We start from the raw sequence: 57,671 nt of genomic DNA, 5'->3' as shown, positions 1-57,671 counted from the left end.
AACAATTACTGCTTATAAAGATGGAACTTTATATATTCAATAATTAATAAACTCAAAAAAGAGAACTATGACCCAGGAAATGATGATCATGGCTGCCATACTTGTGGCGGTAATCTTAATTACATTTATCGGTATTCTTTCACGCTACCGCAAATGTAAAAGTGACGAAGTATTAGTAGTATATGGTAAGACAGGTGGAGATAAGAAATCGGCAAAGTTATATCATGGTGGTGCCGCCTTTGTATGGCCTATTGTACAAGGATATGAATTCTTGTCAATGAAACCCATGCAGATAGACTGCAAGCTGACAGGAGCACTTTCGGCTCAAAACATCCGTGTAGATGTACCCACTACTATCACAGTAGCTATCAGCACAGATCCCGAAGTAATGCAAAATGCGGCTGAGCGTATGTTGGGATTGACCATGGACGATAAACAAAACCTGATTACAGATGTGGTTTACGGACAGATGCGTCTGGTTATTGCCGACATGACAATTGAAGAGTTGAACTCCGACCGTGATAAATTTCTTTCCAAAGTGAAAGACAACATCGATACAGAACTCCGCAAATTCGGTTTATACCTGATGAATATCAACATCAGCGATATTCGTGATGCTGCCAACTATATTGTCAACTTAGGAAAAGAGGCCGAAAGTAAAGCGCAGAACGAAGCTCAGGCCAATATTGAAGAACAGGAAAAACTGGGTGCTATCAAGATTGCCAACCAGATAAAAGAACGCGAAACCAAAGTGGCCGAAACCCGTAAAGACCAAGACATTGCCATTGCGGAAACCAAGAAGTTGCAAGAAATCTCTGTAGCCAACGCTGATAAAGACCGTATCTCTCAGGTTGCTATTGCCAATGCGGAGAAGGAATCACAGGTAGCCAAAGCGGAAGCTGAAAAAAACATCCGGATAGAACAGGCCAATACCGAAAAAGAAAGCCGCATTGCGGAACTGAATTCCGACATGGAAATCAAACAGGCAGAAGCACAAAAGAAAGCTGCCATCGGACGAAACGAAGCACAAAAAGAGATTGCGTTGTCTAACTCCGAACTAGCTGTAACCCAAGCTAATGCCGATAAACAAGCCGGTGAGGCATCCGCTAAATCGGAAGCTGCCGTGCAAACCGCTAAGGAAATAGCACAAAAAGAAGTGGAAGAGGCGAAAGCACGTAAAGTGGAATCATCTCTGAAAGCAGAAAAGATAGTTCCGGCAGAGGTTGCCCGCCAAGAGGCCATCTTACAGGCAGAAGCCGTAGCTGAGAAAATCACTCGCGAAGCGGAAGCACGTGCCAAAGCGACACTGGCACAAGCTGAAGCAGAAGCAAAAGCCATTCAATTAAAACTTGAAGCGGAGGCTGAAGGTAAGAAACGTTCATTGCTGGCCGAGGCAGAAGGTTTTGAAGCCATGGTTAAAGCAGCCGAATCGAATCCGGCGATTGCTATCCAATACAAGATGGTAGATCAGTGGAAAGAAATAGCAGGCGAACAGGTAAAAGCCTTCGAACATATAAACTTAGGCAATATCACTGTCTTCGACGGAGGAAATGGGGGCACGAGCAACTTCCTGAACACATTGGTGAAAACTGTTGCGCCGAGTTTGGGCGTGTTAGACAAATTACCTATCGGAGAAACAGTGAAAAATATGATTCATCCGGAAGAAAAGAAAGAAGAAACAGAGAAAAAATGAACCATAAATAAGTAGTAAACGATGAATAGGCTGAGCGCAGCCCGTTCATCGTTGATTCGTTCATCGTTCACCGTTTCTCACACTTAGCGTGTTGTTATGTGAAAACATCCCTGTTTCAATTCGTACTTTACATAACATTTATCCGCCTTACGAACATCCCGCAAGACTTCGGCCAATACCAGCTTTAAAGTATCAGCACTCACATCCTGAAGAGGACGTCCATCCTCATCTTCCACTTTCTTAAACCGTTTCCAACTCACATCGAATGTAGTTCCGTAAAAATGGCAAGAATTCTTCGATGCATTCCCATTTCGACGACGCAAGCGTTTTACATCATTCTCCGTCCGAAGTACGGAAGTTACAATAATTTTATTCGGATTGAGCCCCTTAGCAGTCAATGAATCCAAGAAATTTGCCCCTATCGTATCGAGTAACGCACTGGCGCGCGGCACTAAATAAGGAATAGAATGAGTGAGTGAATCTACCACATAAAAGTCATTATCGACAATATGAACCAACTTTCCATCCATCTCTTCCGCTTCTTCGCGCGAAGCCAATGGTGCAATGCCCCACGCATGTGCTGCTTTTAACTGTACATCATTCAGATCTCCAAACGAACGTTTATAGCTCACCACTCCTTTAATATTGCGCGGTTCGTTAAGCTTAAGAGACATGTCTTTCTTTTTGCAACCCGCCAGACAAGGCAATATAAAGCATAAAAAGATAGAAATTACAAAGTGGCTCCTGCACTTAGATTGATTCATAATTAGTCTTTTTTATAAGTTCCCAGAGTGCAAATATACTGGAATTGTCTTTTTCAGGAAAGAGCATCGCAAATTAATTCGGCAAGAATCTGCAAAGTATGAGAACGATTCATTAAATTTGCAGTCCATTTCACAGCATATGCGTGAACCTTTAAATTGATTCAATGATAGAAAAACTGATAGTTCTTGAGGATATTGATCCGGTCATCTTTTACGGCGTAAACAACGCCAACATACAATTAATAAAAGCTTTGTATCCAAAGCTACGCATTGTTGCCCGAGGCAATGTCATCAAAGTGCTGGGCGATGAGGAAGAAATGTGCGCTTTTGAGGAAAATATCACCAAGCTTGAAAAATATTGTGCCGAATACAATTCGCTGAAAGAAGAAGTCATTATCGACATCATTAAAGGTAATGCACCACAAGCTGAAAAAGCGGGAAATGTTATTGTATTCAGCGTCACAGGGAAACCCATCATTCCACGTAGCGAAAACCAACTGAAATTAGTGGAGGGGTTTGCCAAAAACGACATGGTATTTGCTATCGGACCGGCCGGTTCGGGCAAGACTTATACAGCGATCGCTCTGGCCGTTCGTGCACTGAAGAACAAAGAAATCAAGAAAATAATTCTCAGTCGCCCCGCGGTAGAAGCCGGTGAAAAGTTAGGCTTTCTTCCCGGAGATATGAAAGATAAAATCGATCCGTATCTACAACCACTCTATGATGCTTTACAAGACATGATTCCGGCAGCCAAGCTGAAGGAATATATGGAACTGAACATCATTCAGATCGCTCCGCTCGCTTTTATGCGCGGACGTACACTCAATGACGCAGTAGTCATCCTGGACGAAGCCCAAAATACCACTACCCAACAAATTAAAATGTTCCTCACCCGTATGGGAATGAATACCAAGATGATCATTACCGGTGACATGACCCAGATCGATCTTCCGGCCTCACAAACATCGGGATTGGTACAGGCATTGCGTATTCTAAAAGGAGTGAAAGGAATCAGCTTTGTCGAACTGAATAAAAAAGACATTGTGCGACACAAGCTTGTAGAACGTATCGTGGACGCTTACGAAAAGTTCGATAAGGAAAAGAAAGCCGAACGGGAAAAATTAAACGGTGAACGGCTTACAATAAGTAAAGAACGGCAAAACGTTGGTAATTTGTAATTCATAATTATATAAAAGTATGAAAGCATTAACAAAAACAGATTTCAACTTTCCGGGACAAAAAAGTGTGTACCACGGAAAAGTGCGTGATGTGTACAACATCAATGGCGAACAACTCGTAATGGTAGCTACCGACCGTATTTCGGCCTTTGATGTAGTGTTGCCCGAAGGTATCCCTTATAAAGGACAAATGCTGAATCAGATTGCAGCAAAATTCTTGGATGCAACCACAGACATCTGTCCGAACTGGAAACTCGCCACTCCCGACCCAATGGTTACAGTGGGAGTACTCTGCGAAGGTTTCCCGGTAGAAATGATCGTACGTGGCTATCTTTGCGGAAGCGCATGGCGTGCTTACAAAAACGGCGTACGCGAAATCTGTGGCGTAAAACTTCCTGAAGGTATGAAAGAGAACCAAAAGTTCCCTGAACCGATCGTCACTCCGACTACAAAAGCAGAAATGGGATTGCACGATGAAGATATCTCCAAAGAAGAAATCCTGGCTCAGGGACTGGCTACTCCGGAAGAATATGCCATCCTCGAAAAATATACATTAGCTTTGTTCAAACGTGGTACCGAAATAGCAGCGGAACGCGGTTTAATCTTGGTAGACACCAAATATGAATTTGGAAAGCACAACGGTACCATCTATCTGATGGACGAAATCCATACTCCGGACTCAAGCCGTTATTTCTACGCCGAAGGTTATCAGGAACGTTTTGAAAAAGGCGAAGCACAGAAACAACTTTCCAAAGAATTTGTACGTGAATGGTTGATGGAAAACGGTTTCCAAGGCAAAGAAGGACAGAAAGTTCCTGAAATGACTCCTGCTATTGTGGAAAGCATCAGCGAGCGTTATATCGAGCTGTTTGAAAACATCACCGGCGAAAAATTCGTGAAAGAGGATACCAGCAACATTGCTGAACGTATCGAAAAGAACGTAATGGCATTCCTTGCAAAATAGGAAACCTGAATCAGAAACGAATTAAGATTCACTACAGAGTATACGGAGTGTGCGGAACGTGCAGACTGTTACGATCCATAAAACTCTGTAAACTCCGTAGTGAATAAAATCGAATAAAAGAATGAACTACCCACAAGAAAAGATCAAACCTTATAGCAACGATGGGAAAAAGAGCGAACAGGTAGAACAAATGTTCGACAACATTGCCCCTGCATACGACCAGTTGAATCATACTCTATCGTTAGGGATCGACCGGAGCTGGCGGCGAAAGGCAATCAATTGGCTCAAACCTTTCCGTCCGCAACAAATAATGGATGTAGCAACCGGCACCGGTGATTTTGCTATCTTGGCATGCCATGAATTGCAACCCGAACAACTGATCGGAACAGACATTTCTGAAGGAATGATGAATGTGGGACGTGAAAAGGTAAAAAAGGAAGGTCTTTCCGAAAAAATATCTTTTGCAAGGGAAGACTGTACCTCTCTCTCGTTTGCCGACAACCGTTTCGACGCTATCACCGTCGCTTTTGGTATCCGTAATTTTGAAGATTTGGATAAAGGACTTTCTGAAATGTACCGTGTCCTCAAAACAGGCGGACATTTAGTCATTCTCGAACTGACAACTCCGGATCGTTTTCCGATGAAGCAAATGTTTACCATTTATTCTAAGATAGTTATCCCGACTCTCGGCAAATTATTATCAAAAGACAACAGTGCTTACAGCTATCTACCCCAAACGATCAAAGCTTTTCCCCAAGGAGAAGTTATGAAAAATGTTATTTCACGGGTGGGTTTCAGCCAAGTTCAGTTCAGGCGGCTGACATTTGGTATCTGTACACTTTATACGGCTACGAAATAAATATTAATTTAACATCTTCCCCCTTTATGCAAAAGTACGGTTTAATTGGCTATCCACTGAAACATTCGTTTTCCATCGGCTTTTTCAATGAAAAATTCAAATCTGAAGGCATAGATGCCGAATATGTAAACTTCGAAATTCCTGAAATCAATGATTTTATGGAGGTGATCGAAGAGAACCCCAATCTGTGCGGACTAAATGTGACAATCCCTTATAAAGAGCAGGTAATCCCCTTCCTTGATGAATTGGATAAAGACACTGCAAAAATCGGTGCGGTCAATGTTATTAAAATAATTCGTACCCCTAAAAGAAAAATAAAGCTGGTGGGATATAATTCTGATATTATAGGATTCAGCCAGTCCATTCAGCCCTTGTTGCAACCTTATCATAAAAAAGCCTTAATCCTGGGTACCGGCGGTTCGTCAAAAGCGATTTATCATGGCCTGAAGAATCTGGGTATCGACAGTGTTTTCGTATCACGCACCAAGAAAGAAGGTATGCTGACTTACGAAGAATTGACACCGGAAGTTATGGCAGAGCATACGGTGATTGTAAACTGTACCCCGGTAGGTATGTATCCGAAAGTAGACTTCTGTCCTGCCATACCTTATGAGTTGCTAACCCCAAACCATTTACTCTACGATTTGTTATATAATCCTAACATCACTCTTTTCATGAAGAAAGGAGAAGAGCATGGGGCAGTAACCAAAAATGGGCTTGAAATGCTACTATTACAAGCGTTTGCCGCATGGGAAATATGGAATAAGTAAATGAAAAAGGGAATTAAGATAGGCGTCATAACATTATTATTGCTGCTTACCGGATGTACGATAGGCGGAAGTTTTTTCATGCTCAATTATTCGCTTCGTCCGGAAGCGAAGATACGTGCCAAAAATGCTGACTCCTATCCTTTCATGTACAAGAATTATCCTTTTCTGCGTCCCTGGGTGGATAGTCTCAATCAGGCTCATGCACTTCGGGACACTTTTGTTTTAAATCCGGAAGGTATCCGGCTACATGCTTATTACATTGCGGCTCCGCAACCAACCAAAAAGACGGCAGTCATTGTACATGGTTATACAGACAATGCCATTCGCATGTTTATGATAGGTTACCTGTATAACCATGATTTGCAATACAATGTACTATTGCCCGACCTCCAACATCAGGGGGAGAGTGGTGGTCCCGCCATCCAGATGGGCTGGAAAGACCGCCTGGACGTAATGCAATGGATGCACATCGCCAACCAGATTTACGGGGACAGTACCCAAATGGTAGTACACGGTATTTCAATGGGAGGAGCTACCACCATGATGGTTTCGGGAGAGGCACAACCTTATTTCGTAAAATGTTTCGTTGAGGACTGTGGTTACACCAGTGTATGGGATGAATTTTCACATGAACTGAAATCGAGTTTTCACCTCCCGTCATTCCCACTGATGAATACAACCAGCTGGCTATGCCAGAAAAAATACGGATGGAATTTTGAAGAAGCCTCCTCTTTGAATCAAGTAAAAAAAAGTCATCTACCGATGTTTTTCATTCACGGTGACAAAGACACATACGTGCCTACATGGATGGTCTATCCTCTTTATGAAGCCAAATCGGCTCCAAAGCAACTCTGGATTGTACCGGGAGCTGCACATGCCGTATCTTATAAAGAGAACAAGGAAGAATACACCCGGAAAGTCAAAGAATTTACAGACCGCTACATTCACTGATATGAAACAGATACTCACATACCTGCTCTTTATATGGATACTCCTCCCATTAAAAGCAGAAGAAAAAATATATACCGTAGACAACATCCCTAAAGTGCACTTGCAGAACAAGATGCAGTATGTTTGTAATCCTGCCGGCATCTTGTCACAGCAAGCTTGTGACGAAATAGATGCAATGCTATATGCACTGGAACAGCAGACGGGGATTGAAACAGTTGTTGCCATAGTGCCATCGGTCGGAGATAAAGATTGCTTTGAATTCTCCCATCAGCTACTCAATCAATGGGGAGTAGGCAAAAAAGGTAAAGATAACGGACTGGTTATCTTATTGGTTACCGATCAGCGCTGTATCCAGTTTTATACCGGATACGGACTGGAAGGCATTCTGCCTGATGCCATATGCAAACGTATACAAATGCAAGAGATGATCCCCTATCTCAAGAAAGGAGAGTGGAACCAAGGAATGCTGGCAGGAGTAAAAGCTGTATGCCAGCGCTTGGACGGCTCGATGGTAAACGATGATGAAGGTCGTGGAGAAGAAGGGATATCTGTCTCCATGCTTCTCGTTGTCATCTTAGGTTTTATTACGATAGCGGGAGTGGTCGGCATACTGGCAGTACGTGCAAGTACCCGTTGCCCTAAATGTGGGAAACATCAACTCCAGCGCAGTAGCACGAAATTGATATCGAACCGTAATGGAGTAAAGACCGAGGACATTATATATACCTGCCGCAATTGCGGACATACTGTAGTCCGACGCCAACAATCGTATGACGACAATTACCGGGGACGCGGAGGAGGAGGTCCTTTCATCGGAGGATTCGGAGGAGGAAGTTTTGGATCCGGCGGTGGAGGCGGTTTCAGCGGTGGAAGCTTCGGAGGCGGTTCCGGTGGCGGTGGAGGTGCCGGCTCACGTTTCTAAAAAATCAATCCATAAAATATGCGAATCCGGAATTAAAGTTTTTGCTCCCTCTGATTTGCATGAGTCATTAATCAGTAATACAAAAAGAAACAATATGAAAAAGTCAGTTATTATCCTTATTGCCGTAGTGGCAGTTATCATTATCTGGGCTATCAGTGCCTATAACGGACTGGTATCCATGGACGAGAATGTAAGTAGCCAGTGGGCTAACGTAGAGACACAATATCAGCGCCGTGCAGATCTGATCCCCAATCTGGTCAACACGGTTAAAGGATATGCTTCGCACGAAAAAGAGACTCTCGAAGGAGTTGTAGAGGCTCGTAGTAAAGCTACCCAGATCAAAGTAGATGCCAACGATCTCACTCCGGAGAAGTTAGCCGAATATCAGAAAGCACAGGGAGCCGTCACATCCGCATTGGGCAAGCTGCTTGCCATTACCGAAAATTATCCGGACCTGAAAGCTAATCAAAATTTCCTTGAGTTACAAGCACAACTGGAAGGTACAGAAAACCGGATCAACGTTGCCCGCAAAAACTTTAACGATGCTGCACAAGCATACAATACATCTATCCGCCGTTTCCCCAAAAGCATCTTTGCTTCTGTATTCGGCTTCGAGAAACGTACCTATTTCGAAGCCGCCGAAGGAACGGAAAAAGCACCGGAAGTAAAATTCTGATCGGTCACACACATTTTTTCTCACCGGCAATGATTGTTAATGCACGATCTTACCCCAAAAAGGAGATTGTCTTCAAATAGAAAAACGAGACAGCATTACTTATTATTTGCAAGTTCCGATATAAAAATCCCCCTGCTTTGGCCTTAGTCGATCACGATACAAGGCAAGAGTCAGGGGATTTTTACATTCCCACATTCTTCATATTTCTCTTAAAACCCATTTCAGGCCCAGTCATTTTCGTGACATACAATTTTGATAGAAAAGTGGCATCCACTCAGGATATTAATTACAAAACAAAATATTTTTTTGTCTATATTCCTAAAGCAGCGGTAGAAAATCTATTTCAGGCGGCAACTAAAGTCCATCTTTAACCGTCAAAACAAAGAATCGTCGAAAGAGCTTCCTTTCCCCACAAACAATTCAGAAACGGTACACAAAATTCTTTTAAACTTTTCATTTCAAACTTCAAATTAAAGAATGAACCCTCTCCCCCATCATATTACCGGATCGTTATATCCTCCAATTTGTTGGCTATAAGGAAAAAAAGCTGTACTTTTGCCGTTGTATACAAAATCCAAATAACTCATGAGTAATCAACGATACATGATGCGAGGCGTCAGCGCATCAAAAGAAGATGTGCACAATGCCATCAAGAACATCGACAAAGGAATTTTTCCACAAGCATTCTGTAAAATAATCCCTGATATTTTGGGTGGGGACCCTGAATATTGTAATATCATGCATGCTGATGGTGCAGGAACCAAATCGAGCCTGGCCTATATGTATTGGAAAGAAACGGGAGATCTCTCCGTTTGGAAGGGTATTGCACAAGATGCACTGATCATGAACATAGACGACCTGCTTTGTGTGGGTGCCGTTGACAATATTCTTGTATCCTCTACTATCGGACGTAACAAGTTGCTTATCCCCGGAGAAGTAATTTCTGCCATCATTAACGGAACAGACGAATTGCTGGCCGAACTTCGTGAAATGGGAGTAGGCGTATATGCCACCGGAGGTGAAACAGCCGATGTAGGTGATCTCGTCCGCACTATTATCGTAGACAGTACAGTGACATGCCGCATGAAACGTGCAGATATTATCAACAATGCCAATATCCGTCCGGGAGATGTCATTGTGGGACTTGCCTCTCATGGACAGGCCACTTATGAAAAAGAATATAATGGCGGTATGGGCAGCAATGGACTGACTTCCGCCCGTCATGATGTATTCGCCAAGTATCTGGCTGAGAAATATCCCGAAAGCTATGACGCCGCAGTACCTGAGGAACTGGTTTATTCGGGCGGACTAAAACTGACAGATACAGTAGAAGGATCTCCGATCGATGCCGGAAAACTCGTACTCTCTCCTACCCGCACCTACGCACCGGTAGTGAAAAAATTGCTTGATGCACTGCGTCCCGAGATTCACGGAATGGTGCACTGTTCAGGTGGGGCACAAACGAAAGTATTGCACTTTGTAGGCGACGTACGTGTAGTCAAAGATAACCTTTTCCCTGTACCTCCATTGTTCAGAACCATTCAGGAACAAAGCGGTACCGACTGGGCTGAAATGTATAAGGTATTCAACATGGGACACCGCCTCGAAGTATATCTCTCTCCGGAACATGCAGCCGAAGTGATCGCCATCAGTGACTCCTTCGGTATCCCGGCACAAATTGTGGGACGTATTGAAGAGAGTGATAAAAAAGAACTGATTATCAAAAGTGAATTCGGTGAATTCAGATATTAATGTATAGGAAAGAATCGATCTGTAAAATCACAAATCCCAGAGAAATAGAAGAAAAAGAAATAGATGGCAGACAACAATAGTATATTAGAAAAGCTCGACGGCCTTGTAGCCCGTTTCGAAGAGGTGTCTACCCTTATTACTGACCCGGCAGTGATTGCCGACCAGAAACGATACGTAAAACTGACCAAAGAATACAAGGAGCTGGACGACTTGATGAAAGCCCGTAAAGAATACATGCAACTACTGGCTAACATCGAAGAAGCTAAAGATATTCTCTCAAACGAATCGGATGCTGATATGAGAGAAATGGCAAAAGAGGAAATGGACAACAGCCAGGAGCGTCTCCCTGTATTGGAAGAGGAAATCAAATTATTACTGGTACCGGCCGACCCTCAGGATGGTAAGAATGCCATTCTTGAAATACGTGGCGGTACAGGTGGTGATGAAGCTGCGATCTTCGCAGGCGACCTTTTCCGGATGTACGCCAAATTCTGTGAAACGAAAGGTTGGAAAATGGAAGTATCCAGTGCCAATGAAGGCGCTGCCGGCGGATATAAGGAGATCATTTGCAGCGTTACAGGCGATAATGTATACGGTACACTAAAATACGAATCGGGAGTACACCGTGTTCAACGAGTACCTGCAACAGAGACCCAGGGACGTGTACACACTTCGGCAGCCTCGGTAGCCGTACTACCCGAAGCCGAAGAGTTCGATGTAGTGATCAACGAAGGTGAAATCAAATGGGATACTTTCCGTTCCGGAGGTGCAGGTGGACAGAACGTCAACAAGGTTGAATCGGGTGTCCGTTTGCGCTACATTTGGAAGAATCCGAATACAGGAGTAGCAGAAGAGATCTTAATTGAATGTACCGAAACCCGCGACCAACCGAAAAACAAAGAGCGCGCCCTGGCACGCCTCCGTACGTTTATCTATGACAAGGAACATCAGAAGTATATCGACGATATTGCTTCAAAGCGTAAAACAATGGTTTCGACAGGTGACCGTTCGGCTAAAATCCGCACTTATAATTATCCGCAGGGACGCATCACCGACCACCGCATCAACTATACCATTTATAACCTGGCTGCCTTTATGGACGGCGATATTCAGGAATGTATCGATAAACTGACTGTGGCCGAAAATGCGGAGCGCTTGAAAGAGAGTGAATTGTAACGGACGGTTACTTCAATTGTAAATCGTAAATTTGTAAATTAAGTAAAGATGAACAAGCAATCATTATTTGAAAACATCAAACGCAAAAAATCATTTCTTTGCGTAGGACTTGACACAGATATCAAGAAGATACCCGATCACCTGTTGGATGATCCGGATCCCATCTTCGCTTTCAATAAAGCAATTGTCGATGCAACGGCTGACTATTGCATCGCTTATAAACCCAATCTGGCCTTCTACGAAAGTATGGGTGTAAAAGGATGGATCGCTTTTGAAAAGACCGTGAACTACATCAAGGAGAATTATCCCGATCAGTTTATCATCGCCGATGCCAAACGTGGTGACATAGGCAATACCTCAGCAATGTATGCCCGTACTTTCTTCGAGGAACTGGACATCGACTCTGTCACTGTAGCTCCTTATATGGGAGAAGACAGCGTTACTCCATTCCTGTCTTATGAAGGCAAGTGGGTAATCTTGCTGGCACTGACTTCAAATAAAGGTTCTCATGACTTCCAGCTGACAGAAGATGCCAACGGCGAACGTCTGTTCGAAAAAGTGCTAAAAAAATCACAGGAATGGGCTAACGACGAACAAATGATGTATGTAGTAGGTGCCACTCAGGGACGTGCTTTCGAAGATATTCGTAAAATTGTCCCCAATCACTTCCTCTTGGTCCCGGGTATCGGTGCTCAGGGAGGTTCTCTCGAAGAAGTATGCAAATATGGTATGAACAGCACCTGTGGACTTATTGTGAATTCCTCTCGCGGAATTATTTATGTAGATAAAACAGAGAATTTTGCCGCTGCCGCCCGTGCTGCTGCCAAAGAAGTGCAAGAGCAAATGGCAGAACAGCTGAAAGCTATTTTATAATGCCTCACGAACGGAAGATTATCAATGATCCGGTATTCGGGTTTATCAACATACCAAAGGGGTTGCTGTACGACATCGTACGGCATCCCCTTTTGCAGCGCTTAAACCGCATCAAGCAAGTAGGACTTTCGTCTGTTGTTTATCCCGGTGCACAGCATACCCGCTTTCAACACTCTCTGGGTGCCTTCTACCTGATGAGCGAGGCCATCACACAACTGGCTTCCAAAGGTAACTTTATATTCGACAGTGAAGCCGAAGCCGTACAGGCAGCCATCCTGTTGCACGACATCGGTCACGGTCCTTTCTCGCATGTACTTGAAGATACCATTGTCAAAGGAGTATCTCACGAAGAAATCTCTTTGATGCTGATGGAGCGGATGAACAGGGAGATGAACGGACAGCTGAGTTTGGCTATCCAGATATTCAAAGATGAATATCCCAAACGTTTCTTACATCAGTTAGTAAGCGGACAACTGGACATGGACCGTTTAGATTACCTGCGTCGTGATAGCTTCTACACCGGAGTCTCGGAAGGAAACATCGGTTCGGCCCGTATCATCAAAATGCTTGATGTGGCAGACGATCATCTGGTAGTGGAATCCAAAGGAATCTATTCCATAGAAAATTTCCTGACTGCAAGGCGATTGATGTATTGGCAGGTTTATCTGCACAAAACATCGGTAGCTTATGAACGAATGTTGATCAGTGCCCTGTTACGTGCCAAAGAACTCGCTTCGAAAGGAGTCGAATTATTTGCTTCACCGGCATTGAAATTTTTTCTGTATAATCACATCGATCCGGAAGTGTTTTACAATAACCCGGACTGTCTGGAGAACTTTATTCAATTGGACGATAATGACATCTGGACAGCTTTAAAGGTATGGAGTACCCACACGGATAAGGTTTTATCTACATTAAGCCTGGGTATGATTAATCGCAACATCTTCAAGGTGGAGATATGCTCCGAACCTATTAGTGAAGAACGAAAAAAAGAATTGACTTTACTGATCAGCCGACAATTAGGCATTACTCTTTCCGAAGCGGACTATTTTGTCTCTACCCCCAGTATCGAAAAGAACATGTATGATTCGGCTGATGACAGCATTGATATTATTTATAAGGACGGAACAATAAAAAATATTGCAGAAGCATCGGACATGCTAAACATTTCATTGCTCTCTAAAAAGGTAAAGAAATACTATATCTGCTACTTGCGTTGGGATAGATAAGTATAAAATATTCATCAAAGAGTAAGGATATATAAAAAAAAAGTCCGTTATTTGCGTACTAATTAAATTTTAAAGTAAGATTATGGAGTTCTCGGCTAAGCAAATTGCAGCATTTATCCAAGGGGAAATTATAGGTGACGAAAACGCTACTGTACATACATTCGCAAAGATAGAAGAAGGAATACCAGGCGCTATCTCTTTCCTTTCCAATCCGAAATATACACCTTATATATATGAGACTAAAGCTAGCATTGTGTTGGTGAACAAAGATTTTACTCCCGAACAAGAAGTAAAAGCAACGTTAATCAAAGTAGACAATGCTTACGAGAGCCTTGCCAAGTTGCTCAATCTGTATGAAATGAGCAAACCCAAAAGAACCGGTATTGACGAACGTGCCTATGTAGCGGAAACCGCTAAAATAGGAAAAGACGTATATATAGCTCCTTTCGCTTGCATCGGTGATCATGCGGAAGTAGGAGACAACACAGTGATTCATCCGCATGCCACTGTGGGAGGTGGTGCCAAGATAGGCAGCAATTGTATCTTGTACGCCAACTCGACTGTATACCATGATTGCCGGGTAGGTAATAACTGTATTCTGCATGCGGGATGCGTGATCGGAGCAGACGGTTTCGGTTTTGCCCCTACCCCACAAGGATACGAAAAAATTCCCCAAATCGGTATTGTTATCCTGGAAGACAATGTAGAAGTCGGCGCCAATACTTGCATCGACCGTGCAACCATGGGAGCAACCGTTATTCATAGCGGAGTAAAGTTGGACAATCTGGTCCAGATAGCCCACAACGATGAAATAGGTTCGCATACCGTCATGGCTGCCCAAGTGGGCATCGCAGGTTCTACCAAGGTAGGCGAATGGTGTATGTTCGGCGGACAAGTAGGCATTGCCGGACATCTCAAAATAGGCAACCAAGTGAATCTGGGAGCCCAATCGGGTGTTCCCGGAAATATAAAATCCGGTAGCCAACTTATCGGAACTCCCCCTATGGAGCTAAAACAATTTTTCAAAGCATCCATTGTACAAAAAAGCCTTCCGGAGATGCAGATTGAGTTACGCAATCTCCGCAAAGAAATAGAAGAATTAAAACAACAATTAAATAAGTAACCAATGCTGAAACAAAAAACTCTGAAAGAGAGCTTTTCACTGAGAGGAAAAGGTCTTCACACTGGACTTGACCTGACTGTTACGTTTAACCCCGCCCCGGATAACCATGGCTACAAAATACAGCGTACGGATCTGGAAGGGCAACCCATTATCGATGCCGTAGCCGACAATGTAGGTGAAACGACAAGAGGGACCGTGCTGTCAAAAAATGGAGTAAAAGTAAGCACAGTTGAACATGGAATGGCAGCTCTATATGCCTTGGGCATCGATAACTGTCTGATCCAAGTCAACGGACCGGAATTTCCGATTCTGGACGGAAGTGCACAATATTATGTACAAGAAATAGAGAAAGTAGGAATCGAAGAACAAAATGCCGTTAAAGATTTCTATATCATCAAATCAAAAATAGAATTCCGTGACGAGGAGACAGGATCGTCTATCATCGTACTTCCTGATGAGAACTTCAGCCTGAACGTATTGGTATCTTACGATTCAACCATCATCCCCAACCAGTTTGCCACACTGGAGGATATGAAGAAGTTCAAAGATGAAATTGCCCCCAGCCGTACCTTTGTATTTGTCCGTGAAATCGAGCCACTGTTGTCGGCCGGACTCATCAAGGGTGGCGATCTGGACAATGCCATCGTTATCTACGAACGTGAAATGTCCCAGGAAAACTATGACAAGCTGGCCGATGTCATGAGAGTCCCTCACATGGATGCCAAGCTGTTGGGATACATTAACCACAAACCTCTGGTATGGCCCAACGAATGTGCCCGCCATAAATTGTTGGATGTCATCGGCGATCTTGCTCTGATCGGTAAACCCATTAAAGGAAGAATCATTGCTACGCGTCCCGGACACACCATCAATAATAAATTCGCACGTCAGATGCGCAAAGAAATTCGCCTGCACGAGATACAGGCGCCTACCTATGATTGCAACCGTGCTCCGATTATGGATGTGAACCGCATCCGTGAACTACTCCCCCACCGTTATCCATTCCAATTGGTAGATAAGGTGATCGAAATTGGTGCCAACTACATTGTTGGTGTAAAAAACGTAACCTCCAACGAACCCTTCTTTCAGGGACACTTCCCTCAGGAACCTGTGATGCCAGGTGTACTGCAAATTGAAGCAATGGCTCAAATCGGCGGATTACTCGTTCTGAATTCAGTAGATGAGCCGGAGCGTTATTCTACTTATTTCATGAAAATCGATGGTGTGAAGTTCCGTCAGAAGGTAGTTCCGGGCGATACCCTGATATTCCGTGTTGAGTTATTGGCTCCTATCCGCCGGGGCATTTCAACCATGAAAGGCTATGCTTTCGTTGGTGAAAAAGTAGTCTGTGAATGCGAATTCATGGCTCAAATAGTAAAAAACAAATAATTTATTAAGCATGATAAGTCCCTTAGCGTATATTCATCCCGAAGCAAAAATCGGTGAAAACGTAGAGATAGCTCCTTTTGTGTACATTGATAGAAATGTAGTCATCGGAGATAACAATAAAATTATGGCTAATGCCAACATCCTGTACGGTTCACGTATCGGTAACGGAAATACAATCTTTCCGGGAGCCGTTATCGGAGCAATCCCACAAGATTTGAAATTCAAAGGTGAAGAAAGTACAGCCGAAATAGGTGACAATAACCTGATTCGTGAAAACGTGACCATCAACCGAGGTACAGCAGCTAAAGGCAGAACCATTGTAGGTAACAACAACCTATTGATGGAAGGCGTCCATGTGGCCCACGATGCATTGATCGGCAACGGTTGTATCGTTGGTAACTCCACCAAAATGGCCGGAGAAATCATCATCGATGACAATGCCATCATCAGTGCCAATGTGTTAATGCACCAATTTTGCCGGGTAGGCGGATACGTCATGATTCAGGGAGGATGCCGTTTCAGTAAAGATATTCCTCCGTATATCATAGCCGGACGCGAACCTATCGCTTACAGTGGAATCAACATCATCGGACTCCGTCGTCGTGGTTTTTCGAACGAGATTATAGAGAATATCCACAATGCCTACCGCATCATTTATCAAAGCGGACTCAACACTTCGGATGCTCTCACAAAGGTTGAAGCAGAAGTGCCGGCCAGCCCCGAAATAGAATACATCGTTGATTTTATTCGCAACTCGGAACGGGGAATTATCAGGTAAATAAATAGAAATCAATAAGAAGAGGAGGATGTTTTCCAAGCATCCTCCTTTTTTGTGGAATAAACCCAGCCATCTTATTTGCAATCTTTCGGTTTTTTATTACTTTTACGCCATCAATAAAACAGTAACAACTATGATATACAGATTTACCATTATATCTGATGAGGTTGACGATTTCGTCAGAGAGATACAGATTGACCCGGAAGCTACTTTCTTCGATCTTCATGAAGCTATCCTGAAAGCAGCAAACTATACAAACGACCAGATGACTTCTTTCTTTATCTGTGATGATGACTGGGAAAAAGAAAAAGAAATTACACTGGAAGAGATGGACAATAATCCGGAAATGGACAGCTGGATTATGAAAGAGACCCGCCTCAACGAGTTGATTGAAGATGAAAAGCAAAAATTGCTTTACGTATTCGATTACATGACTGAACGTTGTTTCTTCATCGAATTGTCCGAAATCATCACCGGAAAAGAAATAAAAGGTGCTAAATGTACTAAGAAATCGGGTGAAGCCCCCAAGCAAACAGTCGATTTCGAAGAGATGGCAGCCGGAGGAGGCTCACTCGATCTGGATGAAAACTTCTACGGTGACCAGGACTTCGATATGGAAGACTTTGATGCCGAAGGATTTGATGTAAATGACGGTGCAGCCGGAGGTGGAAGTTCATACGACGAAGATAAATTTTGAATAATATGCCCATGTGACCACATCCGGTGGGTTATGACATCTTACTACCCGCCCCCTATGCTGTCACATGGGTACATTATCACATGACCAATCGTTATGACTGCCAAAACTTTAATTGTACTTATAGGTCCTACAGGTGTAGGAAAAACGGAGTTAAGCCTCCGCATAGCAGAATATTTCAAGACGAGTATCATTTCGTCTGACTCCCGACAGTTATACGCCGAACTTAAGATAGGAACGGCTGCTCCGACCCCGGAGCAATTAAAACGGGTTCCACACTACTTTGTAGGTACCCTGCAACTTACCGATTATTACAGTGCCGCCCAATACGAGACGGAAGTAATGAGTGTTCTCGAACAGTTATTTCAACAACATCATGTCGTCCTGCTCACCGGAGGCTCTATGATGTATGTGGATGCCATCTGCAAAGGCATTGATGACATACCGACAGTAGATGCCGAGACTCGTGAGCTCTTGCTACATAAATATGACACAGAAGGACTCGATAATCTCTGTGCCGAACTGAAGCTACTGGATCCGGAGTACTATAAAATTGTAGATTTAAAAAATCCCAAACGAGTCATCCACGCCTTGGAAATCTGTTACATGACAGGGAAAACTTATACCTCTTTCCGTACACAACAAAAAAAGGAACGCCCGTTCCACATCCTAAAAATAGGACTGACGCGAGATCGCGCCGAATTATATGATCGCATCAACCGTCGTGTAGACCAGATGATGGACGAAGGATTGCTGGAAGAAGCCCGCTCCGTATATGCCCACCGAGAGTTGAACTCCCTGAACACTGTAGGCTATAAGGAAATATTTAAATATCTGGATGGAGAGTGGGATCTTGACTTCGCTATCGAAAAAATAAAACAGAACTCACGTATCTACTCACGCAAACAAATGACCTGGTTCAAACGGGATGAAGAGATCAGATGGTTCCATCCTGAACAAGAGAAAGAAATATTATCGTATCTTCAGGCCTCAATTAAATAAACAGGTTTATATAGAAGATGAATTCTTAACAAAGAAGCGAAAAAAGCCAGATAAAATAAAAAGAGTTGCAAAGGAAGCGTTATTACATAATATTTTTAGTATCTTTACCGATAATAAGAATATCCCTTAAAAGTTAACACTATGCGAAAACGAGTACTTTTCTTACCCGGCATTGCAGCGCCCATTGTCTTGCGCATAATCACTACAATTAAATTCAATCTTCAATTTTTTATCCAATATCGGGGCATTGACACCAATCGGATACGAATATAATAATGGATATAATCGCATGCGAATATGATTTTAGTGCAGATATTAGTCAAAGACCTCTTTAATATGATAAAAAAAATATTTTTCTCCAGCTTCCTATTGATTATAATGTTCTGCGGATGTATGACCCAGAATGAAATAACAGGTTCGGTCGCAAAGTTAGAAACAGTAGAAAAAGTAGTGGATGACACTCTTTTCCTAAAAAATCCTCAAGTCTTCTGCTTGGAAACCAAAGACAATGCATTGATAAAGCGTATAAATCGGGTAATAGAATGGAAAAACACCTATTATATTTTAGATAAATCCATGAAGCAAGTGTTGGCTTTCAATGACAAAGGCAGACACCTATTTACCATACACCGTGTAGGGATAGGTAAAGGAGAATATGGAAGCATACTGGATATAGCCATAGACAGGCAAAATGAAAATTTAGTATTCCTGGCTGACCCGACCTCACTGATATATTATGACTTACAAGGAAACTTCATTAAAACTACCAAACTACAAGGATACTATCATTCAATAGCAATTGACAACGGAGTGACATATTTAGAAAATGCCACATATATTAATAATCAGTTATCCACATCATCCATCACAGTAATAGCCCCGGACAACCAAAAGACTGAACTATTAAAACCACTCCGAGAAATAGCTCCTTATTGTTTTATCGGAGGAAGCCGGCTGAATGGAACCACTCCTATTGTATTTACCAGAAAATTCGATAACACCATCTACCAACTGGAAGACGGAAAGATAACCCCTTACTACTCTTTCGATTTTATGAACGAGAATTTTCCGGAAGCTGCTAAAGACAAAGAATACACCTGTCGTGAGCTTAATAAATTCACCTGGGATCGATATGTATATTTAATGGCTAATGTGGCAAATGCTCCCCAGTATTTAATGTTCAGTACGAATCTGTTCGGTGTATATGTATTTGATAAAACGCAAAACAAATTATTGAAATACAATAAGATACGAAATACGGGATACCAAACAGACTTACACCAATACATACCGGTGGAAGGAGCCAACAACCGTGTATTCTTCACGGTTTATCCTACGACCCTGTTCAGCCTCAAAGCTATCGTAGACAATCATCCATCTTTCAAGGATAAAATGTCCGATAAACTATATAAATTGACAGAATCATTGGACAGCGACTCTAATCCTGTCATTTTCAGCTATCAGATAAAATAAATATTTGACAATAGGATATATCTCCAACGCCACCGATTACCCAAACGGTTATCCCGGTTTACGTAATCGGTGGTAAACAAACTGTTATCTCTCTTTTATTTTTCCAGATTCTCCAGATCGATTTCCACGATCAGCTCTGTTCCTTTTCCCGGAGCAGAGTTCAAAGTCAGAGTTCCCCTCAGGTTTTCCACACGCTCTTTTATGATAGTAAGACCAATTCCCGTCTTCCCGGTCTGTTGCTCAAATCCTCTTCCATTATCCGAAACCGTCAATTTCACCTTGTTATCTTCCCGCACCAGGATAATCTTCACCAGCGTGGCTTGTGCATGCTTCAACGAGTTACCAACAGCTTCCTGTACAATTCGATAGATCTCCAGCGACACCTTCTGCGATAAATTGTCAAAGTTATCCTCCGGTTCGAGCAACAGCTCCAGTTCGGTCTGCCCCGGCTGATTATGCTGATATACATAATCCTGAAGAATCTCCGATAACGAAGCGTATTTGAAAATAGGTGGCATCAGGTCATGCGAAATGCCCCGTACTTCCGCTTGCAAAGTTTGTAACGTGTCCATGATCTCCTCACAGCTACTTGTTCCATCGGTGATTTTCATCTTGATGGCCAATAATTCATTGGAAACATTATCATGAAGTTCCTTCGCCAATCGCTTTCTTTCCACCTCAAGACCTTCCAGATAATATTGAACTTTACGCTGTTGCGCTTCATGCACTAAAGACTGGAACTCCCGTTCCCTTTCCTCAAGTTTTGTCTTCTGCAACTTAACCAGAAGTTCAGCTTCCTGCTGCTTTAGTTTGGCAATCTGCAACATTCCTTCATGAATACGCTGGCGCGAACGATAGCGTTTCAAAAGTAAAAAGATAGTGACCAGTGCCAGAACAATAAGAATGGCCGAAAGAATATTAATCCGTCGGTTCTTTTCGTTAATAGCGGACAATTGCTCCACAACCCGTTCCTTTTCATTCAGATTATATTGTGTCCGTAATTTCTGGATCGTCTTATTGCTATTTTTGTCAAACAAGCGAGTTTCATATTTCAGTGAATTACGGGCTGCCTCCAAAGCCTTATTATAAAGTTCCTGCTTCTCGTATACCTTAGCCAACAGTGTATAGAATTCAATCAAAGCATGATAGTAATCCACCTCCTGCTCTTCATCCATCCGCTTCAACTCACGCAGTCCGTCCTGTAAATGTTGTTCGGCCAATTCATAATCAGCCTGATAATAGGCAATTACTCCCGAAACATAACTGACCGAAACATTGGCATCGATCTTTTTAGGATTCATCAGTTTCTTACCCGTTTCAAAGCACTGTTCGGCTTCCTTGATTTTTCCCGCCTCACTGTAAACTATTGCCTGGTGCAAATAATTGTCGGATATGACATATCCCACGTCATAAGGATTTTCGGTGGATGTGTAGACCTTAAAAGCCTCCTGGTTATACTTCGTCACAGAATCCAGCAAATCCACCCGGTGTTCATTCTGATATAAGGCATAAAAGTATTTCGCCTTTATGGTCCACTTCAATATCTGCTGAAAAGGGAAATCTACCGGTAAGTCTTTCATCGCTTCCGACAATTCATGTAATCCCTCATCATCTTGCCACATCGAGTAAATGATAGACAGATCATAATAAATCTCCGTTAAGATGGCCGGCTTCATTTCATTGCGATTAAAATACTCAGCAGCCTGATAATAATTCTCATGTGCCTGTTCCATCAGGTTCTTATCCGAATAATAGATTCCGGCAATGTAGTGCATCATACCGGAAATATTGTTGTTTTCAAACTTTCCCTTATTCATAAAAGCACTGTCCAGATAGTTTTTAGCCTCAGTCATATGTCCAAGTTGATTTTCGAACATGGCTACAATGGAATAAAGACGGGTAATGACCGCCTTATCCTCCACCTCTTTCGCTTCCGGAATCAATTGCTTCAGCACGGCAATCTGATGCTCCCGTGAAAGATATTCGATATCCCCGGTCATATAATAACGTTCCATCAAAGGAATCTTTTTATTTTTCATCAGATTCATTATCGAATCATACTGTGCGGCATCGTCTTGTGCATCGGCCGCTATAACGCAGCAAAATAGAAATAGAAAAACGGATAATAATCTCTTCATAAATACATAATGGTTAAAGTGTAATCCTCCGACTCGGAATAAACATGGCTTCAGAGTCCAAACAGTTCGTTATATCGTTGGCTAATATACGAATCTATTTCATTATATAATTGATAAAGTTCTTTCAAATCGATATTTTCCCGTTTTTTTCCATCCTTCCGACCGGGGATAGAAGGCTTATCCTCCATGGTGAGTTTTGACACATTGGTCTGTGGGAGTAGCACCCCACAATAAATATTTTTTAGTCTGCCGGATTCAATGTCACGTTTACCTCCGGAGCCACAGCCTTTTCAACTGTTGTCATGCCCGTATATGAAATACGGAGCATAGCGTTCTTGGGAGCCAAAAGAACAAAACGTCCATAAGCATCAGACATTGTTCCCGAGACGGTTCCCGAAATAAATACAGATGCCCCCGCCAATGGCTTATCCAGATGATCTTTGACCACTCCTACAACCTTCACCCCGTCTTCCGGATCCGAAGCAGAAAGAGACAGCACATTTTGCACATCCTTTCCTTTCAGTGTAATCAGAATTACGCCATGTTTGGCCTTATCTCCATATATGGCTGTCGACGCTTCGTCTTTCAGAACACTGATAGACTCAATCATATCCGGATTGATATCCCGTTGCATCTGCTCGCCGGTTATCTCTTTTCCATCCACAAGGATCAAGGGCTGAGGTTGAGAACCGGCATTTCTAACCGAAAACAAATCCATCCCGCTTCTTTTCATCCCATCCGTTATGGTTACTTTCGAGTGCGTAGGTACCGTTTCCAACCGGGATACTTCAAAAGCCTCTTCTTTCGGAGCATCTTTTTTCACAGTATCTTTCAACACCTCAACCTTTTTTTCAGGCACTTTAGTCCCTACTATTTGCACGAAATCATTCACTTTCACGGCCGAGATTTCATCCATCTTACCCGAAATCTCAGGACGGGCAAATGCAGTCACAGCAATGGCGGCCAAAGGAAGTACATACAAGTACTTCAATCGTGCCCATGGATTTGACTTTTCTTTTAACATCATAGTGATACGTTTTTTAAGTTTACTGTGATTAAAGCTGTTGGCCATAGAGTAGAGCCTTGTGCCAACAGCTTTTTTTATCAGTAGCAACTGATATTGCCTGGCATTAACTCCCTCTCTGATAACAGACTCATCCGCTTCATACTCATGAATATTCTGAAGTTCCTGCTTTAATAGCCAGGAAGCCGGATTGAACCATTGAAAGAAAATACAGATATCGGCAATCAGCAAATCGACAGAGTGACGATTACGAACATGTGCTGCCTCATGAATGAGTATCTCTCTGCCATCCTCCTCCAAATCCACTTTAGAGATAACAATATACTTCATCCAGCTGAAAGGTGAAATCTTTTGTTGATGAATCACTAAGGTCATTCCGTTTTCCATCTTCTCTTTCTCCCCTGACCTCAGCAGCATCAACAGACGCCCCAAAGAATAAATATGCCGGCAGGCGAAAAAGAGAACTCCTGATAAATAAACCATCAAAAGAATCTGTATGCCGGATAAAGTCACCGCTTCGGCAGGTGTCACCTCCGATACCGGCATATCTGCCATCATCAATAATTGTTCGATAGTAAGCATCGTCTGATGTACTTCTGTCTGTTCGATAGTAGTCAGTTGAACAAGAGGCAACAACAGAGACAGCAACAACAGAGTCAACAGAGCGATCCTGTTAAATCGGTGAAATGTCTCCTTGCTCAATAACAAGCGGTAAAACAGATAAAAACCTGCCAGGCAAACAGAAGACTTTACTATATAAACGAAAAAGAGTCCCATCATATCCGCATCATTTAATTATTCTTCGTTCTTTTGCTCCACCTCCTGAATCAACTTCTTGAGGTCGTCAAGCGAAATATCTTCTTCCTTCACCAATGACGACACAGCACTGAGATACGAATTATTGAAATACTTGCTAATTACACTTTTCAGCGTACGTTTACTAAAGTCCGATTCGCTGACTACCGCATAATACTGATAGGTATTGCCATAAGTATGATGTGCTAAAAAGCCCTTCTCTTCCAATCCGCGCACAATTGTAGACAAAGTATTGAAATGTGGTCTTGGCTCATCATAAAATGCCAGTATCTCTTTCACAAACAAAGGACCCTTCTCCCAGAAAAATCCCATAATCTCTTCTTCTTTTGCTGTTAATCTTTTCATAACCTTTTCTTCATTTGAACACAAATAACGAAAAGATTTAGTTCAAAAACTAATTTCAGCAGTTAATTAAAACTAAAGCGGATAGTTTCATGATAAAGCATATACAGCAAAACATTACCAGCCGATAAAGTGTTATTTCATACATTTTTTAACCGTTTGCTATGCTAAATCAAAAATAATTCTCACCTTTGTGATGCGTTATATAATTTTTTAAGCAGAGATAGAGAAATAAATATTTCTTTGTCTTACTTTAGCTACGGGCATATGATCGTATATGTCCGCAGCTTTTGGATAAAACGGCTCTGTCCCCGTGTCCAACTCCGTAATGGGTTGGCATATATTTATTTCTTGCTCTGCATGAAATTATATAACGCAAACGGGTCAGCAGGGCCGTTCATTTTTCCCTGCCTATTACGTTTAAGCCATGGGCAAACCTATTATCAGAATTTTATATTTCCAACGCCGGGGAATCGACGCCAATGGTTATTACAGATTGAATTACATCATTCAGCGAGGCAGAAAGATTCTATACTATGCCACAGAAACCAAGGACTTTGAATATTCAGACTGTTTCACTTCTTCCTGTTTAGCCGAACGGAAAGAAACGATTCTCGATACAGCCCAATACATCTTCAAAGTTCACAAGGTGAGATATTCCCGCCTGATACTAAGTCCAAGCTACTCATATATCACTAAGTATAAATCCCGTATCCGGCAGATCTGCACCGCCACCCGATTTTGTAAATCAGACATCATTTGGACGATGTGTCCCCGGAGTTTCATACCTATTTCAAAGATTCCATTTTCATTTTAGTTTTTTCTTTCAGTTTGAACCTTTATATACATTCTTAAATCCAGATCTCTACAACAAACTCAACCAGTTGATGCGAACCGCTGTTTCTTTATTGCCCCCCGTAAAGAGCAGCGGTTCTTTTTATCCTGCCAATTAAGTAAATAAACATCTTAATTTTGCTATACTTATAAAGCATCGTATATCAATATCTTACTTCTTATCTCAGCACCTTTATCCCGGTCCGCGTACCGGGGCTTATGGGCTCAGGTACACGGGACGAAATAAGGACTGCACCATTTCCTAATTAAACAACGAAAAAACAAAATACTTTAAAAGGTATATTTGCTTAAGAAGTGTGCAATCTATATCTGTAGTTCAGATACTTACGTGAAATATCACCTTAAAACAGAGGGTGGAAGATGGAAGATCGATTTTTTGAGGGTTCTTCTTCAAATTTGGTGGTAAGTTTTCTTTTACTCATGGAATCTAATTCAGTTTTCGGAAGGGTAAGCCCTCGTTTATAGTTGACAAAAAAGCAGGTATCCCGGTTTTCGCCCGCAGAGTCCATCCGTGAGGTGAAGAAGCTAATCTTAGACTAAAACTTCTGAAAATCAACATCTTTAAAAAGTAAGATTTCTATCCTCAAAAGCTTTGTTTTAACAAAGAGTTAAAGCTTGTTCTTTGGATGTGAATAAGAAGTTCTTTAAATGCAAAAGACTTGTTATTTGCGCACAAGAACCTGACAACCTGCAAAAGACGTTAACAATGTTAATTGAAAAAAGGTATAAGGAGGAAGATACCGGTTCAGACGGCGTAAACTCACTTCCGAAACTTAAGCTATCTTATTCAGCCGGTGTCTGTTTTTTCTTATTAAAGCAAGCAAAAAGGACAATTATCAACTTGGAAATAAAGAAATAAAGAATTTACCACCAAATTTGAAGAAGAACCATCTTTTGCAGGAGATGGTATTTCAAATCAGGAGCGTGAATGCGTAGGGTTACGCAAGAGGGCAAGCGTTTCAGGTATCCGCAACAACGATACGGCATATTTTCAGCTGCTTGCATACGTTTCCCGAAATTATCATGTACCTTTGTACTCCCGTTTATAGAATTACTTGATTATGAACCTGAATACTCCGGTAGAGATTCCATCTGGATTCACCCCCATCAGCCATGCCCAGCAACTGCTGATTATGGGTTCCTGCTTTGCAGAGAACATCGGTACCCTGCTTGCTGAAAATAAATTCCGGATCGATATCAATCCATTCGGTATCTTATATAATCCACGATCCATCTCAATGGCTTTGCGCGAAATCATCAGCCAAAAGCAATACAAAGCATCCGATCTGTTTCTGCATCGTGAATGTTGGCACAGCCCGATGCATCACGGCTCTTTCTCCGCCGCCACCCTTGCAGACACCTTACGGAATATCCAATCCCGTGTGGAACAGGCACATAAAGAGCTGAAACAACTTGACCGGCTTATGCTGACCTTCGGCACCGCATACGTATACGAACAAAAAGAGACAGGAAAGGTAGTGGCCAACTGTCACAAATTGCCTGAAAAGAATTTTATACGCCGCCGCCTTGAGATAGACGAGATAGTAGAAGACTATACCCTGCTATTGGACGAATTGATCTCTTTGAATCCTCAACTAAAGATCTTGTTCACAGTCAGCCCCATTCGCCACATACGAGACGGAATGCATGCCAACCAACTCAGTAAAAGCGTGCTGCTGCTTGCCATCGACCGACTGATGCAACGTTATCCACAGGTCACTTGCTACTTTCCTTCTTATGAAATAGTATTGGATGAACTTCGGGACTATCGCTTCTATGCAGATGACATGGTACACCCATCCACGTTGACCGTCAATTATCTATGGGAGCGTTTTTCGGAGACTTTCTTCACCCCCGAAACCCAAAGCCTAATCAAAGAGTGTGAAACGATACGAAAAGCGATTGCGCACAAACCTTTCCATCCCGAGTCGGAAGAGCATAAAAGATTTTTAGGACAAATTGTGTTAAAAATAGAACGACTTAACGGAAAATACCCGTACTTAGATTTCGAAAAAGAAACAAACATGTGCCGATTGGCGCTTCAATAAATGTGCAAATATGCCAATGCTTTAATATTATGTCATATACAATTGAATCAATCGTTGAAAAAATAGGTGCACGGCGTCTGGGAAACAAGCCTGCTGCCATCGACTGGCTACTGACTGACAGCCGTTCGTTATGTTTTCCGGAAGAGACCCTCTTTTTTGCCATTCCCACCAAAAGGAACAACGGCGCACGCTACATCCCTGACCTTTATGAACGGGGAGTGCGCAATTTTGTAGTCACAAGCGAAGATTTCAAAGGGCTCACCATGGACAGTGAGCAACTAAAAGTGACAATGGCTCAGGAATGCAATTTCCTTATTGTCCCCAATACTTTAAAAGCACTTCAGAAATTGGCCGAACAACACCGTGGTTCCTTCCAGATTCCGGTAGTCGGCATTACGGGCAGCAATGGAAAGACCATTGTAAAAGAATGGCTTCACCAATTGCTCAGCCCCGACCGGGTTATCGTGCGTTCACCGCGCAGCTACAATTCGCAAATCGGTGTCCCGCTGTCAGTCTGGCAAATGAACGAGGAATCCGAACTGGGCATTTTCGAAGCCGGCATTTCGGAAATGGGCGAAATGCGTCCGTTACAGAATATGATTAAGCCGACAATAGGCATCCTGACCAACATTGGCGGAGCACATCAGGAAAACTTCTTTTCACTGCAAGAGAAGTGCATGGAAAAACTAAGCCTGTTTAAAGATTGCGACGTAGTCATTTACAATGGCGACAACGAAATGATAAGCAACTGCGTAGGAAAGTCAATGCTGACTGCCCGTGAAATCGCATGGAGCATGAGGGATATCGAACGTCCGCTCTATATCAGCAGGGTTGAGAAGAAAGAAGATCATACCGTCATCTCCTACCGCTATCTGGAGATGGACAATACATTCTGTATTCCCTTTATCGATGATGCTTCCATAGAGAACTCACTGAACTGCCTCGCTGCCTGCCTGTACCTGATGGTACCGGCCGACCAGATCACCGAACGAATGGCCCGGCTCGAACCTGTAGCGATGCGCCTTGAAGTAAAAGACGGAAAGAACAACTGTATCTTGATCAATGACAGTTATAATTCGGACCTTGCTTCGCTGGATATCGCTCTCGACTTTCTTTACCGGCGTTCGCAGTCAAAAGGCCTAAAGCGCACTTTGATCCTTTCGGATATCCTGGAAACCGGACAAAGCACGACAACACTCTACCGCAAAGTGGCACAACTGGTTCACAGCCGCGGCATTGAAAAGATTATCGGTGTAGGTGCCGAAATATCCTCATGCGCATCAAAGTTTGATATAGAAAAATATTTCTTCCCCGATACCAAGGCACTTCTGGCATCAGATGTAATTAAGAAACTCAGAAATGAAATCATCCTGATAAAAGGCTCCCGCAACTTCGGTTTCGACCTCGTTTCGGAAGAACTGGAACTGAAAGTACACGAAACCATCCTGGAAGTAAACCTGGGAGCTATGGTAGCCAACCTGAATCACTACCGCTCGATGCTCAAACCGGAAACTAAAATGGTGTGCATGGTGAAAGCGTCTGCTTATGGAGCAGGTTCGTACGAAATAGCCAAAACCCTTCAGGAGCATCACGCTGACTATCTGGCAGTGGCCGTAGCCGATGAAGGTTCCGACCTTCGCAAAGCAGGGATCACAGCCTCCATTATCATCATGGATCCCGAACTGACCGCTTTCAAAACCATGTTCGACTATAAACTGGAACCGGAAGTATACAATTTCCATTTACTCGACGCATTGATAAAAGCCGCCGAAAAAGAAGGTATCACCAACTTCCCCATTCACGTAAAACTGGATACGGGTATGCACCGATTGGGATTCGAAGAGAAAGACATCCCGCAACTGATTCGCCGGTTAAAGAACCAGAATGCACTGATTCCCCGCTCTGTCTTTTCCCATTTCGTAGGCAGTGATTCTGCCCAGTTCGACGCTTTTACCCGGCAGCAAATAGAACGATATGAAAAGATGTCAAAGGAACTGCAAGATGCATTCCCGCACAAAATACTGCGCCATATCTGCAACACAGCCGGTATCGAACGCTTCCCCGGTGCACAGTTCGACATGGTTCGTCTTGGCATCGGATTGTATGGAATCAGTCCGATCGATAACTCAATCATCAACAACGTGAGTACCTTGAAAACAACGATTCTCCAAATACGGGACGTGGCGGAAGAAGATACTGTAGGTTATAGCCGCAAAGGGCATCTGATACGCCCCTCACGTATCGCTGCTATACCCATCGGATATGCCGACGGCCTGAACCGCCATTTGGGATGCGGACATGGCTATTGCCTTGTCAATGGCAAAAAAGCCCCATACGTAGGAAATATCTGCATGGATGTGTGCATGATCGACGTAACGGATATTGATTGTAGAGAAGGTGATCAAGCTATCATCTTCGGTGACGAATTACCGATTACCGTCTTATCGGATGCGCTCGAAACCATCCCTTATGAAGTATTGACAGGCATTTCAACCCGGGTCAAGAGAGTATATTATCAAGATTAACTCCAAAAGATTCAGTCGGAAAAGTGAAAAGTAACGGACATTAACCTCCTTCAGCTTTTCACTTTTCGTTTTTATGAGCCCGGTTTTCGCTTTTATGATTCTGCCTTTCTTTTTTCATTCAAAATAGTCTATCTTTGCACACAAACTAATACAATACCGTTATGACAAACCTTTTTTTATTAGGATTCATGCCCAGTGGTTCCGAATGGATTATCATCCTGTTGGTTATACTCTTGCTTTTTGGTGGTAAAAAGATTCCCGAACTGATGCGCGGGCTCGGCAAAGGAGTGAAAAGTTTTAAAGAAGGGGTGAATGAAGCCAAAGAGGAAATAAACAAAGCAAAAGAAGAAATCGACGAACCGGAAAACAAAGAAAAGAAAGATAACTGATATCCTGTTTTGTTTCCGTCTCTTACATGAAATGAAAATAGAACGAAAGTAAATTTCAACCGCCTTTCTCTTAATAATGGCAGAAATTAAAGAACTGACTTTTTGGGATCACCTGGATGAACTGCGCCGGGTGCTGTTTCGAATTATAGGTGTATGGTTTGTTTTGGCTGTAGGCTATTTCATTGCTATGCCCTATCTGTTCGACCATGTCATTCTGGCTCCCTGCCACAACGATTTCATCTTTTACCATCTTCTGCGGGACATCGGACAGGCATTCGACCTTACCGATGACTTCTTTACCCGTGAGTTTAAAGTCAAGCTGGTAAATATCAATCTGGCAGCACCTTTTTTTATCCACATGTCCACCGCTTTCTGGATGTCTGTAGTCACTGCCACACCTTATTTGTTTTTCGAGATATGGCGTTTCATCCGTCCTGCCCTTTACCCTAATGAACGGAAAGGAGTCCGCAAAGCCCTGACCATCGGCACGGTCATGTTTTTTATCGGAGTCCTTTTAGGTTATTTTATGGTCTATCCGCTCACCCTTCGTTTTCTCTCTACCTATCAACTCAGCGCAGAAATAGAGAATCAGATCTCCCTGAACTCTTACATCGACAATTTTATGATGCTGGTGCTCTGCATGGGGCTGGCTTTCGAACTACCTTTGGTAACCTGGTTGCTTTCCTTGCTTGGATTGGTAAACAAATCATTCTTACGAAAATACCGGAGACATGCCATTGTCCTGATTGTCATCGCTGCTGCTGTCATTACTCCAACAGGAGACCCTTTCACACTCAGCATCGTAGCTATTCCCCTCTATCTGCTTTATGAAATGAGCATATTGATGATTAAAGACAAAAACCGCTCGTAGATCCTGATTACCTACTCTTCTTTGCATATATCAGTTTCTCTCGATACGGCTTGAATATCAAGCCACAATTCATTTATTCCATTATCATACAAGAAAAAAGCATACTTCTTGATTCATACTAACTATACTTTCCATATATTTGCAGTATTCAACACACATCACATCTTTAATGATGAAAATAAAAAAACGATAAGACAATACGAAATTATGATTAATACTTTAACATCGTTGAGATTCATATTTGCAATAATGGTTTTTGGAGCACATTGCTATGTTATAGACAATGTTTTCAATACCCATTTTTTCAAAGAGGGATTTGTAGGCGTCAGCTTCTTTTTTGTGCTAAGCGGCTTTATTATAGCATATAATTATCAAGAGAAACTGAAAGACAACAAAATAGACAAACGCTCTTTCTGGGTAGCACGCATTGCACGTATTTATCCTTTACATTGGCTGACATTGTTTATTGCTGCTATTTTAGGGAGTTACGTTATAGCATCGGGAACTTTAGATTGGCTTAAGCATTTCTTAGCTTCGCTCACTTTGACAAATGCTTATATTCCCAGAGCCGACTACTTTTTCTCTTTCAACAGCCCTTCATGGAGTTTATGCTGTGAACAGCTTTTTTACATCTGCTTCCCATTCCTTATACCTTTAGCAAAAAATTACAAGTATTTGCTTTCTGTTTTTGGAATTGTAGCGATACTAATGGTCGTCGGCATGTACTTTACTCCGGAAGATGAAATAAAAGGCTTCTGGTATGTCAATCCAATTACCCGATTTCCGGATTTCATTGTCGGCATGTTACTGTTCCAATTGTATGAACGCTTGAAAAACAAGAATATCACTGCCTTGCAAGGAAGTATCATTGAAATCTCATCTATTATCTTATTTTTAATTTTCTACCTCTATGCCGCCGATATACCTAAAGTATACCGATATTCATGTTATTATTGGCTCCCTGTTGCGGTGATTCTGATTAGTTTTTCACTTCAGAAAGGTATCTTTTCCCGCATTTTATCCAACCGTTTTCTAGTGATAGGGGGAGAAATCAGTTACAGTTTTTATTTGATCCATCTATTTGTCTTATTGACATATTCAGAATGGCAAAAAGAAAATAATCTTCATACGGAATGGTACATTTCCGTCCCGATTTTATTCAGTATCATCATTCTATTAAGCCTGCTTTCTTACTACTATTTTGAGAAGCCTATGAATAAACGAGTAAAAACATTACTAAACAGATAGTTCACAAAACAAATTGCCTACAGAAACTCCGATATCGAAGTAATGATACTTTCGTACACATTTTCATCCGTCCGCATGAAAATCCGGGAATTATCATGTATTTTTGCTGTATGGAAAATGAGGTAAACGAATCTTTTGAAATCCTGCTTGCAGCCTGTCGGACAGCAGACAGCAATCTGGCGGTGGCTTACAAACAGTTGCGTGATTTGCTCGAACGATTGTGCCGGGCACAAATGCAGGATGAAAGTCTTCAGATGACTGACCTTTCGGCACGGATCAGTTTTGTGTCGGCACGGGCAGGGCTGACAATTGTTGAACAAAACCGATTACACACTTTTCGCCTGACCTCAAACGCTATTCTCAATCGAAAAGAGGAACCTGTACGCGAAAAGTTACTGCGGGATGCCAAGACACTTGCCTTCTTTATACGTAAACTTTACGAAGTCGAGATTCCCGGCGAACTCTACCACTTACTGCCGCGTGCCGACGCAACTTACCTCGTAGCACCTCCGGCTAAAAAGCGAATAGAGCGAATGCGTGTATGCTATCAATATGCCGACGAGCAGTATCTATATGTAACCCCGGTCGATACCATTGCTGACGAATATCTGAGGATACGTTATAATGTGCCGCAGATCAACGAGGAGTTTGCTCAAACCTGCGAAATTTTATGGTGTCATGCACAACTCAACCTACTTGATGTGGCCATTGACGAAACCGGTGTCCTGACTCCTTCGTTCATCGTACTCGAACCGGATTACTTAATCGACATCAGTTCGTTGGCAGAATGTTTTCGTGATTACGGCCATCATCCCGCCAACTATGTACTGGCCCGCCTCCAACCCATCGACAATGCCCGGCCATTATTACTGGGAAACATAGCCAACCTTTTCCTGGACGAATGGATTCATGCAGAAAACGAACCGGACTACAGAGAGTGTATGCAAAAAGCCTTTCGCCGTTACCCGATTGAACTGGCTGCCTGCACCGACCTACGTGACAGAGAGAAGGAACGACAGTTCTTTGACGATTGCAAACTACACTTCGAACATATCCGCGAAGTGGTGACAGACACCTTCCGTGCACCGGGCTATGAATTGGATAAGACTGATGCAGTGCTCGAGCCCTCGTACATTTGCGAAGCATTGGGACTGCAAGGACGATTGGACTACATGCAGCGTGACATGTCATCGTTTATTGAGATGAAATCGGGGAAAGCAGACGAATTCTCCATCCGCAACAAAGTAGAGCCCAAAGAAAACAATAAAGTACAAATGCTGCTCTACCAGGCAGTGCTGCAATACTCGATGGGAATGGATCATCACCGGGTAAAAGCCTATCTGCTCTACACACGCTACCCTTTACTTTATCCGGCACGTCCGTCGTGGGCCATGGTGCGCCGGATCATCAATCTGCGCAACCGGATCGTATCTGATGAATATGGAATCCAGTTACGAAACAGTGTGGAGTATACCGCCTCCAAACTCCAAGCCATACGTTCCGACATACTCAACGAACGAGGATTATCCGGCCGGTTTTGGGAACAATATCTCCGCCCGTCCATCGATAATCTATCGCAGAAACTGGCTTCACTTACCCCGCTGGAACAGTCGTACTTCTACGCACTCTATAATTTCATAACCAAAGAGCTGTATACTTCCAAGTCCGGAGACGTCGATTACGAAGGACGTACCGGCGCAGCCGCCCTGTGGCTATCTACCCTGACAGAGAAATGCGAAGCCGGTGAGATTCTTTACGATCTGCGCATCAAAGAGAATCATGCTGCCGATGAACATAAAGCATATATCCTCCTTGAGCAAAGGAAAGAGGGATACGGAGAAAATAAACTATCCCCGGAACCTAACGAAATATCCTCTGAGGTAGAAAAAGGAGCACAGGCCTTGCCTAATTTCCGTCAGGGGGATGCCATTGTACTTTATGAACGCAACCGGAACGAAGATAACGTCACCAATAAGATGGTATTCAAAGGCAATATCGAGTTCATCACAGAAGAAGAGATAGGTATACGCCTGCGTGCCACTCAGCAGAATAGTTCCGTGCTTCCGCCGGACAGCCTCTATGCAATAGAGCACGACACAATGGACACTACCTTCCGGAGCATGTACCAGGCATTATCGGCTTTCGCTTCGGCAACCAAAGAACGGCGTGATCTTTTATTGGCACAACGAATGCCCGAATTCGAGTACGGGCTTGACAAACAGATTCTAACCGCCCCGGACGATTTTACACGGGTCACACTAAAAGCACTGGCTGCCAAAGACTTTTTCCTATTGGTAGGACCGCCGGGAACGGGCAAGACCTCATGCGCCTTGAAAAAAATGGTGGAAACTTTCCATTGCGAAGCGCAGACCCAAATCCTCCTGCTCTCGTATACAAACCGGGCTGTGGACGAAATCTGCAAAGCCATCTCATCCATTCGGCCGGAGGTCGACTTTATTCGTGTCGGCAGTGAGCTGTCTTGTGACGAAGCTTACCGGCATCATCTGATTGAAAACGAACTTTCTCTTTGTACCCGCCGCTCGGAAGTAGCAGAACGCATCGCCCGTTGCCGTATCTTTGTAGGCACAGTTGCTTCCATCTCCGGAAAACCCGAACTGTTCCGCCTGAAGAGATTCGATGTAGCCATTATCGATGAAGCGACCCAAATCCTGGAACCTCAACTATTAGGTATCCTATGTGCCCGGAGCGAAAATGGAGAGAATGCCGTCGGCAAGTTCATACTGATCGGTGATCATAAACAATTGCCTGCCGTCGTATTGCAAAATACCGAACAATCGGAAATCTACGATGAAGGCTTACGTAGCGCCGGACTGAAAAATCTCAAGGATTCTCTTTTCGAACGCCTCTACCGTACCCTGCAAACCTCTTCCGAGGATCTCTTTCCCGACTCAGCATCGGTATCGGCTCCGAACCATCGCTCCTTCGACATGCTTTGCAAACAAGGACGTATGCATCCGGAAGTAGCTCATTTTACCAATCAGGCATTTTATGAAGGACGCCTGTTACCGGTGGGATTGCCTCATCAAATGGAAGACAACCAAGATGTGCAACGAATGGTTTTTCTACCTTCCGAACCCGAACCTCAAGGTACATCGGCCAAAGTCAACCATTCCGAAGCACGGATCGTTGCCCGAATCGCAGCCGACGTTTACCAGCAATATGGTGGAACATTCGACGGAATGCGTACTCTGGGTATCATTACTCCCTATCGGAGTCAGATCGCATTAATAAGAAAAGAGATTGTCAAAATGGGTATTCCGGAACTAAACTCCATTTTAGTCGATACGGTAGAAAGGTTTCAAGGCAGCGAACGGGATGTGATAATCTATTCTTTCTGTGTGAACTATCCTTATCAACTCCGTTTCCTTTCCAACCTGACAGAGGAAAACGGAGTATTCATAGATCGAAAACTAAATGTCGCATTGACAAGAGCACGCAAGCAAATGTTCATCACCGGGGTTCCCCGATTATTGGAACAAAACCCGATTTATGACAGTTTGATAAAATTAATAAAACAACAGGAACCGTTATCTTAATTTTGCAGTCCTTAGCTTTTATTCTTTCTTTCTGAACTTCGTTAACACCTCAGTATATTGCAAACCGCTATATTTGCACTACGTTTTTTTCATAGAGATTTAGATTTAAGGTTAGAAGAATTGTGGAAGTCGTGAGACTTCCCTTTTTTTCATCTTAAAGTTTGCTTTCTTTTTGAGCAAAAGCATAAAAAGAAAGTAAACCTAAAAAGCCCCTTCGTGAGAAGAGGCTTTTTTTTATGCTTCCATTCGGCAGATACAGGGTTCGATCATCTCCTTATGGCTTTGAACGGGTCACCGCAGTGAATCTTAATTCACTATAATTATTCCTCCCACACCAGATAGGCCGAAACCAACCAGTGGTTCAATTTATTGCCATCCACAGCCTGAGCTTCGGGAATACTGACTGTAAAAGTATGCTTGCCGGGAGCAAGTGTACCGATAACAGCCTCTTCGGGTACAACATCCGAACCGGGACACCAGTTGGAACGGGATAGGTCTGAAGAAGCCAGAGGTTCTTCCACTTCTTTCTCCGTATATCCTTTCTCACCAATATAAGAAGCCAAGCGCTTAATCAACCAAACACCGGTAGCCGGATTGAAACGACGGAAAGAAGCACAATCATCACGCCAAGGGATGAAGTTGAGCACCTCTTTTCCATCTACAGAAATGATATTGCGTTTTTGCACGAATTCATCCCCGCCGCTATGTCCGCCATGTCCGGTCACTATATATTTTAACCGGATATTTTTGGCACCTTTCGGAACTGTAAAATCAGTAGATACATCTCTCCGGGCAAAGATATCGGGATAACTTTGTCCCATGTAGTAAACCGTATTCATCAACGGCTCCACGTGACGTTTTGGAAGTACGTCACAAGCCAGACGACTCTCTTTTACGTCGATATCCGCATTGACCAAATACCCTTCAGAAGTCCATGTATCGATATAAATACCGACATAGGCTTCGCCTTCAAGCAACGGATAAAGATCGGTTATATCTTGTTGCCAGGTGACATTACTTTCCCATTTGGGGATATAGACCGGACGACGTTTACTGCTCAGCGAATCATTATTATTGCTATAGTGTCCTATACCGAACGGAGTCATGAAACGCATCAGCTCCACTGTAGGTAAATAATCCTTTCCGGGAACAATACCTACCATTTTCTCCAGCTTCAAACTATCTACCGAAGGAAACTTCATGCCGTCACGGGCAATAGTCAGTAGGTTAATAGCCGATGATTTAGGCAATACAAAGCAAGAACCCGATTTGTCCCAACGATCTCCATTGGAGGCGAGGGTTACTTTCAGGCTTACCGACACATTTCGTTTGTATTCGGGAAGAGTAATCTTTTTCAGAATGATACGTCCGTTGACCAAATGGTATACGCCCGTACCATCTGCTTCATTATAATTATCAGGATACGTATCGGGAGAGAAACGCACATTCACATTTTCAAAAACCGGAATATGAAGATCGCCTTTAGCGGGCAGATTTTTATGCCCGCCCGCCCATACCGGAACAGAAAGGAATAAAGAAACGAATAAAGAAGTTAATCTGATATTCATAAGAATTTATTTTTTTATTTAGTTACTTTCAATCACTTGTCCCACTCCGCGATAAAGCTTGATAGGGCCGTCCAGCAATACGGCAATCACAGTGATCTGCTCATCCTGTACACGTTCGGGTATATCAATATAGAGGTTTCCGGGCACCTCGCTCCAGTAGTTCTTATTATAAACCTTATATGGCAGCATAGCTCCATTCCCCACTACCCATACACGATTTACCTTATTGACAAGACCTTTCACTTCGATCGGGCCATTAGGCTTATAGGGTAAATAGAGGTAAAGGATGTCACCCGCTTTATTCAGTGTGGTATATCCCTGAAAATGTTCGCACGGGATGCCGGCACGTGTTTCGTAGATAGCTTCTTTATGCTTCTTAGTCCAACGGCCGAATTCTTTCAGAACAGCAATCTGTTCGGCAGGAATAGTTCCATCTTCCTTCGGACCAATATCCAATAGCAGATTCCCTCCCATACTGAGACAATCGACAAAAGTACGCAACAGCATAAACGGAGTCTTATAATTAGTGTCGGCATGCTGATACCCCCATGAATCGTTCATAGTCATACAAAGCTCCCAATACTTGTCGGCAGGACGTACTACAGGAACTCCCTGTTCGGGTGTAGCATAATCGCCATACCCCTGAATACGGGAGTTTACTATAACATTCGGGTTAGTAGAACGCAACAGGTTGATGATGCCCTTCGAATCCCAAGCCTCAGCAGTTTGTTCCCAGTCTCCGTCAAACCAGTAAAGATCAGGTTTCCAAGTTTTGTTTAACTCGGAAAGCTGTCCAAAATTAAACTTAACAAACTTAGCCCAACGATCCGGATCGTTTTTGTAACGTACTTCCGTACGGGTTTTGTTGGGATAGTCCGGATGCGACCAGTCAAGCAGCGAATAGTAGAATCCGAGCTTCAGCCCTTGTTTACGTACTTCCTTCACAAAAGGAGCAATCAGGTCACGCCCGGCAGGAGTACTTTTCACAGTACTGAGGTCACCCGCCTTCGTATCCCAAAGAGCTACGCCATCATGATGCTTGGTGGTAATGACCGTATAACGTGCACCACTTTCTTTAATCAGTTTCACCCACTCCTGAGGATTATAGGCCGATGCCGTAAAGCCTTTTTCCTGAGCCATATACTCTTCATAAGGAAGATAGTTATTGAAGAATGACCAGCTCTCTGATACTCCGTTCACGGCATAGATTCCCCAATGGATAAAGATTCCTAACTTGGCCTGGGCAAACCATTCCATTCTTTTCTCTTTCTGAGCAGCAGTTTCTTCAGTAGAAGCAGTTTGGGCTTTCAGCCCGAATCCTAGGAGAAACAAGGCAATAAGGGTAATGATCAATCGGTTGTTTTTCATTTTATCTCAATTATATTTTGTCTCAATTAAGGCAAAGATAAAATATCTATCTTAAAATACAAAATAAAAGGAAGAACATAAAAGCAAGCCGATTCTTCCGGCCTCACCCACCAACCGAGACACATACGGAGTCAGCACTCCAAACAAATCACTAATAATTTACAATTGCAATCTTACAAAGAATATATCCCCTGCACATATATTCAGATTCATCCGAAGAAAAAGAGCTATAACAGCCACCTCCTCCCAATTATAGAACAAACATAGTCGTGTGCGAAAACGATAATTATTGTGTTCGATAACGAAATTATTATTCCTTTTAGTGTATTTATCATAAAAAGATCCCTTGAAGCATCAAATTAAATAGCAGTTATTATTGGATAAAATCAAATAATGTGTATTTTTGGTCCGAAATTAAACCTGAAAATTTTAAATCAAATAGTATGAGTACACTCCAAAATGCAATGGGGAAAATGACAAACTACAGATGGACGATTTGCGCCATGTTATTTTTCGCAACAACTATAAACTACCTTGATCGCCAAGTACTATCGCTGACCTGGGACGAATTTATCAAACCCGAATTTCATTGGAACGAGTCACATTATGGCATCATTACTGCTGTCTTTTCTATTGTATATGCCATTTGTATGCTGTTTGCTGGCCGGTTTATCGACTGGATGGGAACAAAGAAAGGTTACCTTTGGTCCATCGGTATATGGTCGGCCGGTGCCTGCCTTCACGCTTTCTGTGGAATTATAACCGAAGAATATGTAGGAATGCATAGCGCAGCCGAACTAATCGCTGCTACCGGTGATGTAGTAGTGGTACTTGCCACCATAAGCATGTATTGTTTTTTAGTCGCACGCTGTATTTTAGCACTCGGTGAAGCCGGCAATTTTCCGGCTGCCATTAAAGTTACCGCCGAATATTTCCCGAAAAAAGACCGGGCTTACGCTACTTCCATTTTTAATGCCGGAGCTTCTATCGGTGCCCTGATTGCCCCTCTCAGCATTCCATTACTGGCTAAAGCCTGGGGATGGGAAATGGCATTCGTCATCATCGGTGCTCTTGGCTTCGTGTGGATGGGATTTTGGGTATTCATGTACACGGCTCCCTCTAAAAACAAATTTGTAAACTCAGCCGAACTCGAATATATCGAGCAAGACAAACATGAAACCTACACAGCAACTGTAAAAGAGAACGAGGAAAAGAAAAGTATGACTTTCCGGCAATGTTTCACCTACAGACAAACCTGGGCATTTGCATTCGGTAAGTTTATGACGGATGGAGTGTGGTGGTTCTTCCTTTTTTGGGCACCTTCTTACCTGAATACCCAGTTCGACATCAAAACCTCCGAAGGATTGGGAAGAGCATTGATCTTTACACTTTACGCTATAACAATGTTATCGATCTATGGAGGGAAACTCCCTACGATCATCATTCATAAAACCGGGCTAAACCCGTATGCCGCACGTATGAGAGCTATGCTGATCTTTGCATTCTTTCCTCTGTTGGTATTACTTGCCCAGCCATTAGGAACCATCTCTCCCTGGTTTCCGGTTATTATGATCGGTATCGGGGGAGCTGCCCACCAATCATGGTCGGCTAATATTTTTTCTACCGTAGGCGATATGTTTCCTAAAAGCGCCATTGCCAGCATCACCGGTATTGGCGGTATGGCAGGAGGAGTAGGTTCTATGATTCTCCAGTATTCAGCCGGCGAGCTGTTTGTACATGCCGACAAAACTCAAATGGTATTTATGGGCTTTATCGGGAAGCCGGCTGGTTATTTCGTTATCTTTTGTATCTGCTCGGTAGCCTACCTGATTGGATGGATCGTTATGAAGGCATTAGTTCCTAAATATAAACCCATTATCCTGAATTAAAAACCAACTTAAAAGAAGGATTAACTTTTAGGAATGAAGTCGAAAGTCTTTCTCAACACAGATCAACAGATTACAGTAACCTACAATGTGCAGATTATCAATCCGGCCGATCTTCTCATAGTGTAGTCTGTTAATCTGTGATGAGTTTTCTTTCCTTCAAATTTATTCATTTATTCTCCATATATTTTGAAGGGGGTACACCAAACTGTTCCGTAAAGTGCTTCCTTAATGTCCGGGCATCACTGAATCCTACTTTTTCGGAAATCTCCTGAATGGAGTAACGATTCTCCATAATCAACGAAGCAGCCTTACTCACCCGCACACTCCGGATCATATCAACCACAGATAACTCACTACGTTGCTTTACCTTCCGGTATAAAGTAGGCTGGCTCATGTGAAGTTGTTCGGCCAACATCTTAACGTTGAAGTTCTCATTAGACAGATTCTTCTCAACCACGTGAATGAGTTTTTGTATAAATTCGTCATCTGCCTCTTCATCTTCAACCGATTCTCGTTTCAACATCAATGCTTTGGTATAAATGCGTTTCAGACGTTCGCGCTGAAGAATCAGGTTCTCTACCTTTGCTTTCAATACTTCCGGATTGAAAGGCTTCATCATATAGTCATCCGCCCCACTATAAGATCCTTGCAATACATCTGCATCTTCTGCCTTGGCCGTCAACATCAGGATAGGAATATGAGCGGTCTCTTGCCGTTCACGTATCTCCCGGCAACAGGCAAACCCATCTTTAACCGGCATCATTACATCCGAGATAATCAGATCGGGTATCTCATTGGTAGCAATCCGGACCCCTTCCTCACCATCAGCCGCTTCAAGTACCGTGTATTTTGTCACAAACAAAGAGCGAATATACTGACGGACATCTACATTATCTTCAACAATCAGCAATGTTTTCTTTGTGACCGGAACTCCTTCTTCCGATTTTTCCTGTACAGATAGAGGTTGAAACTGCGGTTCCGTTTCATGCCCGCGATAATCTACTATTTCATATAAATCACCGGTAAAGTGAGATTTACCTTCCGGTATCAATAATACGAATGTAGAACCTTTTCCCGGCTCACTATCAAGAATGACCTGTCCATGATGCAGATCCATCGTATTTTTCACAATCCGCAGTCCAATGCCTACTTTGGTAGAGAAAGCCGGTGAATTATCACCCGTAATGAAAGAGTCAAAAATGCGCTTCTGAAACTCATCCGGTATTCCCTCACCCGTATCCGATACTGTTATCTGGCAAAAAGGCTTTCCATCCTGCTCCATACGGGTAAGAGTGAGCAATACCTCTCCATTGGGAGAAGTGTATTTAAAAGCATTAGATAGTAGATTTCCGACCGACGAAGTTATTTTCTCCGTATCTATCCATAGGAAAACAGGATCTTCCGGAAGTCTTACCTGAAATGTACATCCTTTTATCCCTGCCATTTGGCGAAAAGACTCTGCTACTTCTCTCACTAGCTCCACAATATCCGCTTCTGACAAACGCAGTTTCACCATCCCGGCCTCTATTTTTTGTACATAGAGCAACTGATCGACCAGTGTATGTAGCGAGGAGCTGTTTTTATACATGGTATATAGCTTGCTATACAGCGGATCGGATGCCTTTATGTGTTCCAATAATTCCTGTAATGGGGCAAGAATCAAGGTTAGCGGCGTACGTAGTTCATGTGCCGCACTTGTAAAAAAGTTCTCACGCTCCATCCGGATTTGTCGCTCTTTCTCACGCTCTAAGTTTACTGACAGAAGTTCATGTTCCATGCGCATTTCACGTTCCATACGCATCTGACGATGTTTGACAAGACGAATCAAATAAGCCACACCACCGGCCAATAACAGTAAAATAAATAATCGGAAAGGCAATGTACGACTCCAATGCGGTAGAATATGTATTTGGAGTGATGTAACCTTTCCATCTTTCCCGTCAGGATAAATATTCTTCACTTCAAATGTATAATCCCCTTCGGGTAAGTTCATATAAGTAGCCTTCTCTCCATCGTTAGAAACCAACCAATGCGTCTGATATGGTAATAAGCGGTAATTGTACTTCTGTTGTTCCTCTGCATAAGAAAGATTATTAAAAGATAAAACAAAGTCACGATTTTCATTATTCAAAGTAATCGAACTAGTATATGAAATGCCTTCTGCCAATACAGTCTGCCCATTTATTTTATCCCCAATCCCTACAGGACGACCATCTACCTCAAGTCCAGTAATAAGAACCTGATCTTCATCCAAATGACCATCCACGTCATCCGGATCAAAATAAGTGAGCGATTTATTATTGCCAAAAAATAGTGTATTATCAGCAAGTAATGCCGAACGATTGCTTCCACTTATATAATAATTATAAAAAAGGTGCTGATGCCTACTGTAACGAGAGACTCCCGAATTACTTCCCAACCAAATATGTCCTCGGTTATCTTCGACCAGACATCCTATAAAATTACTACATAATCCATTTCTAGTTGTATAATACTCACGTATTGCATCCTTTTTAGGTGAAAGAATAGCGAAACCATCCATATAACCTACATATACATTACCATCAGAAGATACTAACAAAGAACGAACCGAATTATTTTTGATATTCGCTTTCTTCTCATAGCCTGTCTCTAAAGACATCTCTCCTCTAGAATCAATTTTCAATTTGCAAACTCCTGCATTACTTGTACCTAACCATATAGTTCCGTCCTTCGTGCCGGCAATAGCTCGTATACAAATAGGAGTAGGGTCCTTAAACAAAATCTCAATAGGGATTTTTATGCAAAATCCAGAATCTATATTCAATTTCCAAACTCCATCATTAGTACCTACCCATAAATTTCGATTAGTATCCCAATATAATGCCCAAATTGACACAGTATTCACTTTACCTCTATCTTGTAAAAAATGTAATCGAAATTGTTTTGTTGCCTCATTATATGAAGTTAATGTTCCATCCCTATTTCCAAACCAAAGTGAACCTCTATTATCATTAATGGCACAAAGAACTGTATTTTTACTTTGAATATCCGGAGTACCAACCCTAGTAAAATTCATTCGTCTTCCTGGTTCAAAAGGTTGCTCACTTTTCATAATCCCTTGATGAAACGTAGCCATCCAAACATATTTTCTATTATCCATGACTATACCACAAATTTCATTATGCCTCTCTTGATGAAATTGGTTATAAAATTGTGACCGTAGATCAGAATAAATCACTCCTCCCCCATTAGTACCTATCCAAACAATCCCACTGGGGTCGTAATACGCTGAAATCATTCTTGTTTCTAAGTTGCGGTGAAGTTGTGAAGCTGTATTATAGTATATTTCTGTCATCATTCTTTTCGGATCATTCTTATCCTGAAATAATAAAGTATACCCACTCCAAGTCACTGCAAGATAACGATTATTATTAATTGGAATAATTTGAAAAACATCTGTATGGGATAGACTGTTTTCTTTATTATTTTCCTTATAAGTAATTCTGTCTATATACCCAGAAGAAACGTAATAACGCAGAATACCATGTCCAATAGTAGAAACCCATACCACTCCTTTATCATATAATACCGAAGTTGCATCCCAAGTTTTATTTTTCCACAAAGATATCTTTTTAGATTTCTCCGAAGATTCAGGCTGAAACAATAGCAAATTTCCTTGCTGTGTAACCAAACATAACATTTCATGATTATCAGTATAACACATTGCACAGAAATTATCACCAGAATCAATCAAATCTTTATACTGTTTCTCACATTTCAATTTAATCTGAACAACCTCTCCTTTCTCATTTTTAACTTCTTCCTGTGTATATAGATATAATTTATTCCCTGACAGTCCCCAAAAAGAGTTATTATCTATAGGTAATAAGTGAGAGACATGTACAGAACTATAATCCGTTGCATGGACGATCGGTATAAATTTCTCCAGCGACCGAGCAAAACAATATAAAGTATTTCCAGCGATAACTCCCAAATATCGATCTGACATCTCTACAATTTCGGAAACATACATATACGCTGGTGAAGAAGAGAAGTTTTTTATTAATTTACCATCATAACGGCTCAAGCCATTATTAGTACCAAACCACATAAAGCCATCCCGATCTTTGTAGATAGATGTAATAGTATTATCCGCCAGCCCATCCTGCATAGTTAACAGACGAATATCTCTATCAAAAAAAGCATAACCAGAAACGACCGGACAATTACATATAAACAAAACCAATAAAAAGAGATTTAGCTTCTTCATATTAATAATCAATTTATTGCAAAAGAACGAAATAAAGCCTAAACATACAAAAGAGATTCAAAAAAAACATGGTATTGAATTAAACGTGTATGCTGAATGATATAGACATGCCCCTACGTAATCTCTCAATCCCTGTACATTTGCCATGTAATTAAACCTTATGTATAACTTTAAATAAGAAACGAATGAAAAAAATTTCAATCTTATTCATGTTGTTGCTTGGCATTACTACATTATATGCACAGCAATTGAACATTACGGGTACTGTGATTGACAAAAAGCTCAACGAGCCAATCATCGGTGCCACAGTCCAAGTAAAAGGGACGAACAATGGATCCATCACGGACATGGAAGGTAAGTTTTCATTGAAAAACGTTAGCAAAGGAGGTATACTGACTGTTTCCTACATAGGTTACACCACTCAGTCAATTCCTCTCAATGGTACACAAACATCCTTCAGGATTGAGTTAAGTGAAGATTCAAAAACTCTTGATGAAGTAGTGGTAGTAGGCTTCGGTACTCAGAAAAAAGTAAATCTGACCGGAGCGGTTACAAGTGTAGATACCAAAGCACTAGCATCACGTCCGGTATCACAAGTCGGTCAAGCCCTGCAAGGTGTAGTTCCAGGCTTAAATCTATCGACTCCTGATTTAGGGGGACAGTTGGGACAAACAATGAACGTAAACATCCGCGGAACAGGAACCATTGGTAAAGGATCAAGTGCCTCACCACTTATACTGATTGATGGAATGGAAGGCAATATGAATAATCTGAATCCAGAAGATATTGAAAATATCTCTGTCTTGAAAGATGCTGCTTCTTCTTCCATCTATGGTTCACGTGCTGCATTCGGTGTTATCTTAATCACTACAAAGAAAGGAAAAGCGGGCAAAATGCAAGTGAACTATAACAATAGTTTCCGCTATTCCGGACCAACCAACCTTCCTAATCAACTTGATTCCTATCGTTTTGCCAATTATTTCAATGATGCAGCCATTAATCAAGGAGGAAGTGTGATCTTTGATGAAGAGACCATTGACCGTATCCAAAAGTATATGGCAGGCGAGATTACAACCACCACCATAGCTAACGGTACCAACTGGCATTTCCACGAAAAAGCAAATGATAACGTAAACTGGTGGAAAAAACATTTTCAATGGGCCTGGTCAAACGAACATAATATCAGTTTAAATGGAGGAACAGAGAAGTTACAATACTATGTTTCAGGGAGCTACTTAAACCAAGATGGTAATCTTCGTTATGGAAATGATAATTATAAACGTTACAACGCAACAGCAAAAGTCAATACCCAAATCAACAAATATGTAGATTTCAACATTAATACCAAATTTGTTCGTTTTGATCTTGACAATCCAGTATATCTTGAGGAAGGTGGACTTCTTTATCATGACATTGCACGTATGTGGCCTATGATGCCTTTTAAAGATCCGAACGGTTATTATATGAGAAATGGAAAACTCAATCAATTGACTGACGGTGGACGTGCCAAAACACATAATGACAATATTTATCTTCAGGGACAATTAGTTATTCATCCGCTAAAAGGATGGAATATCTATGCAGAAGCAGGTATGAGAGTCATCAACCAAAATAAGCAAACCAACCTTAATCCAATCTATGAGCACGACGTAAACGGTAATCCATTAGCATTGGCTTTCAGCGGAAGTTACTCACCAGGATCTTCATTTGCACGTTCAGCATACCACAATAGTAACTTTTATACGACAAGTGTGTACACCGATTACACATTACAAATAAAAGATCATTATTTCAAAGCTTTAGTCGGAATGAATACCGAAGAATATGTATATCGCGAACTTGCCGCACAACGTCCTGACGTGATTAGTAGTCTCATTCCAGAAATTAGTGCAGCAACGGGAGAAGATAAAATCAATAGTTCAAAATACAATGATTGGTCTACAGCCGGGTTCTTCGGACGTCTCAACTACAGTTACAAAGACCGCTACATGGCTGAAGTAAATGTTCGTTACGACGGATCATCCCGCTTTTTAAAAGATCAACGTTGGAATGTATTTCCTTCTTTCTCTTTGGGATGGAACTTAGCACGTGAATCATTCTTTGAACCAATTAACAACATTATTAATACACTAAAACCCCGCGTATCATGGGGTATGCTCGGTAACCAGAACACAGACTCTTACTATCCGTTCTATTTAACACAAAGTGTAACAGCCAATGGTGGCAATTGGCTAATGGACGGCAGTAGACCAACAACAGCCGGAGTTCCTGGAATGGTCAGCAGTACACTCACATGGGAAAAAATCTATAATACCAATTTAGGCATCGACCTTGGTATGTTCAACAATCGTCTGAACATGACTTTTGAATACTTCATACGTAGAACGAAAGACATGGTAGGCCCTGCAGCCGAAGTCGGTGCAATATTAGGAACTGCTCTGCCAAATACCAATAATGCTGAGTTGAAAAATAAAGGATGGGAACTACAGGCCAATTGGAGAGATAATATTGGAAAAGTTAACTATAATATAGGATTTAACCTTTCTGACAACCGCGCCAAAGTAATTTCATATCCAAACGCTTCTAAAGCCCTATGGGATTCTAATGGAAATACTCTTTATTACAACGGAATGACTATCGGGGAAATTTGGGGGTATGAAACTGAAGGTATTGCCAAAACAGACGCACAGATGACCGAATGGCTGGCTAGCAATGATCAGAGTAAAATAGGTTCAGTTTGGGGTGCAGGTGATATCATGTATCGAGACCTTAATGGTGATGGTATAGTAGACAAAGGAAACAGTACTGCCACAGACCATGGTGATTTAAAGAAAATCGGAAATAGCACTCCACGCCTTCGTTTCGGTTTAAGCTTAGGAGCTGACTGGAAGGGTTTCGATATTCAAATGTTTTTCCAAGGAGTCATGAAACGTGATTTATGGTTGAGCGGACCAATGTTCTGGGGAGCAGATGGAGGAGAATGGCAATCAGTAGGTTTTGACGAACATCTTGATTATTTCCGTCCTGAAAATACAACTTCTATATTCGGAGCAAATTTGAACTCCTACTATCCCAAAGCCTACTTAGGAGACAAAGGAAACAAAAACAAGCAAACTCAAACGCGTTATCTGCAAAATGGTGCTTACATGCGTATGAAAAATCTGCAAATAGGATATACATTCCCCAAAGCTTGGATGAATAAAGCAAAAATTGAAAAGCTCCGCATTTATGTCAGTGGAGAGAATTTATTCACAATCAGTGGTATTGCCGATATGTTCGATCCAGAAGCAACAGCCGGTAACGGATTTAGCAACGGAAAGACTTATCCGCTGTCAAAGACTATTTCATTTGGATTAAATATTACTCTTTAAAAAGCAAGAACAATGAAAAAGAATCTATTATATATTTTTAGTTTAGCAAGTGTTTTATGCTCTTGCAATGACTTTCTCGACAAAGAGCCACTAGATGCCGTACCTACCGACAAATATCTTTTGGCAGAAAGCGATTTAGCAGCCTATTCGGCTAATCTATATGATCAACTTCCATCCCACACTCCAGGCCAATACAGTATGGGAGTATTTGCAACAGACAATAATAGTGACAACCAAGCAGCAAGTAATCCAAACGGTTCATTTGTAAAGGGAGAAACACGTGTGGCTCAAAGTGGAGGTGCTTGGGATTTTGGGAAAATCCGGAATGTCAATTATTTCATCAATAAGGTACGTCCCCGACTGGAAGCCGGCGAACTTAGTGGAGTAGAAGCTAACAATATGCACTATCTGGGAGAGATGTATTTCTTTCGCGCTTATATTTACTTTACTAAATTAGTTGCACTCGGTGATTTCCCTATCTTAAAACATTGGATTTCGGAAGATTATGAAACAGTTAGAGAGGCAAGTAAACGGCGCCCACGCAATGAAGTAGCACGTTTCATCATACAAGATTTAGATTCTGCTTACTATTATATGAAAGCAACCCCACCAATGAGCAATCGCCTAACCAAAGACTGTGCTGCCCTCATGAAAAGTCGTGTGGCATTATTTGAAGGTACTTGGGAAAAATACCACAAAGGGACCGCACGTGTACCAGGAGGTCCGGGATGGCCAGGAGCAAACAAAGATTATTTAAAGGACTTCACTATCAATATTGATTCTGAAATTAAATACTTCCTGACAGAAGCTAAAACTGCCGCTCAAATAGTAGCTGATAAATACACTTTATTTAACGATTATCCGTCGTTATTCAACAGCCAATCATTAGCTAACGCTTCGGAAGTGTTATTGTGGAGAGCCTACGACGCCAGTTTAACTCCGGCAGTCAATCATTTTGTTGTCGGTTACATCCAACGCAATGGAGGTGGGAATACCGGATGGACTCGTAGTATGATGCAAAGTTATTTGATGGAAAATGGCTTGCCAATATACGCAAACAATTCTGGTTATCAAGGAGATAAAACTTATGAAGCAGTTGCAACCAATCGTGATCCACGACTGATTTATAATACTTTATTACCTGGAGATCTCTTATCTGAAGGAGGAAGTAACATTGAATATCTAGTCAAAGGATATGGTTATTATTATCGTGCACCAATTGTACTTGGACAGGACGAAAACAAATGTCCCACCGGCTATTCAGTAAAAAAGGGATTAGCAACAGATGCCGCACAAGGACCTACACTCCCATCAACTACAGCCTGTGTCATATTCCGTGCAGCAGAGGCATACTTGAATTATATGGAAGCTGATTATGAACTGAATAACTCGCTTGATGCCAACAGTTCCAAATACTGGAAAGCTTTACGAAATCGAGCAGGAATGGATACCGATTTTCAAAAAACAATAGACGCTACAGATCTGAGTAAAGAGATCGATTTTGCCCGCTATTCAGGTTCTGAATTTGTTTCAACCACTTTGTATAATATTCGTCGGGAACGTCGCATCGAATTTGCGGCCGAAGGATTACGCCTAAATGATCTGAAACGCTGGCGTGCATTAGACATGATGCAAGGTTATCACGTAGAAGGATTCGATTTATGGAGTGAAAATTATCAACGTTACAAAACTCCTAGCCCAATACCAGTTGCAGACGTCACTCTCTCTGTCATTAATCTGATTGAATCAGGTAACAATAATGCTAATGTATCAGCTAAATCAGAAAGTCAGTACTTACGTCCTTACCGGATCAATACAAACAACATTGCATACAATGGCTATAATTGGAACCAAAATAAATATTTAAATCCAATTGCTTTTGACCACTTCCGTCTGACGACAGCAGAAGAAGGATCAACCGACTATACAACCTCTACGATTTATCAAAATCCGGGATGGAAGATAGAAACGAGCAGTCTCCCTGAAGGAGATTAGTTTTCAGTAGATTAAATATCTTACTCAAGACAAGATCTCCTCCCCCCAAAAGGAGGAGATCTTATTATCAATAAAAATTGTATTCTACCCCAAAAAGAGTAACTTTACAGCATTATGAAAAATATCATCCCTCAAGCACTGCTTACCATGCCTATTTTGAGCACTGGACTACAAGCACAAGAAAAGCAACCGACTCCCAATCTAGTCTTCATCATGGCCGACCAATATCGTGGAGATGCCATCGGTTGCATCGGTAAAGAACCTGTAAAGACTCCCCACCTGGACAAGCTTGCCTCCGAAGGAATTAACTTCACCAATGCTATCAGTAGTTATCCGGTATCATCGCCGGCAAGAGGAATGCTAATGACCGGTATGTATCCCATTGGCAGTAAAGTAACCGGGAACTGTAACTCCGAAACCGCTCCTTACGGAGTGGAACTTTCCCAAAACGCCCGCTGTTGGAGCGATGTGCTTAAAGATCAGGGATACAATATGGGATACATCGGAAAGTGGCATCTGGATGCACCCTACAAGCCCTATGTAGACACTTACAATAATCGCGGGAAAGTGGCATGGAACGAATGGTGTCCACCCGAACGTCGCCACGGTTTCGACCATTGGATAGCTTATGGAACATATGATTACCATTTGAAACCGATGTACTGGAATACCACTGCTCCACGAGACAGCTTCTATTATGTCAACCAATGGGGTCCGGAATACGAGGCAAGCAAAGCTATCGAATACATCAACGGACAGAAAGACCAAAAACAACCGTTTGCATTGGTGGTATCGATGAATCCTCCACACACGGGATATGAATTGGTGCCGGACCGATATAAAGAGATATACAAAGATCTGGATGTAGAGGCGCTTTGCAAAGGACGTCCCGATATCCCGGCCAAAGGTACGGAAATGGGAGACTACTTCCGAAATAACATCCGGAACTATTATGCCTGCATCACCGGTGTAGACGAAAATGTAGGGCGAATCATCGAGGCCCTTAAACAAAATAATTTATTTGATAATACGATCGTGGTCTTTACCTCTGACCATGGAATCTGTATGGGTGCTCACGAAAATGCCGGAAAAGATATCTTCTATGAAGAGTCTATGCGTATCCCCATGATTCTATCTTGGCCGGATCAAATAAAACCACGTAAAAGCGACCCGTTGATGATTGCTTTTGCCGACCTATACCCTACACTCCTGTCAATGATGGGATTCAGTAAAGAAATCCCGGAAACAGTACAGACATTCGACCTGTCCAATGAAGTACTGACCGGAAAAAACAAAAAAGATCTTGTACAACCATACTATTTCGTAAAATTCGATAACCATGCAACAGGTTATCGCGGACTCCGTACCGACCGATATACATATGCCGTACACGCAACAGACGGAAAGATCGATAATGTCATTCTTTTCGACCGTACCAATGATCCTCATGAAATGAATAACATTGCCAGCCAACAATTGAAACTTACCCATACATTTAACCGGCAACTGAAAACATGGCTTGAAAAGACCAATGACCCATTTGCCCAATATATAAAACTTAAATAATCATGAACAGAATCAACACCACCCTACTCTTACTTTTTTGCTCAGTCTATTGCTTGGCGCAACAGGCTACTATCCCCGTTCCCAAGCCCTTTCAGTTGAAATGGCATCAAGCGGAAATGGGAGCCGTATTCCATTATGATCTGCATGTGTTCGACGGAGTACGCTACGGACAAGGCAACAACCGCATCAATCCGATAGAAGATTACAACATATTCAACCCTACGGAACTAAACACAGACCAGTGGGTGCTGGCAGCCAAAGCAGCCGGATGTAAGTTTGCCGTACTGACTGCCACTCATGAAACCGGTTTCGGTCTCTGGCAGAGTGACGTAAATCCTTATTGCCTCAAAGCCGTAAAATGGAGAGACGGCAAAGGGGATATCGTCCGTGACTTTGTCAACTCTTGCCGCAAATACGGCTTACAACCGGGTATCTACATCGGTATCCGGTGGAATTCTCTTTTGGGCATACATAACTTTAAGGCAGAAGGAGAAGGAGAATTTGCTCACAACCGGCAAGCATGGTACAAACGACTGTGTGAAAAGATGGTGACCGAACTTTGTACCCGTTATGGAGATCTATACATGATTTGGTTTGACGGCGGCGCCGATGATCCTCGTGGAGACGGACCGGACGTAGAGCCTATTGTGAATAAATATCAGCCTAATTGCCTGTTCTATCATAATATAGATCGTGCAGATTTCCGTTGGGGTGGTTCCGAAACCGGTACCGTAGGTTATCCCTGCTGGTCCACCTTCCCCGCTCCCTGTTCACATCACAAACGGATAGAAAGCAATGTCGATCAAATCGAACTGTTGAAGCATGGCGACAAAGATGGAAAATACTGGGTACCGGCCATGGCAGATACTCCTTTACGTGGAGCCAACGGACGTCACGAATGGTTCTGGGAACCGGATGACGAAAACAACATCTATCCATTGAACGAACTAATGGATAAATATGAAAAATCAGTAGGACGGAACGCTACCCTGATTTTAGGCCTGACACCCGACCCGAACGGATTAATACCTACAGGAGACGAACAACGCCTGAAAGAATTCGGTACAGAAATCAATCGTCGCTTCTCTTCTCCATTAGCCCAGATATCGGGACAGAAAAAAAGTTTGACCTTGAAACTGGACAAAAAGCAACCGGTAAACTACTGCATCATTCAAGAAAACATACAGAACGGAGAACGTATCCGCCAATATAAAGTAGAAGCCAAGGTAAATGGAAAGTGGCAAACAGTTTGTTCCGGAGAATCTGTCGGACACAAACGCATCGAAAAATTCGATCCGGTAGAAGCTACGGCATTACGGCTGACCGTACTGCAATCCATTGCATTACCCGATATTATAAATTTCAGTGCTTTTTCTGTCAACTAATTCATACGCATGAAAAGATATTTCATCATAAGTTTGCTTACTTTGGCAAGTACGGTCGCTCCTTTGACGGCTGTATTTGCCCAAAGTTCTTTTATCTACGAAAAAGGTAAATCGTTTAAAGATGTAAACGCCTCTCCAATGCCTCAGACCATCCGCCTGGACAGAACGGCAGAACCGGTCATTTATGAGAATGCAGTTCCTGAGAATGCAACCACTATATGCTACCGCATCCAACTGCCGTCTTATGTACGGGGGACATTCTTCAGCCGGGATTCCCGCTCCGGAGATTACGAATGGCCCAACAATACCAATCGCCTCTTACCTTGGATGTTCAATCATCTGACAGACCTTACCCGGGACGACTATCCGGGTATTCCTTCCAACGCACGTCCTTCTACACTGGGAGACGCTTTATTGTTGCAACTGACCGATGGAAGCTATCTGTTCACCAAAGCAGTAGCGGGTGATAACAGCCTCAGCTGGTTTCAGGTAAATACCGACGGCTCGCTCAATTTATATGTATCGACATTGGGAACCGACCGGCTCGAACACAAAGTACCGGTAGCACTGGTTCAAAGTGCCGGCAACATTTATCAGGTATTCCGGCAGGCTTACGAAACCCTGATATCCGACCGGAACGTATCGGCCCTGCAAAAGCGCACGGAAAAGAACTATTTTGAGGCTCTGAACTATCTGGGATGGTGTACCTGGGAACATTACCATTTCGATATTGATGAAACAAAAATCCTGAATGACCTGGATGCCATCGAAACCTCCGGAGTTCCTGTACGTTACGTACTGATCGACGATGGTCACCTGGCCAACAAGAATCGTCAACTGACAAGTTTTACCCCCGATCCTCAACGTTTCCCGAACGGATGGGCTCCGATCATGGCACACAAAAACAAAGATAAAATACGTTGGATAGGATTGTGGTATGCCCTCTCCGGATATTGGATGGGAATCTCCCCCGATAATGATTTTCCAACCCATGTAAAAAACAGCCTCTATTCTTTCAATGGAAGTCTTTTGCCCGGTAAAAGCACCCCGAATATCGACACGTTCTACCAGTATTACGTTCACTCTCTGAAAACCCATGGATTCGATTTTCTTAAAGTAGACAATCAGGCATTCACCTTACCGCTTTACATGGGCTCTACTGAAGTCGTACGTCAGGCGAAAGAGTGTAATCTGGCATTGGAAAAGCAAACTCACGCACAGCAGGTGGGACTGATGAACTGCATGGCTCAAAACGTACTTAACACGGACCACACCCTGCATAGCGGAGTTGCCCGTGTCAGCATTGACTATAAGAAATACAATGAGAACATGGCAAAGTCGCATCTCTTCCAGTCATACACCAACACATTACTGCAAGGGCAAACCGTATGGCCGGATCACGATATGTTTCATTCCAGCGATACGATCTGTGGCAGTTTGATGGCTCGTTCCAAGGCTATTTCAGGCGGCCCGGTCTACCTGTCCGATTCTCCGAAAGAATTTGTAAAAGAGAATATTTTCCCACTGATCGATAAAGAGGGCAAAATATTCCGCCCGGAAGCCCCTGCCATTCCGACCCCAGAATCGGTACTGACCAATCCACTGCAAGACGGAAAGGCATACAGGGTATTCGCTCCTACCGGTGACGAGGCTGTATCCGTCATTTGTTATAACCTCAACACCTCACCCAAACACCGGAAAGTAACCGCCGAAATAGACCCGAAGGATTATCTGTTACGCGAAACACTGACCGGCAAACCAACACCTCAACAAAAACGAGTGATTCTATTCGACTGGAATAATCAGACAGCCACTGAACTGACCGGTAAACAGACTGTAGAACTGGATGGCTTTACCGACCGTCTATTCCATCTCTGTCCGATCCATGACGGATGGGCGGTTATCGGGATACAGGAAAAATATCTGTCACCTGCGGCCGTCCGGATTCTATCTTCGACACCGGACAAATTGGTTCTCAATGTATTGTCTCCGGGAACTCTGAAAATATGGACAGAGAACTCCGGAAAACAAGAACTGAGAAACATTCAGGTAAAGGAAACCGGAAAAATGACCATCAGAAAATAATCCTCTAATATATAATTACGATGAATAAGAAAATAATTATCCCCCTCGCACTGGCTCCATTGGCTGCCCCGGCTCTGCAAGCCCAGCACCAGCAGCCGAACGGACGTACGGACACACGCCCCAACATCATTCTCTTCATGGTAGACGACATGGGCTGGCAAGATACATCCCTGCCTTTCTGGACCCAAAAGACACACTACAACGAGGTATACGAAACTCCTAATATGGAGCGCCTTGCCAAACAAGGTATGATGTTCACCCAAGCCTATGCCAGCAGCATCAGTTCGCCCACCCGTTGTAGCCTGATTACAGGAACTAACGCCGCGCGTCACCGGGTAACCAACTGGACATATCCCAAAGGCCAGCAAACAGACCGCCCGAGCGATGTATTCAATGTAGCGGACTGGAATGTAAACGGGGTTTGCCAGGTTCCCAATATCGACCACACGTTTCAGGCAACCTCACTGGCAGAAATCCTGAAAGACAATGGCTACCACACGATTCATTGTGGGAAAGCACATTTCGGCGCCGTCAACACTCCGGGAGAAAGTCCTTATCACATGGGCTTTGAAGTCAACATAGCCGGACATGCAGGAGGCGGATTGGCAAGCTACCTGGGTGAAAATAATTACGGAAACCGGACGGACGGTAAACCGAATCCCTGGTTTGCCGTTCCGGGATTAGAGAAATACTGGGGAACCGATACTTTCGTCAGTGAAGCTCTGACGCTCGAAGCTATCAAAGCACTCGATCATGCCAAAGAATACAATCAGCCTTTCTTCCTCTACATGGCTCACTACGCTATCCATGTTCCGATCGATAAAGACAAACGCTTCTATCAAAAATATATCAATAAAGGATTGACTCCCAAAGAAGCTGCTTATGCGGCCCTGATCGAAGGTATGGACAAAAGTCTGGGTGACCTGATGGACTGGCTGGATAAAAACGGAGAAGCAGACAATACCATCGTCATCTTTATGAGCGACAACGGCGGTCTGTCCAGCGAACCGGAATGGCGTGACGGAAAACTGCACACGCAGAACTCTCCTCTCAACAGTGGGAAAGGATCGGCTTACGAAGGCGGTGTACGCGAACCGATGATCGTCCGCTGGCCGGGAGTTGTAAAACCGGATACCAAATGTGATAAATATTTAATTATCGAGGACTTCTATCCGACCATACTCGAGATGGCACAAATCAAACATTATAAGACGGTACAGCCGATCGATGGAATTAGTTTTATGCCTCTGCTGACACATACCGGTGATCCGTCCAAAGGACGCAGCCTGCACTGGAACTTCCCTAATCATTGGGGAAACGACGGTCCCGGCATCGGCCCGACTTGTACCGTACGCAAAGGTGACTGGAAGTTGATTTACTACTATGACAGCGGTAAAAAAGAGTTGTTCAATATTCCGGAAGATATAGGAGAAAAGAATGACCTGGCAGCCCTACATCCGGACATTGTGAAAAGTTTATCTAAAGAGCTGGGTGACTATTTGCGCAAAGTAGGCGGCCAACGCCCTTCATTCAAAGCAACCGGAAAGCCATGCCCATGGCCGGACGAAATCAAATAACCGAGCGAATATAATTACTTTTTATAGAGAGGAGAACCTAAGACATTACGCATCTTTCGGTTCTCCTTTCTGTTTTCTATCAAACAATAGACAAAATAGTTTCCGCCTTGTCTACTATATAATCCGGACAGAATGATTCAAGCTCCGTACGGGGGCGGAATCCCCACGTGACTCCACAGGAAGTAACTCCGCTATTGATAGCCGTCTGCATATCCACTCCCGAATCGCCGACATACAGCACTTCGTCTTTCGAAACACCGGCAATCCGCAAAATATCATGCACCACAGCAGGATCCGGCTTCACCTTCACTCCCTCACGCTGCCCAAATACAGCAACAAACCGGATTCCTGGGAAATAATGTGCTATCAGCTTCTCGGTGGCTGCCTGATATTTATTGGAAGCCACGGCCAATTTGTAATCTTTATCCTGCAATGTTTCCAACAATTCCGGAATTCCCGGATAAGGGCGACTCTCGTCGGCATTATGCCGGTCATAATGCAAAAGAAATTCTTTACGAACGCGGAGCACATTC

At 42.7% G+C, this 57,671-nt stretch carries 42 protein-coding genes (2 of these 42 cut by a window edge); 34 read left to right on the top strand and 8 right to left on the bottom strand.

All coding sequences use genetic code 11. The features are described from left to right. On the top strand, positions 1-43 hold the end of the coding sequence (locus BF9343_RS03960; RefSeq protein ID WP_005785162.1) for a hypothetical protein. The gene continues 455 nt to the left of window position 1, outside the view; the window shows 43 of its 498 coding nt (coding positions 456-498); the start codon falls outside the window, past its left edge; the stop codon is at positions 41-43. A 24-nt stretch (positions 44-67) separates the two neighbouring features. After that, entirely contained in the window at positions 68-1,693 is a 1,626-nt protein-coding gene (locus BF9343_RS03955) for a flotillin family protein (RefSeq protein ID WP_005785160.1), read from the top strand. 83 nt (positions 1,694-1,776) lie between these two features. Here the strand turns inward: BF9343_RS03955 and BF9343_RS03950 are convergent, their stop codons facing one another. Next, positions 1,777-2,457, bottom strand: a complete 681-nt coding sequence (locus BF9343_RS03950) for a DUF5715 family protein (RefSeq protein WP_005785158.1) — start codon at positions 2,455-2,457, stop codon at positions 1,777-1,779. Between the two features lie 164 nt (positions 2,458-2,621). Here BF9343_RS03950 and BF9343_RS03945 point away from each other — a divergent pair, with 164 nt between their 5' ends. The 17 genes from BF9343_RS03945 to BF9343_RS03860 all read left to right on the top strand — a co-directional run bounded on the left by BF9343_RS03945 (position 2,622) and on the right by BF9343_RS03860 (position 20,269). Then, positions 2,622-3,635: a PhoH family protein gene (locus BF9343_RS03945; RefSeq protein ID WP_005785156.1), complete on the top strand. Its 1,014-nt coding sequence runs from the start codon at positions 2,622-2,624 to the stop codon at positions 3,633-3,635. A 19-nt stretch (positions 3,636-3,654) separates the two neighbouring features. Continuing rightward, complete coding sequence (locus BF9343_RS03940; RefSeq protein WP_005785154.1) at positions 3,655-4,599, top strand: phosphoribosylaminoimidazolesuccinocarboxamide synthase; 945 nt, start codon at positions 3,655-3,657, stop codon at positions 4,597-4,599. Between the two features lie 121 nt (positions 4,600-4,720). Continuing rightward, positions 4,721-5,458, top strand: coding sequence for a bifunctional demethylmenaquinone methyltransferase/2-methoxy-6-polyprenyl-1,4-benzoquinol methylase UbiE (ubiE, locus tag BF9343_RS03935; RefSeq protein WP_005785152.1), 738 nt, complete (start codon positions 4,721-4,723; stop codon positions 5,456-5,458). A 26-nt stretch (positions 5,459-5,484) separates the two neighbouring features. Then, the gene (locus tag BF9343_RS03930; RefSeq protein ID WP_005785149.1) at positions 5,485-6,228 is read left to right on the top strand and encodes a shikimate dehydrogenase family protein; all 744 of its coding nucleotides are present in this window, start codon (positions 5,485-5,487) and stop codon (positions 6,226-6,228) included. Continuing rightward, a complete protein-coding gene (locus tag BF9343_RS03925; RefSeq protein WP_005785146.1) occupies positions 6,229-7,179 on the top strand; it encodes an alpha/beta hydrolase in 951 nt (316 codons plus the stop codon). A gap of 1 nt (position 7,180) precedes the next feature. Next, a complete protein-coding gene (locus BF9343_RS03920) occupies positions 7,181-8,101 on the top strand; it encodes a TPM domain-containing protein (RefSeq protein ID WP_010992216.1) in 921 nt (306 codons plus the stop codon). A gap of 94 nt (positions 8,102-8,195) precedes the next feature. Continuing rightward, complete coding sequence (locus BF9343_RS03915) at positions 8,196-8,777, top strand: LemA family protein (protein ID WP_005785140.1); 582 nt, start codon at positions 8,196-8,198, stop codon at positions 8,775-8,777. Between the two features lie 585 nt (positions 8,778-9,362). Next, the gene (locus BF9343_RS03905) at positions 9,363-10,529 is read left to right on the top strand and encodes an AIR synthase related protein (protein ID WP_010992214.1); all 1,167 of its coding nucleotides are present in this window, start codon (positions 9,363-9,365) and stop codon (positions 10,527-10,529) included. Between the two features lie 63 nt (positions 10,530-10,592). Further along, positions 10,593-11,705, top strand: a complete 1,113-nt coding sequence (gene prfA / locus BF9343_RS03900; RefSeq protein ID WP_005785133.1) for a peptide chain release factor 1 — start codon at positions 10,593-10,595, stop codon at positions 11,703-11,705. Between the two features lie 48 nt (positions 11,706-11,753). Beyond that, a complete protein-coding gene (pyrF, locus tag BF9343_RS03895; protein ID WP_005796043.1) occupies positions 11,754-12,578 on the top strand; it encodes an orotidine-5'-phosphate decarboxylase in 825 nt (274 codons plus the stop codon). Further along, entirely contained in the window at positions 12,578-13,807 is a 1,230-nt protein-coding gene (locus BF9343_RS03890) for an HD domain-containing protein (protein WP_005785125.1), read from the top strand. Before pyrF ends, BF9343_RS03890 begins: the two co-directional genes overlap by 1 nt. Before the next feature lie 82 nt (positions 13,808-13,889). Then, positions 13,890-14,930, top strand: coding sequence for a UDP-3-O-(3-hydroxymyristoyl)glucosamine N-acyltransferase (lpxD, locus tag BF9343_RS03885; RefSeq protein WP_005785122.1), 1,041 nt, complete (start codon positions 13,890-13,892; stop codon positions 14,928-14,930). A 3-nt stretch (positions 14,931-14,933) separates the two neighbouring features. Next, the gene (locus BF9343_RS03880) at positions 14,934-16,319 is read left to right on the top strand and encodes a bifunctional UDP-3-O-[3-hydroxymyristoyl] N-acetylglucosamine deacetylase/3-hydroxyacyl-ACP dehydratase (RefSeq protein ID WP_005785120.1); all 1,386 of its coding nucleotides are present in this window, start codon (positions 14,934-14,936) and stop codon (positions 16,317-16,319) included. A 10-nt stretch (positions 16,320-16,329) separates the two neighbouring features. Then, a complete protein-coding gene (gene lpxA / locus BF9343_RS03875; protein ID WP_005785118.1) occupies positions 16,330-17,097 on the top strand; it encodes an acyl-ACP--UDP-N-acetylglucosamine O-acyltransferase in 768 nt (255 codons plus the stop codon). Positions 17,098-17,230: 133 nt separating this feature from the next. Then, positions 17,231-17,794: an IS1096 element passenger TnpR family protein gene (locus tag BF9343_RS03870; protein ID WP_008769509.1), complete on the top strand. Its 564-nt coding sequence runs from the start codon at positions 17,231-17,233 to the stop codon at positions 17,792-17,794. Positions 17,795-17,890: 96 nt separating this feature from the next. Beyond that, a complete protein-coding gene (gene miaA, locus BF9343_RS03865; RefSeq protein WP_005785112.1) occupies positions 17,891-18,796 on the top strand; it encodes a tRNA (adenosine(37)-N6)-dimethylallyltransferase MiaA in 906 nt (301 codons plus the stop codon). A gap of 297 nt (positions 18,797-19,093) precedes the next feature. Next, the gene (locus BF9343_RS03860) at positions 19,094-20,269 is read left to right on the top strand and encodes a 6-bladed beta-propeller (protein ID WP_010992213.1); all 1,176 of its coding nucleotides are present in this window, start codon (positions 19,094-19,096) and stop codon (positions 20,267-20,269) included. Positions 20,270-20,364: 95 nt separating this feature from the next. Here BF9343_RS03860 and BF9343_RS03855 read toward each other — a convergent pair whose 3' ends face one another. The 3 genes from BF9343_RS03855 to BF9343_RS03845 all read right to left on the bottom strand — a co-directional run bounded on the left by BF9343_RS03855 (position 20,365) and on the right by BF9343_RS03845 (position 24,592). After that, a complete protein-coding gene (locus tag BF9343_RS03855) occupies positions 20,365-22,407 on the bottom strand; it encodes an ATP-binding protein (RefSeq protein WP_005785104.1) in 2,043 nt (680 codons plus the stop codon). Between the two features lie 241 nt (positions 22,408-22,648). Beyond that, positions 22,649-24,211: a M56 family metallopeptidase gene (locus BF9343_RS03850; RefSeq protein WP_005785102.1), complete on the bottom strand. Its 1,563-nt coding sequence runs from the start codon at positions 24,209-24,211 to the stop codon at positions 22,649-22,651. Positions 24,212-24,226: 15 nt separating this feature from the next. Then, on the bottom strand, positions 24,227-24,592 hold the full coding sequence (locus BF9343_RS03845) for a BlaI/MecI/CopY family transcriptional regulator (RefSeq protein WP_010992211.1): 366 nt from the start codon (positions 24,590-24,592) through the stop codon (positions 24,227-24,229). A 424-nt stretch (positions 24,593-25,016) separates the two neighbouring features. Here BF9343_RS03845 and BF9343_RS22020 point away from each other — a divergent pair, with 424 nt between their 5' ends. The 8 genes from BF9343_RS22020 (at position 25,017) to BF9343_RS03810 (ending at position 36,082) form a co-directional block, all read left to right on the top strand. Then, positions 25,017-25,406, top strand: a complete 390-nt coding sequence (locus tag BF9343_RS22020; protein WP_010992210.1) for a hypothetical protein — start codon at positions 25,017-25,019, stop codon at positions 25,404-25,406. Positions 25,407-26,072: 666 nt separating this feature from the next. Further along, the gene (locus tag BF9343_RS23875) at positions 26,073-26,303 is read left to right on the top strand and encodes a hypothetical protein (RefSeq protein ID WP_041926301.1); all 231 of its coding nucleotides are present in this window, start codon (positions 26,073-26,075) and stop codon (positions 26,301-26,303) included. Positions 26,304-26,505: 202 nt separating this feature from the next. Next, entirely contained in the window at positions 26,506-27,492 is a 987-nt protein-coding gene (locus tag BF9343_RS03835; protein ID WP_005796048.1) for a GSCFA domain-containing protein, read from the top strand. Positions 27,493-27,521: 29 nt separating this feature from the next. Then, a complete protein-coding gene (locus BF9343_RS03830; protein WP_005785097.1) occupies positions 27,522-30,017 on the top strand; it encodes a bifunctional UDP-N-acetylmuramoyl-tripeptide:D-alanyl-D-alanine ligase/alanine racemase in 2,496 nt (831 codons plus the stop codon). A 161-nt stretch (positions 30,018-30,178) separates the two neighbouring features. Further along, the gene (locus tag BF9343_RS03825) at positions 30,179-30,406 is read left to right on the top strand and encodes a Sec-independent protein translocase subunit TatA/TatB (protein WP_005785095.1); all 228 of its coding nucleotides are present in this window, start codon (positions 30,179-30,181) and stop codon (positions 30,404-30,406) included. A gap of 76 nt (positions 30,407-30,482) precedes the next feature. Further along, positions 30,483-31,277, top strand: a complete 795-nt coding sequence (tatC, locus tag BF9343_RS03820) for a twin-arginine translocase subunit TatC (RefSeq protein WP_005801307.1) — start codon at positions 30,483-30,485, stop codon at positions 31,275-31,277. Between the two features lie 207 nt (positions 31,278-31,484). Next, a complete protein-coding gene (locus BF9343_RS03815) occupies positions 31,485-32,525 on the top strand; it encodes an acyltransferase family protein (protein ID WP_005785091.1) in 1,041 nt (346 codons plus the stop codon). Between the two features lie 95 nt (positions 32,526-32,620). Next, positions 32,621-36,082 carry an AAA domain-containing protein gene (locus tag BF9343_RS03810; protein ID WP_014298291.1) on the top strand — a complete coding sequence of 1,154 codons (3,462 nt, stop codon included), beginning with the start codon at positions 32,621-32,623 and terminating at the stop codon, positions 36,080-36,082. A 320-nt stretch (positions 36,083-36,402) separates the two neighbouring features. Here BF9343_RS03810 and BF9343_RS03805 read toward each other — a convergent pair whose 3' ends face one another. Both BF9343_RS03805 and BF9343_RS03800 read right to left on the bottom strand, forming a co-directional pair. Next, a complete protein-coding gene (locus BF9343_RS03805; protein ID WP_010992207.1) occupies positions 36,403-37,650 on the bottom strand; it encodes a PNGase F N-terminal domain-containing protein in 1,248 nt (415 codons plus the stop codon). A gap of 18 nt (positions 37,651-37,668) precedes the next feature. Next, positions 37,669-39,018 carry an alpha-L-fucosidase gene (locus tag BF9343_RS03800; RefSeq protein WP_005785086.1) on the bottom strand — a complete coding sequence of 450 codons (1,350 nt, stop codon included), beginning with the start codon at positions 39,016-39,018 and terminating at the stop codon, positions 37,669-37,671. Positions 39,019-39,461: 443 nt separating this feature from the next. Here BF9343_RS03800 and BF9343_RS03795 point away from each other — a divergent pair, with 443 nt between their 5' ends. Beyond that, on the top strand, positions 39,462-40,907 hold the full coding sequence (locus BF9343_RS03795) for an MFS transporter (RefSeq protein ID WP_005785084.1): 1,446 nt from the start codon (positions 39,462-39,464) through the stop codon (positions 40,905-40,907). A gap of 166 nt (positions 40,908-41,073) precedes the next feature. Here BF9343_RS03795 and BF9343_RS03790 read toward each other — a convergent pair whose 3' ends face one another. After that, complete coding sequence (locus tag BF9343_RS03790; protein WP_010992205.1) at positions 41,074-45,159, bottom strand: hybrid sensor histidine kinase/response regulator transcription factor; 4,086 nt, start codon at positions 45,157-45,159, stop codon at positions 41,074-41,076. A gap of 185 nt (positions 45,160-45,344) precedes the next feature. On the opposite strand from BF9343_RS03790, the gene BF9343_RS03785 reads away from it, so the two are divergent. The 6 genes from BF9343_RS03785 (at position 45,345) to BF9343_RS03760 (ending at position 57,138) form a co-directional block, all read left to right on the top strand. Further along, positions 45,345-48,530, top strand: a complete 3,186-nt coding sequence (locus tag BF9343_RS03785; protein WP_010992204.1) for a SusC/RagA family TonB-linked outer membrane protein — start codon at positions 45,345-45,347, stop codon at positions 48,528-48,530. Between the two features lie 12 nt (positions 48,531-48,542). Continuing rightward, complete coding sequence (locus BF9343_RS03780; RefSeq protein ID WP_008658698.1) at positions 48,543-50,525, top strand: RagB/SusD family nutrient uptake outer membrane protein; 1,983 nt, start codon at positions 48,543-48,545, stop codon at positions 50,523-50,525. 114 nt (positions 50,526-50,639) lie between these two features. Continuing rightward, positions 50,640-52,091: a sulfatase family protein gene (locus tag BF9343_RS03775; RefSeq protein WP_005785076.1), complete on the top strand. Its 1,452-nt coding sequence runs from the start codon at positions 50,640-50,642 to the stop codon at positions 52,089-52,091. Positions 52,092-52,093: 2 nt separating this feature from the next. Continuing rightward, positions 52,094-53,476, top strand: coding sequence for an alpha-L-fucosidase (locus BF9343_RS03770; RefSeq protein ID WP_005785074.1), 1,383 nt, complete (start codon positions 52,094-52,096; stop codon positions 53,474-53,476). A gap of 9 nt (positions 53,477-53,485) precedes the next feature. After that, positions 53,486-55,561 carry a Sip1-related alpha-galactosidase gene (locus BF9343_RS03765; RefSeq protein ID WP_010992203.1) on the top strand — a complete coding sequence of 692 codons (2,076 nt, stop codon included), beginning with the start codon at positions 53,486-53,488 and terminating at the stop codon, positions 55,559-55,561. Between the two features lie 20 nt (positions 55,562-55,581). Continuing rightward, a complete protein-coding gene (locus tag BF9343_RS03760; RefSeq protein WP_005785070.1) occupies positions 55,582-57,138 on the top strand; it encodes a sulfatase in 1,557 nt (518 codons plus the stop codon). Positions 57,139-57,217: 79 nt separating this feature from the next. Here the strand turns inward: BF9343_RS03760 and BF9343_RS03755 are convergent, their stop codons facing one another. Beyond that, positions 57,218-57,671, bottom strand: the 3' portion of a protein-coding gene (locus BF9343_RS03755; protein WP_010992202.1) for an HAD family hydrolase. The gene runs 194 nt beyond the window's last position; 454 of the gene's 648 nt are visible here — the last part of the coding sequence; its start codon lies beyond the right edge, outside the window — the gene reads right to left on this strand; its stop codon occupies positions 57,218-57,220.

The organism is Bacteroides fragilis NCTC 9343, from assembly GCF_000025985.1.
GTDB classification, from domain to species: domain Bacteria; phylum Bacteroidota; class Bacteroidia; order Bacteroidales; family Bacteroidaceae; genus Bacteroides; species Bacteroides fragilis.
Note: the sequence above shows the minus strand (reverse complement) of the source record. Positions and strands in the feature narration are given on the sequence as shown.

Excerpts from the sequence above, each read along its gene's own strand:
- BF9343_RS03955 (WP_005785160.1), top strand. The coding sequence starts at position 68 with ATGACCCAGGAAATGATGATCATGGCTGCCATACTTGTGGCGGTAATC.
- BF9343_RS03950 (WP_005785158.1), bottom strand. The coding sequence starts at position 2,457 with ATGAATCAATCTAAGTGCAGGAGCCACTTTGTAATTTCTATCTTTTTA.
- BF9343_RS03945 (WP_005785156.1), top strand. The coding sequence starts at position 2,622 with ATGATAGAAAAACTGATAGTTCTTGAGGATATTGATCCGGTCATCTTT.
- BF9343_RS03940 (WP_005785154.1), top strand. The coding sequence starts at position 3,655 with ATGAAAGCATTAACAAAAACAGATTTCAACTTTCCGGGACAAAAAAGT.
- ubiE (WP_005785152.1), top strand. The coding sequence starts at position 4,721 with ATGAACTACCCACAAGAAAAGATCAAACCTTATAGCAACGATGGGAAA.
- BF9343_RS03930 (WP_005785149.1), top strand. The coding sequence starts at position 5,485 with ATGCAAAAGTACGGTTTAATTGGCTATCCACTGAAACATTCGTTTTCC.
- BF9343_RS03925 (WP_005785146.1), top strand. The coding sequence starts at position 6,229 with ATGAAAAAGGGAATTAAGATAGGCGTCATAACATTATTATTGCTGCTT.
- BF9343_RS03920 (WP_010992216.1), top strand. The coding sequence starts at position 7,181 with ATGAAACAGATACTCACATACCTGCTCTTTATATGGATACTCCTCCCA.
- BF9343_RS03915 (WP_005785140.1), top strand. The coding sequence starts at position 8,196 with ATGAAAAAGTCAGTTATTATCCTTATTGCCGTAGTGGCAGTTATCATT.
- BF9343_RS03905 (WP_010992214.1), top strand. The coding sequence starts at position 9,363 with ATGAGTAATCAACGATACATGATGCGAGGCGTCAGCGCATCAAAAGAA.
- prfA (WP_005785133.1), top strand. The coding sequence starts at position 10,593 with ATGGCAGACAACAATAGTATATTAGAAAAGCTCGACGGCCTTGTAGCC.
- pyrF (WP_005796043.1), top strand. The coding sequence starts at position 11,754 with ATGAACAAGCAATCATTATTTGAAAACATCAAACGCAAAAAATCATTT.
- BF9343_RS03890 (WP_005785125.1), top strand. The coding sequence starts at position 12,578 with ATGCCTCACGAACGGAAGATTATCAATGATCCGGTATTCGGGTTTATC.
- lpxD (WP_005785122.1), top strand. The coding sequence starts at position 13,890 with ATGGAGTTCTCGGCTAAGCAAATTGCAGCATTTATCCAAGGGGAAATT.
- BF9343_RS03880 (WP_005785120.1), top strand. The coding sequence starts at position 14,934 with ATGCTGAAACAAAAAACTCTGAAAGAGAGCTTTTCACTGAGAGGAAAA.
- lpxA (WP_005785118.1), top strand. The coding sequence starts at position 16,330 with ATGATAAGTCCCTTAGCGTATATTCATCCCGAAGCAAAAATCGGTGAA.
- BF9343_RS03870 (WP_008769509.1), top strand. The coding sequence starts at position 17,231 with ATGATATACAGATTTACCATTATATCTGATGAGGTTGACGATTTCGTC.
- miaA (WP_005785112.1), top strand. The coding sequence starts at position 17,891 with ATGACTGCCAAAACTTTAATTGTACTTATAGGTCCTACAGGTGTAGGA.
- BF9343_RS03860 (WP_010992213.1), top strand. The coding sequence starts at position 19,094 with ATGATTTTAGTGCAGATATTAGTCAAAGACCTCTTTAATATGATAAAA.
- BF9343_RS03855 (WP_005785104.1), bottom strand. The coding sequence starts at position 22,407 with ATGAAGAGATTATTATCCGTTTTTCTATTTCTATTTTGCTGCGTTATA.
- BF9343_RS03850 (WP_005785102.1), bottom strand. The coding sequence starts at position 24,211 with ATGATGGGACTCTTTTTCGTTTATATAGTAAAGTCTTCTGTTTGCCTG.
- BF9343_RS03845 (WP_010992211.1), bottom strand. The coding sequence starts at position 24,592 with ATGAAAAGATTAACAGCAAAAGAAGAAGAGATTATGGGATTTTTCTGG.
- BF9343_RS22020 (WP_010992210.1), top strand. The coding sequence starts at position 25,017 with ATGGGCAAACCTATTATCAGAATTTTATATTTCCAACGCCGGGGAATC.
- BF9343_RS03835 (WP_005796048.1), top strand. The coding sequence starts at position 26,506 with ATGAACCTGAATACTCCGGTAGAGATTCCATCTGGATTCACCCCCATC.
- BF9343_RS03830 (WP_005785097.1), top strand. The coding sequence starts at position 27,522 with ATGTCATATACAATTGAATCAATCGTTGAAAAAATAGGTGCACGGCGT.
- BF9343_RS03825 (WP_005785095.1), top strand. The coding sequence starts at position 30,179 with ATGACAAACCTTTTTTTATTAGGATTCATGCCCAGTGGTTCCGAATGG.
- tatC (WP_005801307.1), top strand. The coding sequence starts at position 30,483 with ATGGCAGAAATTAAAGAACTGACTTTTTGGGATCACCTGGATGAACTG.
- BF9343_RS03815 (WP_005785091.1), top strand. The coding sequence starts at position 31,485 with ATGATTAATACTTTAACATCGTTGAGATTCATATTTGCAATAATGGTT.
- BF9343_RS03810 (WP_014298291.1), top strand. The coding sequence starts at position 32,621 with ATGTATTTTTGCTGTATGGAAAATGAGGTAAACGAATCTTTTGAAATC.
- BF9343_RS03805 (WP_010992207.1), bottom strand. The coding sequence starts at position 37,650 with ATGAATATCAGATTAACTTCTTTATTCGTTTCTTTATTCCTTTCTGTT.
- BF9343_RS03800 (WP_005785086.1), bottom strand. The coding sequence starts at position 39,018 with ATGAAAAACAACCGATTGATCATTACCCTTATTGCCTTGTTTCTCCTA.
- BF9343_RS03795 (WP_005785084.1), top strand. The coding sequence starts at position 39,462 with ATGAGTACACTCCAAAATGCAATGGGGAAAATGACAAACTACAGATGG.
- BF9343_RS03790 (WP_010992205.1), bottom strand. The coding sequence starts at position 45,159 with ATGAAGAAGCTAAATCTCTTTTTATTGGTTTTGTTTATATGTAATTGT.
- BF9343_RS03785 (WP_010992204.1), top strand. The coding sequence starts at position 45,345 with ATGAAAAAAATTTCAATCTTATTCATGTTGTTGCTTGGCATTACTACA.
- BF9343_RS03780 (WP_008658698.1), top strand. The coding sequence starts at position 48,543 with ATGAAAAAGAATCTATTATATATTTTTAGTTTAGCAAGTGTTTTATGC.
- BF9343_RS03775 (WP_005785076.1), top strand. The coding sequence starts at position 50,640 with ATGAAAAATATCATCCCTCAAGCACTGCTTACCATGCCTATTTTGAGC.
- BF9343_RS03770 (WP_005785074.1), top strand. The coding sequence starts at position 52,094 with ATGAACAGAATCAACACCACCCTACTCTTACTTTTTTGCTCAGTCTAT.
- BF9343_RS03765 (WP_010992203.1), top strand. The coding sequence starts at position 53,486 with ATGAAAAGATATTTCATCATAAGTTTGCTTACTTTGGCAAGTACGGTC.
- BF9343_RS03760 (WP_005785070.1), top strand. The coding sequence starts at position 55,582 with ATGAATAAGAAAATAATTATCCCCCTCGCACTGGCTCCATTGGCTGCC.